The sequence below is a fragment of the Pseudomonas sp. PSE14 genome (assembly GCF_029203285.1).
In the GTDB taxonomy this organism is placed as follows: Bacteria; Pseudomonadota; Gammaproteobacteria; order Pseudomonadales; family Pseudomonadaceae; genus Pseudomonas.
In genome coordinates this window covers 3,798,391-3,853,960 of record NZ_CP115669.1, presented here as the reverse complement: position 1 = coordinate 3,853,960, position 55,570 = coordinate 3,798,391, and the positions used below count along the sequence as shown (strand labels likewise).

General features: G+C 61.9%; 58 protein-coding genes (2 of these 58 running past the window's edge). 37 read left to right on the top strand and 21 right to left on the bottom strand.

From position 1 onward, the window contains the following. The 4 genes from O6P39_RS17600 to O6P39_RS17585 all read left to right on the top strand — a co-directional run. On the top strand, positions 1-75 hold the end of the coding sequence (locus tag O6P39_RS17600; protein WP_275607766.1) for a PLP-dependent aminotransferase family protein. It extends 1,092 nt beyond the left edge of the window; only the last 75 of its 1,167 coding nucleotides appear in the window; the start codon falls outside the window, past its left edge; the stop codon is at positions 73-75. Between the two features lie 9 nt (positions 76-84). Next, positions 85-687, top strand: a complete 603-nt coding sequence (locus O6P39_RS17595; protein WP_275607765.1) for a glutathione S-transferase family protein — start codon at positions 85-87, stop codon at positions 685-687. Positions 688-1,038: 351 nt separating this feature from the next. Continuing rightward, positions 1,039-1,500 (top strand): bacteriohemerythrin, encoded by a 462-nt coding sequence (locus O6P39_RS17590; protein WP_275607764.1) that lies wholly within the window; start codon positions 1,039-1,041, stop codon positions 1,498-1,500. A gap of 96 nt (positions 1,501-1,596) precedes the next feature. After that, complete coding sequence (locus O6P39_RS17585) at positions 1,597-2,445, top strand: cache domain-containing protein (protein ID WP_275607763.1); 849 nt, start codon at positions 1,597-1,599, stop codon at positions 2,443-2,445. Between the two features lie 69 nt (positions 2,446-2,514). On the opposite strand, the gene folE is transcribed toward O6P39_RS17585, so the two are convergent. The 4 genes from folE to O6P39_RS17565 form a co-directional block, all read right to left on the bottom strand. Further along, positions 2,515-3,060, bottom strand: a complete 546-nt coding sequence (gene folE / locus O6P39_RS17580; RefSeq protein ID WP_024765420.1) for a GTP cyclohydrolase I FolE — start codon at positions 3,058-3,060, stop codon at positions 2,515-2,517. 141 nt (positions 3,061-3,201) lie between these two features. Continuing rightward, the gene (locus O6P39_RS17575) at positions 3,202-3,759 is read right to left on the bottom strand and encodes a Smr/MutS family protein (protein WP_275607762.1); all 558 of its coding nucleotides are present in this window, start codon (positions 3,757-3,759) and stop codon (positions 3,202-3,204) included. Positions 3,760-3,826: 67 nt separating this feature from the next. Then, positions 3,827-4,147 carry a hypothetical protein gene (locus O6P39_RS17570; protein WP_275607761.1) on the bottom strand — a complete coding sequence of 107 codons (321 nt, stop codon included), beginning with the start codon at positions 4,145-4,147 and terminating at the stop codon, positions 3,827-3,829. 170 nt (positions 4,148-4,317) lie between these two features. Next, entirely contained in the window at positions 4,318-4,914 is a 597-nt protein-coding gene (locus tag O6P39_RS17565; RefSeq protein ID WP_275607760.1) for a cysteine hydrolase family protein, read from the bottom strand. Positions 4,915-5,093: 179 nt separating this feature from the next. On the opposite strand from O6P39_RS17565, the gene prmB reads away from it, so the two are divergent. Then, positions 5,094-6,011, top strand: a complete 918-nt coding sequence (gene prmB, locus O6P39_RS17560; protein WP_275607759.1) for a 50S ribosomal protein L3 N(5)-glutamine methyltransferase — start codon at positions 5,094-5,096, stop codon at positions 6,009-6,011. Between the two features lie 209 nt (positions 6,012-6,220). Here the strand turns inward: prmB and O6P39_RS17555 are convergent, their stop codons facing one another. Together O6P39_RS17555 and O6P39_RS17550 are read right to left on the bottom strand one after the other, a co-directional pair. Continuing rightward, positions 6,221-7,006 carry a hypothetical protein gene (locus tag O6P39_RS17555; RefSeq protein WP_275607758.1) on the bottom strand — a complete coding sequence of 262 codons (786 nt, stop codon included), beginning with the start codon at positions 7,004-7,006 and terminating at the stop codon, positions 6,221-6,223. 47 nt (positions 7,007-7,053) lie between these two features. Further along, complete coding sequence (locus O6P39_RS17550; protein WP_275611973.1) at positions 7,054-8,097, bottom strand: alpha/beta fold hydrolase; 1,044 nt, start codon at positions 8,095-8,097, stop codon at positions 7,054-7,056. A gap of 107 nt (positions 8,098-8,204) precedes the next feature. Between O6P39_RS17550 and aroC the strand changes: the two genes are divergently transcribed. The 6 genes from aroC (at position 8,205) to O6P39_RS17520 (ending at position 12,820) form a co-directional block, all read left to right on the top strand. Next, positions 8,205-9,296 (top strand): chorismate synthase, encoded by a 1,092-nt coding sequence (gene aroC / locus O6P39_RS17545; protein WP_275607757.1) that lies wholly within the window; start codon positions 8,205-8,207, stop codon positions 9,294-9,296. A 58-nt stretch (positions 9,297-9,354) separates the two neighbouring features. Further along, entirely contained in the window at positions 9,355-10,518 is a 1,164-nt protein-coding gene (locus tag O6P39_RS17540) for an MFS transporter (protein ID WP_275611972.1), read from the top strand. Continuing rightward, positions 10,502-11,125 carry a methylthioribulose 1-phosphate dehydratase gene (locus O6P39_RS17535; RefSeq protein ID WP_275607756.1) on the top strand — a complete coding sequence of 208 codons (624 nt, stop codon included), beginning with the start codon at positions 10,502-10,504 and terminating at the stop codon, positions 11,123-11,125. Before O6P39_RS17540 ends, O6P39_RS17535 begins: the two co-directional genes overlap by 17 nt. Before the next feature lie 28 nt (positions 11,126-11,153). Continuing rightward, positions 11,154-11,699, top strand: a complete 546-nt coding sequence (locus O6P39_RS17530) for an acireductone dioxygenase (RefSeq protein ID WP_275607755.1) — start codon at positions 11,154-11,156, stop codon at positions 11,697-11,699. A gap of 176 nt (positions 11,700-11,875) precedes the next feature. Beyond that, positions 11,876-12,559: an acireductone synthase gene (gene mtnC, locus O6P39_RS17525; RefSeq protein WP_275607754.1), complete on the top strand. Its 684-nt coding sequence runs from the start codon at positions 11,876-11,878 to the stop codon at positions 12,557-12,559. Positions 12,560-12,631: 72 nt separating this feature from the next. Next, on the top strand, positions 12,632-12,820 hold the full coding sequence (locus tag O6P39_RS17520; protein ID WP_275611971.1) for a PLD nuclease N-terminal domain-containing protein: 189 nt from the start codon (positions 12,632-12,634) through the stop codon (positions 12,818-12,820). Between the two features lie 342 nt (positions 12,821-13,162). Here the strand turns inward: O6P39_RS17520 and O6P39_RS17515 are convergent, their stop codons facing one another. Further along, positions 13,163-13,690: a dihydrofolate reductase family protein gene (locus O6P39_RS17515; RefSeq protein WP_275607753.1), complete on the bottom strand. Its 528-nt coding sequence runs from the start codon at positions 13,688-13,690 to the stop codon at positions 13,163-13,165. A gap of 66 nt (positions 13,691-13,756) precedes the next feature. Between O6P39_RS17515 and O6P39_RS17510 the strand changes: the two genes are divergently transcribed. Beyond that, complete coding sequence (locus O6P39_RS17510; protein ID WP_275607752.1) at positions 13,757-14,335, top strand: helix-turn-helix domain-containing protein; 579 nt, start codon at positions 13,757-13,759, stop codon at positions 14,333-14,335. Between the two features lie 90 nt (positions 14,336-14,425). Next, positions 14,426-14,893 (top strand): methylated-DNA--[protein]-cysteine S-methyltransferase, encoded by a 468-nt coding sequence (locus tag O6P39_RS17505; RefSeq protein WP_275607751.1) that lies wholly within the window; start codon positions 14,426-14,428, stop codon positions 14,891-14,893. Here O6P39_RS17505 and O6P39_RS17500 read toward each other — a convergent pair. Both O6P39_RS17500 and O6P39_RS17495 read right to left on the bottom strand, forming a co-directional pair. Further along, positions 14,890-15,366: a methylated-DNA--[protein]-cysteine S-methyltransferase gene (locus O6P39_RS17500; RefSeq protein ID WP_275607750.1), complete on the bottom strand. Its 477-nt coding sequence runs from the start codon at positions 15,364-15,366 to the stop codon at positions 14,890-14,892. The two genes, O6P39_RS17505 and O6P39_RS17500, sit on opposite strands and share 4 nt — an antisense overlap. A 2-nt stretch (positions 15,367-15,368) precedes the next feature. Then, positions 15,369-16,274 carry a DNA-3-methyladenine glycosylase gene (locus O6P39_RS17495; RefSeq protein WP_275607749.1) on the bottom strand — a complete coding sequence of 302 codons (906 nt, stop codon included), beginning with the start codon at positions 16,272-16,274 and terminating at the stop codon, positions 15,369-15,371. A gap of 181 nt (positions 16,275-16,455) precedes the next feature. On the opposite strand from O6P39_RS17495, the gene speE reads away from it, so the two are divergent. The 3 genes from speE (at position 16,456) to O6P39_RS17480 (ending at position 20,786) form a co-directional block, all read left to right on the top strand. Next, positions 16,456-17,316, top strand: a complete 861-nt coding sequence (speE, locus tag O6P39_RS17490; RefSeq protein ID WP_275607748.1) for a polyamine aminopropyltransferase — start codon at positions 16,456-16,458, stop codon at positions 17,314-17,316. 325 nt (positions 17,317-17,641) lie between these two features. Further along, the gene (locus O6P39_RS17485; RefSeq protein ID WP_275607747.1) at positions 17,642-19,717 is read left to right on the top strand and encodes an LTA synthase family protein; all 2,076 of its coding nucleotides are present in this window, start codon (positions 17,642-17,644) and stop codon (positions 19,715-19,717) included. Between the two features lie 283 nt (positions 19,718-20,000). After that, positions 20,001-20,786 carry a sulfite exporter TauE/SafE family protein gene (locus O6P39_RS17480; protein ID WP_275607746.1) on the top strand — a complete coding sequence of 262 codons (786 nt, stop codon included), beginning with the start codon at positions 20,001-20,003 and terminating at the stop codon, positions 20,784-20,786. 55 nt (positions 20,787-20,841) lie between these two features. Here the strand turns inward: O6P39_RS17480 and O6P39_RS17475 are convergent, their stop codons facing one another. Beyond that, positions 20,842-21,858 (bottom strand): AraC family transcriptional regulator, encoded by a 1,017-nt coding sequence (locus tag O6P39_RS17475; protein ID WP_275607745.1) that lies wholly within the window; start codon positions 21,856-21,858, stop codon positions 20,842-20,844. A 131-nt stretch (positions 21,859-21,989) separates the two neighbouring features. On the opposite strand from O6P39_RS17475, the gene O6P39_RS17470 reads away from it, so the two are divergent. The 12 genes from O6P39_RS17470 (at position 21,990) to O6P39_RS17415 (ending at position 33,483) form a co-directional block, all read left to right on the top strand. Continuing rightward, on the top strand, positions 21,990-23,465 hold the full coding sequence (locus tag O6P39_RS17470; RefSeq protein ID WP_275607744.1) for an NAD(P)/FAD-dependent oxidoreductase: 1,476 nt from the start codon (positions 21,990-21,992) through the stop codon (positions 23,463-23,465). Further along, positions 23,449-24,396: an alpha/beta hydrolase gene (locus tag O6P39_RS17465; RefSeq protein ID WP_275607743.1), complete on the top strand. Its 948-nt coding sequence runs from the start codon at positions 23,449-23,451 to the stop codon at positions 24,394-24,396. The genes O6P39_RS17470 and O6P39_RS17465 overlap by 17 nt, the downstream gene beginning before the upstream one ends. After that, on the top strand, positions 24,393-25,154 hold the full coding sequence (locus O6P39_RS17460; RefSeq protein WP_275607742.1) for an SDR family oxidoreductase: 762 nt from the start codon (positions 24,393-24,395) through the stop codon (positions 25,152-25,154). Before O6P39_RS17465 ends, O6P39_RS17460 begins: the two co-directional genes overlap by 4 nt. 33 nt (positions 25,155-25,187) lie before the next feature. Next, on the top strand, positions 25,188-25,862 hold the full coding sequence (locus O6P39_RS17455) for a hypothetical protein (RefSeq protein ID WP_275607741.1): 675 nt from the start codon (positions 25,188-25,190) through the stop codon (positions 25,860-25,862). A 100-nt stretch (positions 25,863-25,962) separates the two neighbouring features. After that, positions 25,963-26,871, top strand: coding sequence for a DMT family transporter (locus O6P39_RS17450; protein ID WP_275607740.1), 909 nt, complete (start codon positions 25,963-25,965; stop codon positions 26,869-26,871). A 227-nt stretch (positions 26,872-27,098) separates the two neighbouring features. Continuing rightward, positions 27,099-27,440, top strand: coding sequence for a ribonuclease E inhibitor RraB (locus O6P39_RS17445; protein ID WP_275607739.1), 342 nt, complete (start codon positions 27,099-27,101; stop codon positions 27,438-27,440). A gap of 1,315 nt (positions 27,441-28,755) precedes the next feature. Then, the gene (locus O6P39_RS17440; RefSeq protein ID WP_275607738.1) at positions 28,756-29,253 is read left to right on the top strand and encodes a hypothetical protein; all 498 of its coding nucleotides are present in this window, start codon (positions 28,756-28,758) and stop codon (positions 29,251-29,253) included. Positions 29,254-29,258: 5 nt separating this feature from the next. Further along, positions 29,259-29,435 carry a hypothetical protein gene (locus tag O6P39_RS17435; protein ID WP_275607737.1) on the top strand — a complete coding sequence of 59 codons (177 nt, stop codon included), beginning with the start codon at positions 29,259-29,261 and terminating at the stop codon, positions 29,433-29,435. Further along, positions 29,435-29,767 carry a hypothetical protein gene (locus tag O6P39_RS17430; RefSeq protein WP_275607736.1) on the top strand — a complete coding sequence of 111 codons (333 nt, stop codon included), beginning with the start codon at positions 29,435-29,437 and terminating at the stop codon, positions 29,765-29,767. The genes O6P39_RS17435 and O6P39_RS17430 overlap by 1 nt, the downstream gene beginning before the upstream one ends. Next, positions 29,767-31,839, top strand: a complete 2,073-nt coding sequence (locus O6P39_RS17425; RefSeq protein WP_275607735.1) for a tape measure protein — start codon at positions 29,767-29,769, stop codon at positions 31,837-31,839. Before O6P39_RS17430 ends, O6P39_RS17425 begins: the two co-directional genes overlap by 1 nt. Then, positions 31,836-32,066 (top strand): hypothetical protein, encoded by a 231-nt coding sequence (locus O6P39_RS17420; RefSeq protein WP_275607734.1) that lies wholly within the window; start codon positions 31,836-31,838, stop codon positions 32,064-32,066. Before O6P39_RS17425 ends, O6P39_RS17420 begins: the two co-directional genes overlap by 4 nt. A gap of 271 nt (positions 32,067-32,337) precedes the next feature. Beyond that, on the top strand, positions 32,338-33,483 hold the full coding sequence (locus O6P39_RS17415; protein ID WP_275607733.1) for a hypothetical protein: 1,146 nt from the start codon (positions 32,338-32,340) through the stop codon (positions 33,481-33,483). Between the two features lie 478 nt (positions 33,484-33,961). Here O6P39_RS17415 and O6P39_RS17410 read toward each other — a convergent pair whose 3' ends face one another. From O6P39_RS17410 to O6P39_RS17400, 3 genes are read right to left on the bottom strand one after another with little or no spacing between them, the layout of a single operon-like run. Continuing rightward, on the bottom strand, positions 33,962-34,684 hold the full coding sequence (locus O6P39_RS17410) for a hypothetical protein (RefSeq protein WP_275607732.1): 723 nt from the start codon (positions 34,682-34,684) through the stop codon (positions 33,962-33,964). A gap of 38 nt (positions 34,685-34,722) precedes the next feature. Further along, positions 34,723-35,295, bottom strand: a complete 573-nt coding sequence (locus O6P39_RS17405; protein ID WP_275607731.1) for a hypothetical protein — start codon at positions 35,293-35,295, stop codon at positions 34,723-34,725. A gap of 18 nt (positions 35,296-35,313) precedes the next feature. Then, positions 35,314-35,958: a hypothetical protein gene (locus O6P39_RS17400; protein WP_275607730.1), complete on the bottom strand. Its 645-nt coding sequence runs from the start codon at positions 35,956-35,958 to the stop codon at positions 35,314-35,316. Positions 35,959-36,400: 442 nt separating this feature from the next. Between O6P39_RS17400 and O6P39_RS17395 the strand changes: the two genes are divergently transcribed. Further along, positions 36,401-36,955: a tyrosine-type recombinase/integrase gene (locus O6P39_RS17395; protein WP_275607729.1), complete on the top strand. Its 555-nt coding sequence runs from the start codon at positions 36,401-36,403 to the stop codon at positions 36,953-36,955. Positions 36,956-36,975: 20 nt separating this feature from the next. Beyond that, entirely contained in the window at positions 36,976-37,389 is a 414-nt protein-coding gene (locus O6P39_RS17390) for a hypothetical protein (protein ID WP_275607728.1), read from the top strand. Positions 37,390-37,697: 308 nt separating this feature from the next. Here the strand turns inward: O6P39_RS17390 and O6P39_RS17385 are convergent, their stop codons facing one another. Both O6P39_RS17385 and O6P39_RS17380 read right to left on the bottom strand, forming a co-directional pair. Beyond that, the gene (locus tag O6P39_RS17385) at positions 37,698-37,940 is read right to left on the bottom strand and encodes a hypothetical protein (RefSeq protein WP_275607727.1); all 243 of its coding nucleotides are present in this window, start codon (positions 37,938-37,940) and stop codon (positions 37,698-37,700) included. 18 nt (positions 37,941-37,958) lie between these two features. Further along, positions 37,959-39,437, bottom strand: coding sequence for a tyrosine-type recombinase/integrase (locus O6P39_RS17380; RefSeq protein ID WP_275607726.1), 1,479 nt, complete (start codon positions 39,435-39,437; stop codon positions 37,959-37,961). 104 nt (positions 39,438-39,541) lie between these two features. On the opposite strand from O6P39_RS17380, the gene O6P39_RS17375 reads away from it, so the two are divergent. After that, on the top strand, positions 39,542-40,246 hold the full coding sequence (locus O6P39_RS17375) for a type 1 glutamine amidotransferase (protein WP_275607725.1): 705 nt from the start codon (positions 39,542-39,544) through the stop codon (positions 40,244-40,246). A gap of 387 nt (positions 40,247-40,633) precedes the next feature. Here the strand turns inward: O6P39_RS17375 and O6P39_RS17370 are convergent, their stop codons facing one another. The 5 genes from O6P39_RS17370 to ydcS form a co-directional block, all read right to left on the bottom strand. Then, a complete protein-coding gene (locus O6P39_RS17370; RefSeq protein ID WP_275607724.1) occupies positions 40,634-42,058 on the bottom strand; it encodes a gamma-aminobutyraldehyde dehydrogenase in 1,425 nt (474 codons plus the stop codon). A 38-nt stretch (positions 42,059-42,096) separates the two neighbouring features. After that, the gene (locus O6P39_RS17365; protein WP_275607723.1) at positions 42,097-42,906 is read right to left on the bottom strand and encodes an ABC transporter permease; all 810 of its coding nucleotides are present in this window, start codon (positions 42,904-42,906) and stop codon (positions 42,097-42,099) included. Further along, complete coding sequence (locus O6P39_RS17360) at positions 42,896-43,807, bottom strand: ABC transporter permease (protein WP_275607722.1); 912 nt, start codon at positions 43,805-43,807, stop codon at positions 42,896-42,898. The genes O6P39_RS17365 and O6P39_RS17360 overlap by 11 nt, the downstream gene beginning before the upstream one ends. Beyond that, entirely contained in the window at positions 43,804-44,823 is a 1,020-nt protein-coding gene (locus O6P39_RS17355; RefSeq protein WP_275607721.1) for an ABC transporter ATP-binding protein, read from the bottom strand. The genes O6P39_RS17360 and O6P39_RS17355 overlap by 4 nt, the downstream gene beginning before the upstream one ends. A gap of 145 nt (positions 44,824-44,968) precedes the next feature. After that, a complete protein-coding gene (ydcS, locus tag O6P39_RS17350; protein ID WP_275607720.1) occupies positions 44,969-46,141 on the bottom strand; it encodes a putative ABC transporter substrate-binding protein YdcS in 1,173 nt (390 codons plus the stop codon). Between the two features lie 348 nt (positions 46,142-46,489). Here ydcS and O6P39_RS17345 point away from each other — a divergent pair, with 348 nt between their 5' ends. The 4 genes from O6P39_RS17345 (at position 46,490) to O6P39_RS17330 (ending at position 50,740) form a co-directional block, all read left to right on the top strand. Next, positions 46,490-47,899 carry a circularly permuted type 2 ATP-grasp protein gene (locus O6P39_RS17345; RefSeq protein ID WP_275607719.1) on the top strand — a complete coding sequence of 470 codons (1,410 nt, stop codon included), beginning with the start codon at positions 46,490-46,492 and terminating at the stop codon, positions 47,897-47,899. A 270-nt stretch (positions 47,900-48,169) separates the two neighbouring features. Continuing rightward, entirely contained in the window at positions 48,170-49,120 is a 951-nt protein-coding gene (locus O6P39_RS17340; protein WP_275607718.1) for an alpha-E domain-containing protein, read from the top strand. Further along, complete coding sequence (locus O6P39_RS17335) at positions 49,117-49,926, top strand: transglutaminase family protein (protein WP_275607717.1); 810 nt, start codon at positions 49,117-49,119, stop codon at positions 49,924-49,926. Before O6P39_RS17340 ends, O6P39_RS17335 begins: the two co-directional genes overlap by 4 nt. Before the next feature lie 79 nt (positions 49,927-50,005). Beyond that, positions 50,006-50,740 (top strand): proteasome-type protease, encoded by a 735-nt coding sequence (locus O6P39_RS17330; protein ID WP_275607716.1) that lies wholly within the window; start codon positions 50,006-50,008, stop codon positions 50,738-50,740. Between the two features lie 226 nt (positions 50,741-50,966). Here the strand turns inward: O6P39_RS17330 and O6P39_RS17325 are convergent, their stop codons facing one another. After that, positions 50,967-51,839 (bottom strand): cytochrome c, encoded by an 873-nt coding sequence (locus O6P39_RS17325; RefSeq protein ID WP_275607715.1) that lies wholly within the window; start codon positions 51,837-51,839, stop codon positions 50,967-50,969. Positions 51,840-52,504: 665 nt separating this feature from the next. Here O6P39_RS17325 and O6P39_RS17320 point away from each other — a divergent pair. Both O6P39_RS17320 and O6P39_RS17315 read left to right on the top strand, forming a co-directional pair. Beyond that, a complete protein-coding gene (locus O6P39_RS17320; protein ID WP_275607714.1) occupies positions 52,505-53,710 on the top strand; it encodes an acetyl-CoA C-acetyltransferase in 1,206 nt (401 codons plus the stop codon). A gap of 15 nt (positions 53,711-53,725) precedes the next feature. Beyond that, on the top strand, positions 53,726-55,570 hold the 5' portion of the coding sequence (locus tag O6P39_RS17315) for a 3-hydroxyacyl-CoA dehydrogenase NAD-binding domain-containing protein (protein WP_275607713.1). The gene runs 300 nt beyond the window's last position; only the first 1,845 of its 2,145 coding nucleotides appear in the window; the start codon lies at positions 53,726-53,728; its stop codon lies beyond the right edge, outside the window.

The following is a 55,570-nucleotide window of genomic DNA, read 5'->3' as shown; positions in this document are numbered from 1 at the left end:
CCGGAGCGCGCGGGCGAAGGTCTGCGCCGCCTGGCTGCCGTGATCCGCGACGCGCAAGCCGCCAAATCCAGCTGAGGAGCGACCATGTACACCGTCTACGGCGATCAACTCTCCGGCAACTGCTACAAGGTCAAGCTGGCTCTGCACCTGCTCGGCCTGCCTTACCAGTGGCGCGATATCGATATCCTCAAGGGCGAGACCCAGACCCCCGAATTCCTCGCGAAGAACCCCAACGGCAAGGTGCCGGTGCTGGAGCTGGAGGACGGCACCTGCCTGTGGGAGTCCAACGCCATCCTCAACTTCCTCGCCGACGGCAGCGAGCTGCTGCCCAGCGAGCCGCGCCTGCGCACCCAGGTGCTGCAATGGCAGTTCTTCGAGCAGTACAGCCATGAGCCCTACGTGGCGGTGGCGCGCTTCATCGAGTTCTACCTCGGCCTGCCCGAGGAGCGTCGCGAGGAGTACGCCAGTTGCCACAAGGGCGGCTACAAGGCGTTGAAGGTGATGGAGAAACAGCTGGAGCAGACGCCCTATCTGGTCGGTGACCGCTACTCGATCGCCGACATCACCTTGTACGCCTACACCCACGTGGCGCACCAGGGCGGCTTCGATCTGTCGAATTTCCCGGCGATCAATGCCTGGCTGGCGCGGGTGGCTGATCATCCCCGGCATGTCACCATGCAGGACTGAACGTCACGCTCCGCACCTGAAAACGCCGCTTCCCTGAAGCGGCGTTTTGTTTTTTGTAGGAGCGAGCTTGCTCGCGAACAAATTACCCGGTCACTACGGCGCCGGGCAGTTCGCGAGCAAGCTCGCTCCTACGAAGAGATCTTTCTTCGTGCCGGGTTTCTACTCAATGCTTCCCATGCGACTTTCGTCTAAAAAGCTCAAAATATCATAGGTTTAGGCTAATTCCACTTGACCCGCATCATGGCGACGACTCGCCGTCATCCCTAACCTTGCCCGGCTGCATGCGGTCGTTCCGATGTGGCCGGGTGCGAGTCGCAGGCAGTGTCGTCGCCCGGCAGGTGAGGGGGGAAGATGGCCTATCTGGTCTGGCAGGAGGATCTCAATACCGGGATTCAGGTAATCGACACGCAGCACAAGCGCATCGTCGAGATGATCAATCAGCTGCACGACGCGCAGGCGCAGCATGACCGGGCGCTGCTGGGCAACGTGATCGAGGAACTGGTCGACTACACCCTGTCGCATTTCGCCTTCGAGGAGACCCTGCTGGAGGACTCCGGCTACCAGTTCACCCGCGCCCACAAGAAGGTGCACGAACTGTTCATCAAGCGGGTTTCCGACTACCGCCTGCGCTTCGAGTCCGGCGAGGACGTGGCCGATGAGCTCAAGGGGCTGCTGGGTCGCTGGCTGTTCAATCACATCCGCAACGACGACGCCAACTACGTGGAGGCGGTGAAGTCCAGCATGCAGGAGCTGACCCGCGACCAGAGCCAGGGCGGCTGGCTGTCGCGCTCGATGAAACGCTTCTTCGGCTGAATCATCAGGGAAATCGGCCTAGTCGCGACGCGAAACCCCCAAGGCTATCTATGCTCAGTGCTACATAACGAGACATGCCATTGGGGGTTCATCGGTATGAAAACGCTGTTGAAATCGCTGTTGCTGGTTTCCCTGCTGACTTCTTCCTTCTCCCTGTTCGCCGCCCAGGCCACCACGCCGACCGAGGCCACGCGCGCCCAGGCGCTGCTGACCAAAGCGGTGACCTACTACAAGAAGGAGGGCGACAAGGCCTTTGCGGCGTTCAGCCGCCAGGGCGAATTCATCGATGGTGATCTCTACGTCTTCGTGGTGGACAGCAAGGGCACCATGCTGGCCAGCGGCGGGCCGTCGGTGGTGCTGATCGGCCGCGACGTGTCGACGACGCTCGATCCCTCCCTGCGCGAACAGTTCGCCAAGACGCTCGCCCAGCCCGCCACCGGCAAGGTGCAACAGGCGGACTACCGCTGGAAGAACTGGGCCGACGGCCGCACCGAACGCAAGCACGTGTACTACGAGCGGGTCGGCGACCGCTTCATCGCCACCGGCTACTACCTGCCGCGCGCCACGCCGGAGCGGGCGATGGCGATGCTGGACAAGGCGGCGAAGGCCATCGAGACCGATCCGGCTGGCACTTTCCGCAAGATCAATGCGCTCGATAGCAGCTTCATCGAAGACGATCTCTACGTGTTCGCCGTCGATCTCGATACCTCGAAGTTCGTCGCCCACGGCTTCAACAGCCGCATGGTCGGCACCGACTTCGCAACGCTGAAGGATCCGGGCGGCAACCCGGTCGGCCATGCCATGCTGGAACTCGCCCGTGGCAAGGGCGAAGGGGAGTTCGCCTACCAGTGGCGCAACCCGGTGACCACCCAGGTGGAGAACAAGCACGCCTTCCTGCGCAAGGTCGGCCACTACATGGTCGCGGTCGGCTACTACACGCGCTGATCGCGGGGATAAAACAGCAGACAGAAAAAACCGGCCCGAGGGCCGGTTTTTTCATGGCGACGGTTCGGCTCAGCGGATCAGGCTGAGGAACTCGCTGCGGGTGGCGGCGTTCTCGCGGAATTCGCCGAGCATCACCGAGGTGACCATCGAGGAGTTCTGCTTCTCCACGCCGCGCATCATCATGCACATGTGCTTGGCCTCGATCACCACGGCCACGCCTAGCGCGCCGGTGACCTGTTGCACGGCCTCGGCGATCTGCCGCGACATGTTTTCCTGGATCTGCAGGCGACGGGCGTACATGTCGACGATGCGCGCGACCTTCGACAACCCCAGCACCTTGCCATTGGGGATGTAGGCGACGTGGGCCTTGCCGATGAAGGGTAGCAGGTGGTGTTCGCACAGCGAGTAGAGCTCGATGTCCTTGACCAGCACCATTTCACTGTTGTCGGAGCTGAACAGGGCGCCGTTGACGATCTCCTCCAGCGTCTGCTGGTAGCCGCGGCAGAGGTACTGCATGGCTTTGGCGGCACGCTTGGGCGTGTCGACCAGACCTTCGCGGGTGACGTCCTCACCGAGCTGGCTGAGGATCGCGGAGTAGTTTTGTTCCAGGGACATGGATCTACCTGTGGCAATGACAAATATGAGAACCGTGGCGCAGGGTAGGGCGCGCGGCCTTGGCTGGCAAGGGCGGCGTGCCGGTTGGCGCATTATGGCGGGCGAGCTGGCGCCTATCGTTCGTCCCGGCCTTGAAGTCTGTTACTCGTCCCGGCCTTCGAGCATGGTCCGCCGCAGCATCACGTAGATGGCGCCGGCGCCGCCGTGGCGCGGCAGGCAGGAGGCGAAGCCCAGTACCTGCGGGTGCTGGCGCAGCCAGGTGTTCACGTGGCTCTTCATCATCGGGCTCTTGCCGTCGATGCGCGCGGCCTTGCCGTGGGTGACGCGCACGCAGCGGACCTCGAAGCGGGTGGCTTCGGCGATGAAGTCCCAGAGGGTCTCGCGGGCCTTCTCGATCTTCATGCCATGCAGGTCGAGGCTGCCCTCGAAGCCGATCTGGCCGGCCTTGAGCTTGCGCATCTGGCCTTCCTGGACGCCGTCACGGGCCCAGTAGAGTTCGTCTTCCGGGCCGACATCGATGACGAACTGGTCGGAGAGGCCGTCCACCCGGACGTTCTCGGTGCGCACGCTCGCATTCTGCCGCAGCTCCTTGAGCTGCTGGCGGTCGGCCTTGGGCTTGCCGGTATCGGCCTGGTCCACGGTGATGCGCTTGACGCCGCGCATCTCGCGGCTGAACAGGGAAAAGTCGTCGTCTTGCATGCGCACCTCCACGAAGAGCCGCGCAGTTTAACGGATCAAGCGGAATTTGCGGAAATCCGCAGGCGGCTTAGTCGCGCTTCTTCATCAGTCTCGGCGACAGGCTCAGACCTTCGCGGCCGCGTGCGCGGCGGCGGGCGGCGCGCCAGAACATCACGCCCAGCCAGAGGCAGAACAGGCCGATGACCAGCAGGACGGCGCCGGCGCCCGGTTCGATGTGCAGCACACCCACGGCGGGCTGGCGCCGCAACAGCGCGGCGACGCCGGCCATTGCGGACAGAATGCCGAAGGTGGCGATCACCGCGGCCAGGGCAGCGGCGAAGCGCCAGCGCCAGCGTCCCGGACGCTTGGGACGCAGGGACCGTGGATCGAAACTATCGGACAACTTCATCCCGACTTCCTCATCTGATGAACGAGGCTATGACCGGTCAGGGCCGGAAGGGGTTCCAACCCCGGGGTCGGGAGCGCGGTTGGCTCGGCTCCAGCAGGGCCATGGGCTCTGCGCCTAAGCTGAGCCTAACCGCTGACGGTTGTGGCTGCCGCCCGTCGGGACGGACGGTGTCAGACCAGGGCCTGGGCCTGGGCGACCACCGCGGCGAAGTTGTCGCCCAGGGCGGCGATTTCCGCCCGGTGCAGGTCGCGTGCGGCGAGCACGCCGCCTTCCGGGGTGGGGATGTCGCGGGTGGCGCAGGCAGCGTCCACCAGGGTGCAGCGGTAGCCGTAGTCCTTGGCGGCACGCACGGTGGTGCTGATGCTCGAATGGGTCATGAAGCCGCAGACGATCACATCCAGACGACCATTGGCCTGCAGGCGGTCGTGCAGGTCGGTGCCGGCGAAGGCGTTGGGCAGGCGCTTGTCCACCACCACCTCACCCGGCAGCGGGGCGAGTTCGGGGAGGAACTGGCCACGCGGGCCCTGCGGGTCGAGCACGCCGCCACGCACGCCCAGATGGTGCACATGGACAATCGGGGTGCCCATGGCGCGGGCCGACTCCAGCAGCAGGCGGATCTGCGCCACCGCCGCATCCAGGTCCGGCAGGGCCAGCACGCCGCTGCGGTACTCCTCCTGGGCATCGATGATCAACAGAGTGCTCTGGCGCAGCGTGGCCGGCGGATACCCGCGTCCACTGATCTGCAGCATGCTGAGCGGATGGGACATGTCTCAACTCCTGATAATCCACGTGCCACCATTGTGGGCTGTAACGCGCCCCCTGTGAATCTTTGCGAACGCGCTCCAAAGTGGTATTGGCAAGATCAACGATAGCTGGTCGGAGGCGCGCCAGTGGGTCGCTGTTCCGGTAGAATGCGCCCCTTTTTGCGAGCTGCGAGGACTGCGCCGTGACTCAATCCCGTTTGCTGACCCTGCGTGACCACATCCGCTGGGCGGTCAGCCGTTTCCACGCCGAGGAGCTGTTCTTCGGTCATGGTACCGACAACGCCTGGGACGAGGCCCGTCAACTCGTGCTGGGCGCGCTGCATCTGCCGTGGGAGATGGCCGATGCCTACCTGGATTGCCGCCTCGAAGACGAGGAACGCGAGTACCTGATGCACCTGCTGCGCCGGCGCATCGAAGAGCGCGTGCCCACTGCCTACTTGCTGGGCGAGGCCTGGTTCTGCGGGCTGCCGTTCGTGATCGACGAGCGCGTGCTGGTGCCGCGCTCGCCCATCGCCGAGCTGATCGAACGCCGTTTCGAGCCATGGCTGGCGGTCGATCCGGCACGCATTCTGGACCTCTGTACCGGCTCGGGCTGCATTGGCATCGCCTGCGCCAGCGCCTTCCCCGATGCCGAGGTAGTGCTGGGCGACCTGTCCTTCGATGCCCTGGAAGTGGCCAACATCAACATCGAGCGTCACGAACTGGGCGAGCGCGTCTACACCGTGCAGGGCGACGGCTTCGCCGGCCTGCCGGGGCAGCGCTTCGACCTGATCGTCTCCAACCCGCCCTATGTCGACGCCGAAGACTTCGCCGACATGCCGGCCGAGTATCACCATGAGCCGGCGCTGGGCCTGGCCTGCGGCGACGATGGCCTGGACCTGGTGCGACGCATGTTGGCCGAGGCGGCGGACCACCTGACCGAGCGCGGCAGCCTCATCGTCGAGGTGGGCAACAGCCAGGTGCATGTGGCGGCGCTCTATCCGGAAGTGGACTTCACCTGGCTTGAGTTCGAGTACGGCGGCCATGGCGTGTTCCTGCTCTCGGCAGCGCAGTGCCGGCAGCACCAGGACCTGTTCAAGGCGCGGGTGAAGGGGAATTGAGGTAGGGCGTATAACGCTCCGCGTTATACGCCGATTGGCCTGCGTCGCAGCGTGTTCGAGGTCCGGCTGGACCATGCAGTGGCCGGCGGCCGGGGTGTAACGGCGTACAACCGCGAACGGTTGTACGCCCTACGTTCCTGGTATTTCGGTACAGGATCACACCCGTTCGCGAGCAAGCTCGCTCCTACAGGGCCGTGTGTCGCAACGCCTCAGCGCGTGGCGATCCAGATCAACAACCCCGCCTGGAACACCGCGAACACGGTCAGGCAGGCGATGGTGAAGCGCAGGCTGGTGTCGTCGCGGCGGAAGGTCTCGATACGCTGCTCCAGGCGGCGGATTTCGTTGGCCTGGGTGGCGAGGTTGAGGTCGGCCTGTTCGAGCATGGCGGCGGCGTCCAGCAGCGGCAGGATCTGCACCTTTTCCTTGTGCCAGTCATCGTAGAGCTCGCTGACCCGGCCGGCGCTGTAGCGCGCCTTGAGCAGCCCCGAGTCCTCGTAGATCACATCGAAGCCCTGGGCGCGCAGGAAGTGGTCCCGGCGCTGGCGGGCCTCTTCGCTGACCGCGTCCTTCATCGCCAGCGCACCACCTTCGACGCGGTAGTGCGCCCACTTCTTCTTTGCCCAGCCCACCCCTTGCGCCAGCAGGAAGCGGCCCAGGCCGCGGTTCAGCGGTTCGGTGGCGAAGCCCGAGTCGGCGCCGAAGCGGATTTCCTTGTTGCGGTGGTCCGCCCAGACCTCCAGCAGGTTCACTTCCTTGCGCAGCACCTGCCCCGGCAACTGGATGGTCAGGCGCAGCAGGCTCTGTTCGCTGCTGTGGCGTTCCACCCGGCCGAGCTGGACGAAGCGCAGCGGCCGCGCGCCGGTCGTGCGGTCGGTGGGCAGCGGCGCCAGGCGCAGCAGGCGATAGTGCTCCGGAGCCAGTTCCGCCCAGGGATGGGGGCGGGCAGGGCTCTGGGCGGCACTCGCGTCGAGGGCAGTGGGTTCGGCTTGGTTCATGGAGCGGTCCTCGGGCCCGGCGGGCGTAACCGGGGCAGTCCCGAAGGTTATCGACGGATCGCGGCGTTTCTTGAGACGTTCGCTCCAGATAGCGCAAGGGTGGAGTCGGGCAGGGTGCGGGCGGTCTTCACGAAGGCCACGATGCGCTGCACCAGTTCCCGCGCCAGGGGCAGGTTGGGGTTGTTGTAGGAGGCCAACTGCTGCGGGCCGCCGGCCGGGACGATGCGCAGGATGTGGTTCATGCCGTCGATCAGGTACAGCTCGCTGTCGGGCTTGGCCTGCTTGAGCGCCAGGGCGTCTTCCTCGCCCACCTGGATGTCGTGGCGCCCCTGGAGGATCAGCGTCGGCATCTTCAGCGCGGCGAAGGCGCGGGCCGGGTCCTGGCGGAACAGCGAGATCAGGTAGGGCTGCACGCTGGGGCGGAACAGCGCCAGCAGCGGCTGCGGCACCCTTGGCTGGAGTTGGCCGGCATTGAGACCGTCGATCAACTGGTTGACCTCCGCCTGCAGGGGCGGCGGCAGGCGGCCTTGCAGTTGCTCGCGCAGCACCTCGCCGATGGGGCGGGAGCTGCCGGAGATCGATACCAGCTCGTCGGCGTGGGATTTGGGCGCCGCCAGGCTCGCGATCAGCGCTCCCTCGCTGTGGCCGATCAGCACCTGGCGGCCGAAGCGCGGGTCGCGCGCCAGCCGGTCGCTCCAGGCGATCACGTCGGCGACATAACCGTCGACGCTGAGTTCCTCTTCCCGTGGCGCCGCCGGCAGGCTGCGGGCCACGCCACGCTTGTCGTAGCGCACGCTGGCGATGCCGTTCTCCGCCAGCGCCTCGGCCAGTTTGCGCAGGTAGCCGTTGTTGCCGCCCTCGGGGTTGTTGCCGTCGCGGTCGGTGGGGCCGGAGCCGGCGATCAGCAGGGCGACCGGCGGCGGGGTGGCGCTTTGCGGCAGCAGCAGGGTGCCGCGCAGCACGCCGTGGCCGGTGTCCAGGTCATACGGGCGTTGCAGGATGCTGCTGGGAGCGGCTTGCGCGGTCGAGCCGAGCAGGCCGGCGAACAGGCAGAGACAGAGGAGGACGAGACGGCGCATCGAAGACTTCAGACGGGGTGATGGCGCTTTGACTCTCCCCGTCGCGGAAGGTTCGCAGGGCGGATTGACGCAGGTATACTGCTCGGCCTTTTCGATCCCTGTCTTCCGCGGAGCCTCGCATGTCCGGCAACACCTACGGCAAGCTGTTCACCGTCACTACCGCTGGCGAAAGCCACGGCCCGGCGCTGGTCGCCATCGTCGACGGCTGCCCGCCCGGCCTGGAGATTTCCCTGGAAGACCTGCAGCGCGACCTGGACCGCCGCAAGCCCGGCACCAGCCGCCACACCACCCAGCGCCAGGAAGCCGACGAGGTGGAAATCCTCTCCGGCGTGTTCGAGGGCAAGACCACCGGCACCCCGATCGGCCTGTTGATCCGCAACACCGACCAGAAGTCCAAGGACTACTCGGCGATCAAGGACCTGTTCCGCCCGGCCCACGCCGACTACACCTACCACCACAAGTACGGCATCCGCGACTACCGTGGCGGCGGCCGTTCCTCGGCGCGCGAGACCGCCATGCGCGTGGCCGCCGGGGCCATCGCCAAGAAGGTGCTGGCGGGCATGGGCATCAGCGTGCGCGGCTACATGAGCCAGCTCGGCCCGATCGAAATCCCCTTCAAGACCTGGGACAGCGTCGAAGACAACGCCTTCTTCAGCCCCGACCCGGACAAGGTGCCGGAGCTGGAGGCCTACATGGACCAACTGCGCCGCGACCAGGATTCGGTCGGCGCGAAGATCACCGTGGTCGCCGAAGGCGTGCCGCCGGGCCTGGGCGAGCCGATCTTCGACCGCCTGGACGCGGAACTGGCCCATGCGCTGATGAGCATCAACGCGGTGAAAGGCGTGGAAATCGGCGCCGGCTTCGCCAGCGTCGCCCAGCGCGGCACCGAGCATCGCGACGAGCTGACCCCGGAAGGCTTCCTGTCGAACAATGCCGGCGGCATCCTCGGCGGCATCTCCAGCGGCCAGCCGATCGTTGCCCACCTGGCACTCAAGCCGACTTCCAGCATCACCACCCCTGGCCGCTCCATCGACGTGAACGGCAACCCGGTGGACGTGATCACCAAGGGCCGCCACGACCCGTGCGTGGGCATCCGCGCCACCCCCATCGCCGAGGCGATGATGGCCATCGTGCTGCTCGACCACCTGCTGCGCCATCGTGCGCAGAATGCCGACGTGAAGGTCGGTACCCCGGTCCTCGGCCAGCTTTGAGTGACCTGAACCTCCCGCGAGCCGCCCGGTTCGCGGGAGCGTCACGTGCCTCCCGCCGCTGATGGCTCAGGTTCCCTACTGGCGGCTGTCCAGTTTCTACTTCTTCTACTTCTGCCTGCTGGGTGGGACGGCGCCGTTCCTCGCGCTGTATTTCCATCACCTGGGCTTCCCGGCGCCGCGCATCGGCGAGTTGGTCGCCATCCCCATGCTGATGCGCTGCGTGGCGCCGAACCTGTGGGGCTGGCTGGGCGACCGCAGCGGCCAGCGGCTGGCCATCGTGCGCTTCGGCGCGGTGTGCACGGCGCTGTGCTTCGCCGGCATCTTCCTGGATCACAGCTACGCCTGGCTGGCGCTGGTGATGGCCGGGCATGCGTTCTTCTGGCATGCCGTGCTGCCGCAGTTCGAGGTGATCACCCTCGCGCACCTGAGCGGGCGCACCGAGAGCTACAGCCGCATCCGCCTGTGGGGCTCCATTGGTTTCATCTGCACCGTGGTCGGCCTGGGCTGGCTGTTCGAGCGCGCCAGCCTGGATGCCTACCCGTTGGCGCTGCTGGCAATCATGCTGGGCATAATCGGCGCCAGTTGGTGGGTGCCCAATGCGCAACCGCCGGCGCGCCATGACGAGGCCGATGCCGGCGGCTTCCTCAAGCAACTGCGCAGCCCCGGCGTATTGGCGTTCTACCTGTGCGTATGCCTGATGCAGCTGTCCCACGGCCCGTACTACACCTTCCTGACCCTGCACCTGGAAGCGCTCGGCTACGCCCGTGGCCTGATCGGCCAGCTCTGGGCGCTGGGCGTGGTGGCCGAGGTGTTGCTGTTCCTGGTCATGCCGCGCCTGCTCAAGCGCTTTTCCCTACGCCAGGTGCTGGCGGCAAGTTTCCTGCTGGCGGCCTTGCGCTGGCTACTGTTGGGCACGCTGGCCGGGCACCTGCCGGTGCTGCTGTTCGCCCAGTTGCTGCATGCTGCCACCTTCGGCAGCTTCCATGCCGCCGCGATTCATTTCGTCCAGCGCAGCTTCCAGGCCCGCCAGCAGGGACAGGGCCAGGCGCTCTACGCCGCGCTGGCGGGGACGGGCGGTGCGCTGGGTGCGCTTTACTCCGGCTACAGCTGGGGTAGCCTTGGCCCGGCCTGGACCTTCGCCATTGCGAGCGTGGCCGCGCTGGCCGCCGCCTTCATCATCTGGACCCGTCTGAACGAGGACCCGCATGAACGACACCCGTGAACAGCTGACCCAGCAGATCATCGAAGCCGGGCGCTTCCTCTACGGCCGCGGTTGGTCGCCGGCCACCAGCAGCAACTACTCGGCGCGCCTGGCGGCTGACCGCGCGCTGCTCACCGTCTCGGGCAAGCACAAGGGCCAGCTCGGTATCGACGACGTGCTGGAAACCGATCTGGCCGGCAACAGCCTGGAGCCGGGCAAGAAGCCCTCTGCGGAAACCCTCCTGCACACCCAGCTCTACGCCTGGCGCCCGGAGATCGGCGCGGTGCTGCACACCCATTCGGTGAATGCCACCGTGCTTTCGCGTCTCACGCCTGGCGACCGCCTGGAGCTGGAAGACTACGAGCTGCAGAAGGCCTTCGCCGGCGTCACCACCCACGAAGGCCGCGTCACCGTGCCGATCTTCGACAACGACCAGGACATCGCCCGCCTGGCTGTCAAGGTGCAGCCCTGGCTCGACGCCCATCCCGACTGCCCCGGTTATCTGATCCGTGGCCACGGCCTGTACACTTGGGGACCGCGCATGAGCGACGCGCTGCGCCAGATCGAAGCCTTCGAGTTCCTCTTCGAGTGCGAGCTGAAGGTGCTGAGCCTGCGTGGCGCCCGCTGAACAACCTTGAGAATCGAGTAGCCCGACCATGAGCAGCCTGACCGTCTACCACGAATCGAGCCCCGAGCAGCCGCTGAAGCTGCTGACTCATGCCGAGGACATCGCCTCGACCCTGAACGCCGTCGGCGTGCGCTTCCAGCGCTGGCAGGCCAACGCACCCATCGCCCCCGGCGCCAGCCAGGAGGAGGTGCTCGCCGCCTACCAGCACGAGATCCGCCGCCTGCAGGAGGAGGAGGGCTACGTCACCGTGGACGTGGTCAGCCTGACCGCCGATCACCCGCAGAAGGACGAACTTCGCGCCAAGTTCCTCGACGAACACCGCCACGGCGAGGACGAGGTGCGCTTCTTCGTCGCCGGTCGCGGGTTGTTCACTCTGCACATCGAGGATCACGTCTACGCCGTGCTGTGCGAGAAGAACGACCTGATCTCGGTGCCGGCAGGCACCCGCCATTGGTTCGACATGGGCGAGCGTCCGCACTTCGTGTCCATCCGCCTGTTCAACAATGCCGAGGGATGGGTCGCCAAGTTCACCGGCGACGACATCGCCAAGCGCTTCCCGTTGCTGGAAGACTGATCCAATGGGGAATTTGCCCTAGTCGCCACTGGCAGGCGGGGCGTTATTTGCTCTTCGTAGGAGCGAGCTTGCTCGCGAACAATCTCGCCGGTCAGTTCAGCGGCATGCGGTTCGCGAGCAAGCTCGCTCCTACATATCTTCCCGCCTACGCCAGAGGCGGACCTTTGGAGTTTTCCATGCCGATCAAAGCCATCCTCACCGACATCGAAGGCACCACCAGCGCGGTCAGCTTCGTCTTCGACGTGCTCTTCCCCTATGCCGCCGCGCACCTGCCGGACTTCGTCCGCGAGCACGCCAGCGAACCGGCCGTGGCCGAGCAACTGGCCGCCGTACGCGCCGACAGCGGTGAAGTCAGCGCCGACACCGAGCGCTGCATCGAGATTCTCCTGGGCTGGATCGCCGAAGACCGCAAGGCCACGCCGCTCAAGGCGCTGCAGGGCATGGTCTGGGAGCAGGGCTACCGCGCCGGCCAGCTCAAGGGGCACGTCTACCCGGACGCCGTGGACGCGCTGCGCCACTGGCATGCCGAGGGCTTCAAGCTCTACGTCTATTCCTCCGGTTCGATCCAGGCGCAGAAACTGATCTTCGGCTGTTCCGAGGCGGGCGACCTGACGCCGCTGTTCTCCGGCTATTTCGACACCACTAGCGGGCCCAAACGAGAGGCCGAGTCCTACCAGCGTATCGCCGCCGCCATCGGCCTGCCCGGCGAGGAGATCCTGTTCCTCTCCGACGTAGTGCAGGAACTGGACGCCGCACAGCAGGCCGGCCTGCAGACCATCGGCCTGGCCCGCGAAGGTGGCGTGCTGGAAGGGCACGACACCGTGGCCAGTTTCGCGGTGATCGACCCCGCGCGGGTCTGAGCCGTCGCTCGCGCTGTCGGGGCGCGGGACGCTATCATCAGCGCACCAACTTTCTATAGAGGGATCTTGAATATGGGTTTCCTGCGCGAACTGATCGCCCTGGTTATCTTCGTCGTGGACATCTGGGCCATCCTCAACGTGGCGAGAAGCGACGCCGACATACCGAAGAAGATCATCTGGGTTCTGGTGATCGCCGTTCTGCCGGTGCTGGGGTTGATCGTCTGGGCATTCGCCGGGCCGCGCAGCAAAGTTCGCACCTGAGAGCGAACGCGTAGGGCGTATAACGTTCGACGTTATACGCCGTTTGATCTTGGTTCCCGGCCCTACGGGAGCACGATGGTTGCCCCTGCAAGCTTGGCAGTTTCCGTAGGAGCAACTGTCTTCTACCGGGTTAATCCCTGCCTGCGCTTCCCCCTCACCCCAGCCCTCTCCCTCAGGGAGAGGGAGCCGTCCGTGCCGGCTGACACTACGGTTTCATCCTGCACCGAACAGTCCCCTCTCCCGCTTGCGGGAGAGGGTTAGGGTGAGGGGCCCTTGATCTTGTAGGAGCGGACTCTGTCCGCGAAATCCCTCCACCTACTCCATGACAACCGGCTATCCCCCTCAACCAAACCGGTAATGCATCCGCACGCACCCTGGCTCGATCATCTTCGCCGACACCAATGTCGGTGAAGCCTGGAAGCCGGTGGCCGGAAAGAGCGGAATGCCGCCCCCGATGATTTCCGGTATCACGTAGACCTCCAGCTCATCCAGCGCCCCGCGCTCCAGAAAGGCCATCTGCAACTGGCCGCCGCCAAGCATCCACACGTCCCCGTCGTCCAGCGCACGCAGTTCCGCCACCAGTGCGTCGATATCGCTGCGGGTTTCCAGCGGGCCCTTCGGGTTTTCGATAGGCCGTGACGTCATCACCAGCACCCGCTGCTCACCGTACGGCCAGGGACTGGGGTCGGCTTCGAGGAAGTCATAGGTGCCACGCCCCATGACCAAGGTGCGAATGCGCTGGATGAACAGGTCGTAGTGGTGCTCGCCCAGTTCCAGCTTGTCGTGCCGGAACAACCAGTCCAGGCCGTGCTCCGGGGTGGCGATGTAGCCGTCGAGGCTGCTGGCGATGTAGCCGAGAATCCTGGCCATGCTGAATCTCCTTCGGTAAGATTCGCTCAATATATAAATGAATGTTCATTTATAAAAGAGGATTGAATGGCCAGAACCAAGACGGTCAGCGACGAAGCGATACTCGACGCCGCCATGGCGCTGATGGTGCGTGAAGGGCCGGAGGCGGTGACCTTCGCCGCCGTCGGGCGGGAAGTGGGGCTGTCCGCCGCGACGCTGGTGCAGCGCCACGCTACCAAGGCCGACTTCCTCCGCGCCGTGCTGCTGCGCGCCTGGGACCAGCTGGATGCGCAGACGGCGCGGCTCGATGAGACAACCGAGCTCAACCCGGAAGGCGCGGTGCGGATGCTGGTGGCGATGTTCCCGGTGGGCGAGGGCGAGACCGATTACGCGGAAGGGCTGCTGATCCTGCGTGAGGACATGCGCGATCCGCTGTTGCGCAAGCGCGGTGCGCAGTGGGGCGAGGCGCTGGCGAAGGCACTGGGCCGGCGCTTGAGTGGCGATCCGGCGCGACAGCCGCTGCTCGGGCGCCTGATGGCCAGCCAGTGGCAGGGCGCGCAGCTATGGTGGGCCTTCGAGCGCAAGGGCGACCCCGCCAACGCCATCGGCGCCGAGCTGCGCCGCTGGTGCGAGGTCATGCTGGCCGGCGAAAGACTTGCGGGATAGCACCCGGGGGCGGACACTCGAGCGATGCATTACTGCCTGATCGAAACAGAACTCGGCTGGTTCGGGCTCGCCTGGAGCCCGCGGGGAATCGTGCGCACCTATCTGCCGGGTGATTCCGTGCATTCCATGCGCGAACGCTTCGACAGACTCGGCACCGAGACCGCCCACTGGCCGGCGTTCATCGACGAGGCGCGCCAGTTGATCCTTGGCTATGCGCGGGGCGAGGCGGTGTCCTTCGACGGCCTGCCGCTGGACCTGTCGGCCGTCAGCGATTTCCATCGCCGCGTCTATGACGACATCCTCCAGCTGGGACGTGGCGAGACCACCACCTATGGCGAGATCGCCCGCCGCCTGGGCGATGTCGGATTGTCCCGCGCGGTGGGGCAGGCGATGGGCAGCAATCCGATTCCGTTGATCATCCCGTGCCACCGCGTGCTGGCCAGTGGCGGCAAGACCGGTGGTTTCTCCGCGCCGGGCGGGAGCACGTCGAAGCTGCGCATGCTGGCGCTGGAGGGCTTCGAGGACCCGCAGGCCGCACAGACCGCCTTCGACTTCTAGCCCCTTTCGATTGCGCCCTCCAGACGCAGCAGCAGCTCCTTGCGCGGCAGGCCGCCGGCATAGCCGGTGAGACTGCCGTTGCTGCCGATCACCCGGTGGCAGGGCACGATGATGCTGATGGGGTTGGCGCCATTCGCCGCGCCCACCGCACGGATCGCCTTGGGTCGGCCGATGCGCCGCGCCAGTTCGGCATAGACGGTGGTGTAGCCGTAGGGAATCTCCAGCAGTGCCTGCCAGACCTGGCGCTGGAACTCGGTGCCGCCGGTGTTCAGGCGCACGTCGAAGCGCTGGCGCTTGCCGGCGAAGTACTGGTCGAGCTGGCGCGCCACCTCGTCCAGCAGCGGGCTGCCCTGTTGCCAGTCCGGCTCGGGGTAATGCCGCTGCTCCAGGTCCATGTAGAGCATCCTTAGCCCGCTTTCGTCGCCAGCCAGCAGCAGGCGGCCGGTGGGGCTGTCGTGGTAGCGGTAGTGCATGGTCATCCTCCGGTGCGGCCGCCCTGGGAGTAAGCGTGCCACAGATAGACGGCGGCGTAGGCGCGCCACGGCCGCCAGGCTTCGGCGCGGCGTTGCAGGTCGCGGGCGTTGATGCCCTCCACGCCCCAGACCGGCGACTTGAGCAGGCCCAGGTCAGCCGTGGGGAAGGCGTCCGGATCGCCGAAGGCGCGCAGGGCGACGTACTCGGCGGTCCAGGGGCCGATACCGGGCAGGGCGCAGAGACGCTTCACCAGGTCGTCGGCGCCGTCGTCGATATGCAGGGCCAGGGTGCCGTTGGCGCAGGCGGCGGCGAAGCGTTGCAGGGTTTCCACGCGCTTGCCGGGCATGCCGATGCCGGCGAGATCGGCGTCGGCCAGGGCTTGGGGCGTGGGGAACAGGCGGCTCGGCTGGCCCTCGGTTTCACCGGGCAGCACCTCGCCCAGGCGCTGGACAAGCCGGCCGACGATGGTCACCGCCGCCTTCACGGTCACCTGTTGGCCGACGATAGCGCGCACTGCCTGTTCGAACGGGTCGAACGCGGTGGGCAGGCGTAACCCCGGCGCTTGCCGGATGAGCGGGCTGAGCAGCGGGTCGTTGCCCAGGTGCTGGGCGATATGGCCGGGGTCGCTGTCCAGGTCGAACATCTTGCGCACCCGTGCCGCCAGTGTTTCGGCATGCTGTGGGGCGAGGTGGATTTCCAGTTCCAGCTCGGCGCGGTCCTCCAGCGGGCGCACGCTGAACCAGCCGGCCTCATCGCCGATGCGCACGCTACGGGCGTAGCGCTCGGGCGACAGGCACTCCACGCCGCCCAGGCTGCGCAGGGCGAAGTGCTCGTGGAACTGCTGCCAGCTCCAGGGGGCGCGGTAGGGCAGGTGGATGATCCGGGGTGTCGGGGATGTGTTTTTCATGCAGCGACCTTACCTGTTGCGGGCATGGCTGTCCTCCCGGCGCTGACTTTCAAACTGCCGGTCATGAGTTCGGCTGACGACGGGGTTCGACCTGTCATCGTCGGGCACGTAGAATGCGCGCCTCTTTCGGGGCGGCGCGGCCGTCCCCTCCTATTGTCTTGTCCCGACGGGAGCCCAGCCCATGCACGATTACCAGGAAACCCTCTACGACGGCTATGGCCAGCGTTTCAGCGTCGACAGGATGCTCCACGAGGTGCGCACCGAGCACCAGCACCTGGTGATCTTCGAGAATGCCCGCATGGGCCGGGTGATGGCGCTGGACGGGGTGATCCAGACCACCGAGGCCGACGAGTTCATCTACCACGAGATGCTCACCCACGTGCCGATCCTCGCCCATGGCGCGGCCAAGCGCGTGCTGATCATCGGCGGCGGCGACGGCGGCATGCTGCGCGAGGTGTCCAAGCACGCCAGCGTCGAGCACATCACCATGGTCGAGATCGACGGCACCGTGGTCGACATGTGCAAGGAGTTCCTGCCGAACCACTCTCAGGGCGCCTTCGACGATGCGCGCCTGAACCTGGTGATCGACGACGGCATGCGCTTCGTGGCCACCACCACGGAGAAGTTCGACGTGATCATCTCCGACTCCACCGACCCGATCGGCCCGGGCGAGGTACTGTTCTCGGAGAACTTCTACCAGGCCTGCCATCGCTGCCTGAACGAAGGCGGCGTGCTGGTGACCCAGAACGGCACGCCCTTCATGCAACTGGACACCGTGCGCAACACCGCCGGCCGCATGCACGGCCTGTTCGCCGACTGGCACTTCTACCAGGCGGCCGTGCCGACCTATATCGGTGGTTCGATGACCTTCGCCTGGGGCGCGACCAACCCGGCCCTGCGCCACGTCGATGTTACTACCCTGGCCCAGCGCTTCGCCGCCAGCGGCATCCAGACCCGCTACTACAACCCGGCCATCCACCAGGGCGCCTTTGCCCTGCCGCAGTATGTGCTGCAGGCCATCGGCAAGCCGGCCAACGACTGATTTCCGCGCAGCCGGCGGCAAGGCTATGCGCCGTTTCCCCCAGCGGGTTGCGGCGCCATACCGGCAGGCCGGCGGTCGGTCATGACAGTTTCTTCACCCGCCGTCCGGCACTGTGCCCGCCATCCGGCGGTCGTAGCGCTGTTGCCGGGCGCTCGTATCATTCCGAAACGATTGTTCGCGTCGCCTTAATGTCGGCTTCAGCGGCGCCGAATAGAATGCGCCGCCGCTGCTTTTGCGGTGTAATGCCGCAGTTTTTTCGCGCTTACGCAGGGCCCCGCACGGGCGGCGCGCCTTCGAACCCACACGTTCAAAACGGAACCTAGAAATGGGCCAACCAGAAGTCCTGACCAATCGCCAGAACGGTGCGAGCCTCACGCGGCCCACCGTCTCCAGCCATCTGGCGTTCACTGCGCTCAGCGTCCTTGCGCTGATGGCGATGTTCTCCCTGACGCGTCTTGCGCTGTTCATCTACAACCGCGAGCTGATCGGCACCACGCCGGCCTCCACCTTCGTCGAAGCGTTCATCACCGGCATGCGTTTCGACATCCGCGTGGTGGTCTACATCGTTGCCCCGCTGGTCTTCGCCCTCCTCAGTGCCCGCGCCATGGGTTGGCGCTGGCTGTGGAAGGCCTGGCTGACCCTGACCGCGAGCGTCACGCTGTTCCTCGGCGTGGTGGAGATGGACTTCTACCGTGAATTCCACCAGCGCCTGAACAGCCTGGTGTTCCAGTACATGGCCGAAGACCCCAAGACCGTCATGAGCATGATCTGGTACGGCTACCCGGTGGTCCGCTACCTGCTGGCCTGGGCCTTCGCCACCTGGCTGCTGTACCTGCTGTTCCGCGGCATCGACCGTGCGACCCGCCCGAGCGCCGCAGGCTCCGCCGTTGCCGCCTGGTACATCCGTATCGCCGTGATGCTGGTGGTGGTCGTGCTGTGCGTCGTCGCCGCCCGTGGCACCCTGCGCCAGGGCCCGCCGCTGCGCTGGGGCGATGCCTTCACCACCGACTCGATGTTCGCCAACCACCTGGGCCTCAACGGCACCATGACGCTGATCAAGGCCGCCGAGGACCGCTTCGGCGAGGACCGCGCGAATATCTGGAAATCCACGCTGCCCAATGACCAAGCCCGCGACACCGTGCGCCAGATGCTGCTCACGGCGAACGACAAGCTGGTCGATGCCGATACCGCCGCCATTCGCCGCGACTTCACCCCGCCGGCCGGTGGCACCCTGCCGGTCAAGAACGTGGTGGTGATCCTGCTGGAAAGCTTCGCCGGCCACTTCGTCGGTGCGCTGGGCGGGGAGGGCAACATCACTCCGTACTTCGACAAGCTGTCGAAGGAAGGCCTGCTGTTCACCCAGTTCTTCTCCAACGGCACCCACACCCACCAGGGCATGTTCGCCACCATGGCGTGCTTCCCCAACCTGCCGGGCTTCGAATACCTGATGCAGACGCCCGAGGGTGGCCACAAGTTCTCCGGCCTGCCGCAGCTGCTGTCGGCGCGCAAGTATGAAGATGTCTACGTCTACAACGGCGACTTCGCCTGGGACAACCAGTCCGGCTTCTTCGCCAACCAGGGCATGACCACCTTCATCGGCCGTAACGACTTCGTGAACCCGGTGTTCTCCGACCCGACCTGGGGTGTGTCCGACCAGGACATGTTCGCCCGCGGCAACGAGGAGTTGGACAAGCTCGAGTCCACCGGCAAGCCGTTCTACGCCCTGCTGCAGAGCCTCTCCAACCACGTGCCCTACGCACTGCCGAAGGACCTGCCGGTGGAGCGCGTGACCGGCCACGGCAGCCTCGACGAGCACCTGACCGCCATGCGCTATTCCGACTGGTCGCTGGGGCAGTTCTTCGAGAAGGCCAAGAAGTCGCCGTACTACAAGGACACCCTGTTCATCGTGGTGGGTGACCACGGCTTCGGCGCGCCGGACCAGCTGACCGAAATGGACCTGTTCCGCTTCAACGTGCCCTTCCTGATGATCGCTCCGGGCATCCAGGAGAAGTTCGGCGCCACCCGCGACACCGTCGGCACCCAGATCGACATCGTGCCGACCATCATGGGCCGCCTGGGCGGCGAGACTCGCAACCAGTGCTGGGGCCGCGACCTGCTGAACCTGCCCGAAGGCGACAAGGGAATCGGCGTGATCAAGCCCTCCGGCAGCGAGCAGGTGGTGGCGATCATCAACGGCAACCGCATCCTGATCAAACCCAAGGAAGGCGATATCCGCGTCTACGACTACAAGGTCGGCAAGGACTTCGGCGTGACCCGCGTGGAAAACGCGCCGGACCAGGAGTCCCTGCGCCTGCGCCTGGAGTCCTTCATCCAGACCGCGACCAAGAGCCTGCTGGACAACACCGCTGGCGTGGTGGATCCCAAGTCGGGCACCAAGTGATCGCCGGGTGAGAGGAAAAGGGGGCCTTTGGGCCCCTTTTTCATGCCTGCTGATTTCCTGCAGGAGCGAGCTTGCTCGCGAACCTTTGGGACCCGGCGCCGGTGCTGTTCGCTCCTACGTGGAAAACCTCGTGCCAGACTCTCGGGGCGGGGATTTTCCTGCAGAAGCTTCCGTATAAACCGGTTATAAATTAAGACCACAACGGTCTAATGGATTATAAGAAAAGTCGTTATCCTGCCGCCCACACCACGAGGTGATCAGTTACGCCAGTCAGGACTCGCAGATGGATGTTGGCAATATCGGTTTCGTAATCGCGGGTCTTGTTGTGGGTTTCATCGTCGGTATGACCGGCGTTGGCGGTGGCTCGCTGATGACCCCCATCCTGCTCTGGTTCGGCATCAATCCCGCCGCGGCGGTCGGCACCGACCTGCTGTATGCCGCCATCACCAAGTCCGGCGGCGTCCTGGTTCACCGCAAGAACGACAACATCGACTGGCGCATCACCGGCTGGCTCGCCCTCGGCAGCGTGCCGGCAGCGGCGCTGACCCTGCTGTTCCTGCACAGCCTGAATGCCGATACCGCGGCGATGAACAGCATCATCAAGCATGCCCTGGGCATCGTCCTGCTGCTCACTGCGCTGGCGGTGCTGTTCAAGAAGCAGGTGCTGGCCTTCGCCCAGCGCCATGCCGGCGACAGCTTCCACTTCAGCGGCCCGAAGCTGAACACCCTGACCGTCGTCACCGGTGCCATCCTCGGCGCCATGGTCGCGCTGACTTCCATCGGCGCCGGCGCGCTGGGTACCGTGGCGCTGTTCATGCTCTATCCCTTCCTCGCCACCCGCCGTCTGGTGGGCACCGAGATCGCCCACGCCGTACCGCTCACCCTGGTCGCCGGCCTCGGCCATGCCAGCATGGGCAACATGGACTGGGGCCTGCTCGGCTACCTGCTGATCGGCTCGCTGCCGGGCATCTACGTCGGCAGCCACCTGGCCGGCCGCATTCCGGATGGCGTGCTGCGTCCGTGCCTGGCGGTGATGCTGGCATCGATCGGCTACAAGCTGGTCTTCTGAAACCTCTCGACGATCTGCTGCGGCCTTGGCTCGCAGGATCGTCGACTGCTCTTCGCTAGCCGCGGCGGAAACGCCCCGGCGTCACACCTTTCCAGCGGCGGAAGGCGTGAATGAAGTTCGACACCTCCCCATAGCCGAGCCGCTCGGCGATCTCCTCCAGACGAATCACGCCCGTGGCCAGCAGTTCCTCGGCCAGCGCCTGGCGCACCTCGTCCACCAGCGCGCGGAAGCTGCTGCCTTCGGCCTCCAGGCGACGGCGCAGGGTACGCGAGGTCATGTGCATGGCCTCGGCCATCTGTTCCATGTCCGGCAGCCGGCCTGGCGTGGCCAGCAAGCGGTCGCGGATCTGCCCGGACAGCCCGGTGCGCACCTGGCGGCGGGCGAGCAGGGCGCGGCATTGCTCCTCGCAGCGCAGCGCCACCTCCGGGTTGGCGCCCGGTAGTGGCAGTTCGAGGATGCGGCTGTCGAAGACGATGCGGTTCTCCGCCTGGCCGAACAGCGGCCGTACGCCCAACTCATCGATGTAGGGCTGCACGTCGCTGGGGGCTTCGCGGCGGAAGCTGACCTGGCGCACGGGCGCCGGCTGGTTGGTCAGGTCGCGCTGGATGCGCAGCACGCCGCCGCCGTCGCGCTCGATCAGGAAGTCACGCAGGTCCTCCGGGATGGCGGTGTCGTCCAGCAGCAGGTGCGCCTCGCCGTCGTGCTCCTCCAGGCGCATGCGGTGGAAGGCGTAGGTCAGGTCGAGGTAGCGCAGCCCCAGGCGCGCGGCGCTGAGGAAGGTGGCGCTGCTGAGCAGGGCGAAGCCCCAGATACCATAGGTGTTGAGGTGGTAGCGCAGCCCGGCTTTGAGGCCGATGCCGGGGATGTGCCCCAGGTGCCGGGCCAGGTTGCGCACCAGGCTCAGCTCCTGCTCCGCGTCCACGTCCGCGCCGGGATCGGCGAGCACGCCGATGTCCAGGCCGGTGCCGCCCAGGCACTGTTCCAGGTTCAGGCCGTGGTCCAGGGCGAACTGCGTCAGCAGTTGCACGCTGACGGCGCTGCGGCGGGGCGACCAGGGAGGAGAGGCAGGCATGAGAATCCTCGTCGGACAAAGTGACCGAAAGTCACAATTTTATGTCCGACTATGCCATAACCCAGTGACGAATGAAGCCCTAGGATGTTCCCATCCGCCATCGGGCGGGAAACACCACCGGGAGCACAACAATGACAAACACTTCCCCCGGGTCGGCTGCCGTGCGCGTGCTGATCATCGGTGCCGGCTTCGCCGGCCTGGGCCTGGCGATCCGTCTGAAACAGGCGGGTATCGACGACTTCCTGATCCTCGAGAAGGCCGGCGACGTTGGCGGTTGTTGGCGCGAGAACCGCTATCCGGGCGCCGCCTGCGACGTGCCTTCGCACCTGTATTCCTTCTCCTTCGAACCCAAGGCCGACTGGTCGCGCAAGTTCGCGCCGCAGGCGGAAATCCTCGACTACGCCCGGCACTGCGCGGACAAGTACGGCCTGCGCGAACGTATCCGCTTCCACTGCGAGGTCAGCGCGGCGGGCTTCGACGAAGCGGCCGGGGAGTGGCGGGTGACCTGCGCCAATGGCGAGGAGTTGCGCGCCCAGTCGCTGGTCTGCGCGCTCGGCCAACTGAGCCGTCCGCTGATTCCGCACTTGCCGGGTATCGAACGCTTCAAAGGCAGGGCCTTCCATTCCGCGCAATGGGACGCCGAGGCGCCGCTGGAAGGCAGTCGTGTAGCGGTGGTTGGCACCGGTGCCAGCGCCATCCAGTTCGTGCCACAGATCGCGCCGAAGGTCGCCGAGCTGCTGCTGTTCCAGCGCAGCGCGGCCTACGTGATTCCCAAGCCGGACCGCCCCTACGCCGACTGGGAGCGCCACCTGAAGGCGCGCCTGCCGTGGCTGCAACGCCTGGACCGGGGGCTCAAGTATGTCCAGCACGAAGCGCGGGCGTTGGCCTTCACCGTGTTCCCGCCGCTGATGAAGGTGATGCGCCTGAGCTTCCATCGCCACCTGCGGCGCGGCATTCCCGACGCGGGCCTGCGCGCGCGGTTGGAGCCGGATTACCCGCTGGGCTGCAAGCGCATCCTGATCAGCAACGACTACTACCCGGCGCTGGCGCGCAGCAATGTGAAGCTGGTCGATACGGGCATTCGCGAAGTCACCGAGGACGCCATCGTCACCCGCGACGGCCAGCGCCATCCGGTGGATACCCTCATCTACGGCACCGGTTTCGCCGCCACCGAGTTCCTGGCGCCGATGCGTGTCCAGGGCCTGGGCGGGCGCGAGCTGAATCAGGCCTGGAAGGATGGCGCGGAAGCCTACAAGGGCATCAGCGTCAGCGGCTTCCCCAACCTGTTCATCCTCTACGGGCCGAACACCAACCTGGGGCACAGCTCGATCATCTACATGCTGGAAAGCCAGTTCCCCTACGTGCTGGCCTGCCTGCAGCGCATCCGCCGCGAGGGCCTGAAGTACCTGGACGTGAAACCCCAGGTGCAGCAGCGTTTCAACCAGCACCTGCAACATGAGCTGGGCCACACCATCTGGGAGCGCGGTTGCAACAGCTGGTACAAGACCGCCAGCGGCCGCAATACCGTCAACTGGCCGGGTTTCACCTTCCGCTACCGTCAACTGACCCGTCAGCCGGAGTTCGCCGACTATGACTGCATCCGTTGAGCCCGTGATGCCGCTGTCCCTTGGCCAGAAAGTCCTGACCGCCGTCTTGCGCGGCCTGCTCAACCTGCTGTTCCGTGGCCTGATGGGCCCGCAGCTGCCGGTGAAGGCGCAGCGCGCATTGCTGCGCGGGCTGACCGCCGCGACCCTGACGCCCCGTGGCCTGCTGCGCGAGCAGACGACCCTGGGCGGGCTGCCCTGCGAGGTCTGGCGGCCCCGCGAGGGTGGGGAGGGAAGGGTGATCCTCTACCTGCATGGCGGCGCCTACCTGGTGGGGTCGCCGGCCACCCACCGCGCCATCACCGCCAACCTGGCGCGGCGCTGCCGGGCGGAGGTCTGGGTGCTGGATTACCGCCTGGCGCCGGAGCATCCGTTTCCGGCCCAGCGCGACGACGCCGTGGCGGCCTACCGCGCGCTGCTGGACAAGGGTATCCCGGCGGCGGCCATCGCCATTGCCGGGGATTCCGCCGGCGGCCACCTGACCCTGCAGCTCGCGCTGCAAGCCAAAGCGCTCGGCCTGTCAATGCCCGGCGCGCTGGTGACCTTCTCGCCGGTGACCGACCTCACCGCCGAGCATCTGCATGTGCCGGCGGCGGGCGACCCCTTGATCACCCGCGCCTGGATGGACAGCGCCATGGCGATGTTCTGCCCGCCTGGAGTGCCCCGGACCGACGCGCAGCTGTCGCCGCTGTACGCCGATCTCAGCGGCCTGCCGCCGTTGCTGATCCAGGTTGGCGAGGATGAAGTGCTGCGCAATGACAGCCTGCGTTTCGTCGATGCCGCGCGGCGCTATGGTGCCGTGGTGAAACTGCAGCGCTTTGCCAACTGCTGGCATGTGTTCCAGGCCCATGCCGGGGTGCTGAAGGTGGCCGACCGCGCGCTGCAGGACGCCGCCGATTTCGTTGCCCAACATCTGCAGGGAGTGCGTCGATGAACAACATCCTGATCAGCGGCGCCGCCTCGGGCATTGGCGCCGCCACCGCGAAACTGTTCCACCAGCGTGGCTGGCGCGTGGGCCTGATCGACCTGAGCCCCGAGCCGCTGGCGGCGCTTGCCATGGAGCTGGGTGGCGCCTGGCGGCGAGCGCTGGATGTCACCGATGCCGAGGCGGTGGCTGCCGCGGTGCGTGAGTACGCCGAAGACTGCGACGGCGGTCTGCGCCTGCTGTTCAACTGCGCGGGCATCCTGCGTTTCGGCCGCTTCGAGGACATCAGCCTGGCCGATCACCAGCGCATCATCGCGATCAACGTGCAGGGCGTGCTCAACTGCTGCTACGCCGCGCTGCCGTACCTCAAGCGCACGCCGGGCGCGCAGGTGCTGAACATGGGCTCTGCCTCCGGGCTGTATGGCGTGCCGCAGATGGCCAGCTACTCGGCGTCGAAGTTCGCCGTGCGCGGGCTGACCGAGGCGCTGGAGCTGGAATGGCGCGAACATGGCATCCGCGTCGCCGACCTGATGCCGCCCTTCGTGCGCACGCCGATGGTCGCCAGCCAGATCGTCGAGCCGCCGGTGCTACGCCGCCTGGGCGTGACCCTGAGTGCCGAGGACATCGCCGAAGCGGCCTGGCGCCAGGCCGGGAGCAGGGCGGTGCACCGTCCCATCGGCGCGCTGTTCCGGGCGATGTACTGGTCCGGCCAGTTGTCGCCGCCATCGCTTAACCGCTGGGTGATGGCCTGGCTCAGCCGCGCCTGAGTAGACTGCACGGGCGGCGAAGGAGGCCGACCCATGCAGGAACACCACGACAGCGCCTGGCAGCGTGTGCTGCAGGACATCACCACACCCTTCGACCGGGTCAGCGAGATGACCTACGGGGTGATCATGACCCTGACCATCATCTCGGTGATTTCCGCCGCCAGTGGCGGGGCGAGCCGGCAGGACCTGATCGTCGCCGCGCTGGGCTGCAACCTGGCCTGGGGCCTGGTGGACGCGCTGATGCTGCTGGTGCGCCTGCGGGTGGAGAGGACTCACCGACATGGCCGCCTGCGGGCCTTGCGTGGCATCTCGAACGACACGGATTTCCGCGACGGACTCGACGACTTCCTGCCGCCCCGGCTGGTGGCCGTCCTGCAACCGGACGAGGTCTGGCGCCTGCGCCAGCGCCTGATGGGGTCGTCTCTGGGGACTGGCGAGCCGCCGCGCGGCGGCGCCGAGGTGTGGTTGGCGGCCCTGCTGATCGTGCTGCTGGTCACAGGAATCACCCTGCCGATGATCCTGCCGCTCTGGTTGGTGCCGGACGACCTGCTGGCGCTGCGGCTGGCCCAGGCTATCGGCGTGGTCATGCTGTTCATGCTCGGCTGGCTGCTGGCGCGTTGGGCCGGCGATTCGCCCTGGCCGGGGGCGCTGGGTTTCACCGCGCTGGGCGTGGCGATGACCGGGCTGTGCATTGCCCTGGGGGGATAGTGTTTCAGGTTGTTTCCGTTCTTGCGCGCAGAGGTGCCGGCCCGGATGCTGGAACGTCGTCCCGCCGGGACGGTCCACCACCCGATGCAAGGATGCCGTCATGCCATTCGCCTATGCCTGCCTGGCCCTGTCGATGCTGCTCGTCGGGGGCAATATCGCCATCGGCAAGCTGATCCTCGCCGAAGTCCCGCTCTACCTGTTCGCGGCCTTGCGCTTCCTCATCGCCAGCCTGGTGCTGCTGCCGGGCATGTTCCTCCGCGACGCCCGCCGGGGGCTGGATCGCCGGGCCTGCGGCGGGCTGTTCCTGCAGGCGTTCTTCGGTTGCTTCCTGTTCAGCCTGTGCATGTTGCACGGCGTGCTGCTGACCTCGGCGACCAGCGCCGGAATCATCACCAGCGCCACGCCGAGCGTGATCGCGCTGCTGGCCTGGCTCTGGCTGCGCGAGCGGATCAGTGCACCGCAGTTGTTGGCGATCGTGCTGGCGGTGTCGGGCATCGCCGCGCTGAACCTGCTGGAACACCCGGAAACCGGCAGCGGCAGTGTCGCCGGCAACCTGCTGGTGCTCGGCGCGGTGCTGGCCGAAGCGCTGTTCGCGGTGTTCTCGCGCCGGCTGTCGCTCAGTGTGCGGCCCTGGGCCATGGCTTTCGGCGTCAACCTGGCCGGGCTGCTGCTATTCCTGCCGCTGGCCGTGCCGCAGGCGCTGGAATTCGATTGGAGCCTGCCTGGTGCGGCGACCTGGGGTTGGCTGCTGTTCTACGCGCTGAGCGCCAGCGTGCTGTCCTTCCTGCTCTGGTACCGCGGTATCGCACAGGTGCCGGCCAATGTCGCCGGGCTGTTCACCGGCCTGATGCCGGTCAGCTCCGCGCTGGTCGGGGTGTCGCTGCTGGGCGAGCATTTCAGTGTCGGCCACGCTCTGGGCATGCTGCTGGTGCTCGCCGCGCTGGTGCTGGGCACCCGTCGTGCCGAATTGCCGCCTGTCGCCGTTGCCGGGGCCGACGCGGTGAAGTAGCGGCAACTCGCCGGTAGAGGCGCTACGCTGGTGAAGTGGCCTTGGGAATCCGCCAAGGGAAAGTGCCTTTCAGCGTGTTCGGCGGATTTGGCTGCAATTGGGGGACGTTGATTCGCTTGGCGTTTCCCGTGGCACATAGAGGTGCCCGGAACGCATCCTTGCCCCAGGTCGGGGTGCGTTCGTTGGCGGGGAATAAACTCTGAACGTCTCGAAAGGAGGTGCGTACCATGGAAAAGCCCCTCTCGGAGGATATCAGCGTCAACGTGCTGCGCCGGATGAAGGAAGGTGGTTTCGATTTCGCTCGTATACATCCCATCGACTTTTTCGCCATCTTTCCCGATGAACAGAACGCCCGTAAGGCCGCCCGGCAATTCCGGGGCGAGTCGCTGAGGGCGCAGGTCGAAGCCCGCGACGATGGCGGCTGGAGCCTGCAGATCAGCAAGGTGATGTTCGCGACCCATGCGGGCATCGGCGCTTTCGAGCACGACCTGGAGGAAGTCGTGGCGCCGCTGGGAGGTGTTCTGGACGGCTGGGGCGTGACCCAGGAAGTGAACTCCCTGCGTCCCTAGCAGCAACGCGTTCCGAGCCGTCGACTGACGGCTGTGATTGTCTACCCGCAACCGCATACGCGCCGTCACCCACCATGACGGCGCGGTTTCCGCGCGGGTACGCTGGGGTTTATGACACCTCCCCGATGCGGCAGACTGCCGTGCGGAGGTGACCATGACCGATATTCTGATTCTGACGTTAAATTGAAAAGTCTTTAAATTACAACGACTTATGAATTGTCTTCTGTCTTGATTGTACTACTCAATTGTACCACTCAAGACCGTCATTAAGCTGGGGCGCTGGAGCCGGCAGTGGGGTAGGGGAGCGACGGAGACTGTAGGTGCATCCCTTCTCTGAGGCAGACTACAGGCACGATGCCGGTTCAGTCATTCTTACAGCACGATCAAGAACCATTCCAAGTGTATTGTTAGTTGCACTTCCGGTGATTATGAATAATGCGCTTACTTGATATCGCTACAGCCCAGTAGTTACGCTGAAAGTTTAAATAAAGAGCTTGACATACTTGACTTTTGGTAATAATGGTGTATAATATTATTAGATTGGTAGTTCTTCCTGAGTTGCGCTTCATTCCTCTCCTGCAATACCTCTTCTGAACACTCCTTCATATCAAACGTAATCCCTTCATTACGTCATTAAGCCAAGGGTTATCCATCCTCCTACACATTCCATCAGTAATGTGGCTGGAACTGATAGCAGAAAAGTTCATCCTTTAGATACGAAGCCGGCGTCTGCGATAAAACCGGCTAGCTTAATTCTCATACTACGAAGTCAAAGGCCCCCGAACAGGGGGTTTTTGTTGTTCGTCATTAATAACGTTTCAATTAATTCACATAGGAGATTCTTTCTTATGCGTGAAGGTGTATGCCTTTGCTGTGGGAAAACCACACGCAGCAATAACAAACCTAAAAAGTTCTGTAGCTCTGCTTGCAGATTAATTCATCACCGCCGTCTAAAGCGACAACTACGACAAGAGACAGATAATGATTAGAAATGAACCCGTAAGTTTCGCCAGTCTGGATGCTTGGCTTACGACTCAAGGGAACGCCGTATACCTCGCTTATACGTCAACACTTAATGGCTTTGTTTATTCAGTTGCCATTCCCCCTAATTGTGCATCTGGTTTGCCAACATCAACCACTATTGATGGAACTGTCTTCCCTCTTGCATGGGAACGTGTTAACGCACGAACAGTGTTCATCTTCCGTGACATTCAAATCAGACATCCTGAATATGCTGTGCCAAGAAATCTATTGCCACTTCCACCAAAGAAACAACCAACTCGACTATCTCTTGTTAAATAAAGGAAAACTAAATATGACATTAACCGCAAAGCCATTTCAATATAATAAAGATGAATACGACTTCCGCTGTGAGGTCGCTAAAGAAGAATATGAAAACAGCATTGCTGCACTTAGCCTTAATGGCGGGGCTCTAGTTCGCGTGAGTGTTGAAAACGACGCCATCGCAAACCTTCTTAGCGAACTTCAAGCATGGACTGAAGCAGGCTACACATTTGTAGATGGTAGCGGTGTATTCATCGCTGGAAACATCCTTGCCGGAATCTGGCCGGAATTCAATTGCACATTCCGCAAACCTCTGAAGACCCAAGAGCGTGAGCTGAAGAAGATTTATGCGAAAGTTCTTGATGAATACACAAAGGAACTAGCTGAAGCCGAACAGGCTAATTATCAGCGTCTTCGTGAAGAAGCCTTGATGCAATACCGTGCTGAGAAGCTAGCAGCGGAACTAGCAGCCGAAGAAGCGTATTTGGCTGCATTTGACGATAAATACAAAGCAGAACGTTCGGAGTAAATACAGTGGACGCAACACGTAAAATCATCCTGAAAGCACACAATCCTGTGCAGCTTCAGAAAGAGCAAGAAATGGAGAAAGCTTTGAAAGCTTGGCTACCGGGGATCGATGTAGACAATCTCCCATTAGCAAGCTTGGAAGAGTTGTATGTGATTTATAAAGCAGCAGCAGGGAAACAATGATGGACGCATACAGAGCATGTTTGCAAATGCCTGCTGGTGTTGATGTATGCAAAGCACTTCATCACTTGCGTGACTATCTACGTTATAACAATCTTGGCAATCCTGAATACAAATGGATCAAGTCGCAAGATGGAAGCACTTTTGTATCACTCAAAGCCAGTCGTGACATTATTCTACGATTGAGCATTTCCAAACTTGAAGAAAGAGGCGCCACCGTAGTTGCCCGACTTCAAAGGGATATTATTAAAGTGATGAAGAATGTTATCCCCCTTGGAGCTGTACAAGGTAAACATAGTGCTAATAGAAGCAGAAAGACTATTGAGGTGAGTTAATGTATACCGAGCAAATCGCCAAGCTCTACGGCACTCTAGAGTGGCATGTAAATAACAGTGGATTGAAGCAGTTTCAGAGAGCATTGGATAGAGTCCAGAATTCTCTAAAGCCGCTTCAAGATGCAGTAGCTAAAGCAGAATCAAAGCTTAATGGAGTTGGGAAGGCAGCAGCCGCCCAAAGAGAGAAACTTGATGGTCGTAAACGTCATTCGCTCAATCGTGAACTACAGCTTGAAACCGCACTCACTAATGTTAAGCGTGCTCAGTTTGCAGCAACGTTGAAACAATCGAAGCTGACGTACACAGGTAATAAAGAAGCCTCTAACGTTGCCACTGCTGGGATTCGTGATCAACAATTGTTGTTTGCCCAGTTGGCAAAGCAGCAACGCAAAGCTGATATGTCTGCTGAAACAGCACGTATTAAACAGCTTCGACTAACAGAGATGTTGAAGCAACAACAAGCCCGTACAGTGTTGTTGGAACAACGTAGAGTTAATCTAATGACTGGGGCTCAAAAGATTGAGCATCAGATTCAACAATTGCGTGAACGTGGTCAACGTCAGGCAATTGAATTCCAAGCCCGTCAGGCTTCGCGTGCTGCTGCTGAACGTCGTAAGGATGTTGTAGACCAACAACGTACAGAACGTCATCGCTGGGCCTTGCAACGTCAGCAAGCGTGGGAACGTAGACAAGAGGAACGCCAGAACAACAATAACGGGATGGGCATCTTCGCCCTTTCTGGATTGGGGCCTATTGCTGGCATTGGTGCTGCTGTATACAGCCTGCAAGCTGTCATCAATCGTCTTGGTGATCGTCTGGAACAATCCCAAACACGTGCCAGTGATGCTGAACAGTTTCAGAACGTATTAGATCAAGCAGGGGGCCAAAATCCCGATAACCGCAAGTTTATTAAGGATCAGTTCCTACGTATTGGACAAGAATACGGTAGTGCCATTGATCTACCTGCGGCACAAGAATTCCGTAAGTTTATTCTTGCTCAAACATCCATCGGTGCAACGCTAACCAAAGCTGTGCAGGTGTTCGAAACACAAGTAGGAGCCTTTACCGCTGCTGGCATGACTGCTCAGCAATCCGAACGTGCTAACTACCAGCTAAACCAGATTAGAGCTAAGGGAATGCCGGAAGGGGCTGACGTTAACGACTTGTTCGATAGTGCTCCGGTGATTGCTCCTTACATTCGTCAGGCATACGCCGACCGTGTAAAGCTAAAGCTGCCAGCCGGTAAGCTGGCTGCACGATTCAAAGAGGATGTTAGTAAGAAGAAAGTAGTTGCTGCTGACTTCGAAAAAGGTTTGGAAAACTTCCTAAAAGCCAACATGCCTGCTTTGGAGAAACAGAAGCAATCTATTGCAGCCGAATCCCAACGTTTGGAGAACGAGAAAACACTTCAAACACTGCGTTTGTACGGTGAGACAGAGATTAACTCTGCTGTTAGACAACGTATTCAATCTGAGAAAGAACTTGTCGTCGCTACGGAAGATTTGAAGCGCTCTATGATGGGCTTTGATACATGGTTGAACAAACAGACAGTGAAGCTATATGAAGCCTTGAGCGGTAGTAGGGACACACCTAATACAGACAGATTCAATAACAAACAATCTGGTATCAGACTCAATCCACGATTGAATCCCGGTGCAACATTGGAACGCAACAAACGCGACGAGATGCTAGCCAATCGTCCAATTAGTTTGGAAGCTCCACAACAAGAAGCTAACCCGGCTTTTGGTGAGCTTGGTAAGGCTCTTCTAAGCTTCGCTGACAGGTTTTCCCCACAAGGGAAGGCATTGCTTATGGCTAATCAAGATCAAGCACCAGCAGCGGCTATACAGGCTTTAAAGCAGACATTCAACAATAACAATGAAAACCACATTGACGCATCTGTAACGTTTGGTGATGTCGTGGTCAATGTCCCTAACTTCATTAGCGGACCTGAAGAACTTGCTAATGTGATTGGCGATAAGATCAGAGATGACTTTGGACAGCACCATGAAGATGCTATGCAGACTATTTACCGTAGAGCAATGATTAACGCCGCAGAGGGAAAGAAATGAAACAAGCAGCCTTCGGGCTGCTTTGCTTCATCATTCTGATTCACAGCGTCCACATTGAACACAAACTCAACCAATTAGAAAAGTACAACGAACAAGGCATCTATCTCTATTCACAAATGTTGCAAGACAATCTCTCACGTCAGGAACAGATTGAGAAGATTGTCACGGCAACAGCAATTAGAGAGAGTCGCCTTGCTGTCCAAGATTATCTTTCAAAGCCAAAATAAATAATGCTTGCTTTTTTAAAGTTGTAGCATTAACTTCCGCTACTTCGCAAGTTCCAACTCGCTCACTTGACCAAACTTCAAAGGAAGTCACTGGTCACGGTGGGCTTCGTGCATTCTGAATTTGTGGAATGCAACTTTTAAACAACTACCAAAGGAAAAACAGAAATGAAGTTTTGCAACTGTAAATATTGCAACTCGCCATTCATGGCAACAAAGAATCGCCCGTTCTGTTCGGGCAAATGCAGAAGTGCTTATCAGGAGGATGGCAACCGTGTCGGGCCTGAAACCAAGCAAGCAACCTAAAACAATCAAAGCCGGCTATTGCCAATTCTGTCGTAAAGATATGAGGGCAATGAAGCGTGGCCTATCACGCAAGTATTGCAGTGAAGACTGTTCCACTCGTGCCCGTAGTGCTCCAACTAAAACCGTTTCCACGCTAAAACGTAAGCCTGATGCTTATAGTGGAGCTTTCTTTAGTTGGCTCATTTTAGAGCTAATCAGAGCAGGAACAGATCAGATTCTTAATGGTGTTGGAGAGAAAGAACTCTCTGAACTTTATGACATCTTCCGATTCTGTAACGCTGCTAACGGTTACAATCCCGATAGTCGTCAATTTGAAAAGTGCCACATTGCTAGTGTGAATGGTGGTGATGTTCTTGGGCTTCTGCATCCAAAGAATATTGTGGTTGCATCTGCTGACCTTAATCGTAAACACGGTGTAAACCACTTCAACAGCGCTGGTGTATTTATTCCTCGCTCCGACGTAGTGAAGAACATTCCACCGAACATCACTCGTGCTCAAGCAATTAAACGCATCTTGAACAAGATTGGTGAAGAGGTTGTTCTTCGTGTGATTAAACAGAAGAAGATTCAACCAAGTCAGCGAGAGAAGTATATTGCTTTCATCCTGAACCGTTCTGATGACCACACAGAAACTCAGTTGATTGAAATGGGCAATAAAGAATTGGCTGAGATTGACGCTGATGTTCGTGAACGACAAGTTAGCAATTACAGATACAGAACTTCTGGCTATAGTGAAGAGTACGTTGCTGTCCACGAAGCAATTAGGTTTGGCTTTGTGGGGTTTTTGGAGTTCTCTAACAAACTTGATTGGCTTGATGGTCATGTGATGCAAACCATGTGGTCATATAACAATCATGACCTTTCTGAAGAACTGGAATACTTCCGTGATAGTTTCTCTAAGCTTGCCTTCGATGCATTCCACGGCAGTGATAATTGGCAAACTCCCCTTGCTGCATTGTCTGTTGAGTTGGACGCCTTGCAACGTAAGGTTATGGAAGAAGAGGCACAATCGAGAGTGGTTGAAAGTTTCATTCCGCTCCCTGTTGTTGGTGCTAATACTATTCCACTACCAGTAAAGACATTCGCATTCGATCCTGAAGAATGTCCTTTCTGATGTATATCGCTGCTACAGCTATGCTGGAGTAAATAGTCTACAAGCCAGTAATATAGAGGCTTCCAGCGTTTTACACTGCTTGTACAATCATCAACCCGCTAGCGGGCGTATCAATAAGTTAGTGATTCGGGGTCGTTACTCACGATTCCCCGTTTCCACTAACAACACATATTGCCAACAGTGTTGGTATTCATCTGCCGTCTGATGACGGTGTTACTATTTGCAACAATCGGGCGTTAGTAAGGCAATCGCCTACGCCCGACCAATAGAGGATTTAATTTATGGAGCATATATTAGAGGCCCAAGATATGAATGAGGCCGCAAGGCAATACATTCATGAACGTTATGGGGAATCAGTCCTATGGTCGATGCCTTGGATTGTCGCAGAGCTACTATCAAGGTTAGTTCATGGCTTTACACAGGAGATGTGTGAAGAGTGGTTGTTAGTGCGATACAGCCTTATTCCTCTGGCAGCAGGCTAATCCCTGGAAAACCCTTGCAAATAGAGTCTCGGGCCTATATACGCCGGAGAGATGTCATCAATATTTATTTCAACCTCATCAATCTCATCATCTCGATTCCAAGTCATGAATGCAAAGACCACATACACCGAGTGAGGCTCTAAACCTAAAATAGAATGTCTTCCTAGACCTACCTGCCCATATATGCTCGGCTGATTTAGCACAGGATTGGCCGAAGGGTTTATTAGCTCTCTGAAACTATTCTTCCAAAGCTCCTTATGACTCTCGTATAGTTCTTTATACACATCAGTAACAAGAAGCTCAGCCGTAGCCGCTCCAGCCTCTAGCCACCGTGCCGACGTAAGCCACTCCAGCCTTACGAAGTGATTTTGATCTGGCCCTACTACAGTTTTTATGGAGTTGAACCCCCTTTCCAGACATTCAACAGCATGTCGAAACCTTACTTCGTCTTCTGCTATTTCTCTATCTTGCTGACTGGACTGAATCTGAGCCTTAAGTGATTTAACTGCCCAAAGAACACTTCCAAATGTCAATATTGGAGTCAAGATTCCGCTAAAGTATGTTGCAAACACGCCCCAAGCATTCGGATCACGACTAATTTCAGTAGAGTGGAAATAATAGAGCCAGACAACGACGCACCCAGTGCTTATGAGAAAGGCAACACTAGCTGCCACCATCGTTGACTTATCTCTAATTTTGCCGGAGTGGTGAGCTTTCATTTATCGCCTCGTATCCTAGAGAGCTTTAAGGCTGGCTTTTAAAGAAACAGCTTTTGGAGCGCCCACAGGATTAAGTAGACAATTGTAAAGCCACCAAATGTCATTAGCGCTAAAATCGCCCAATTGGTCCATTGCCCATATCTTTGAATGTGTTGAATAAGTATCTCCTTCGCAGCGACCTGCTCGCATCGAATGGAAAGAACACCGGGGAGCGGGACATTTACAGCTAGCAATTCAAACCCTACTAGGTCTTTTGGCGCCAGACTTTCATAAATAATAGAGTGCCTGCCATCAGGAGAATCGTGAATGCTGTATTTTCTTGATGGCCAAGTATTCAAGAACATTGGCTTCCAATTGAATACCACTTCTAAGTTTTTCGCAGCTTGGCTTCCTATGTTTTTAACTACAATGGTCTTAGCATGAGCCATTTGAGTTTGCTGCACCACTTCTCCATGCTCATCTAGTAATGGCTGGGGAATCAGATACGTATATTCATGCATCGTGTAGTATTGAAGCTTAGTGCTTGGCGTAAGCCAGCGCGATATGAACGGCGCCGCAAGAGTCAATATTGCCGCGATTATTTCTTTCCCATACGCTTGCAAGAACTCCATAAGGGACATTCTCCTTAATCAGCTCTTTTCCATCTCTTTCATGTACTTCTCCGTTAAGGCCTCAGTCTTAATCCAAGCACATGTCAGATTTATAAGCATCTTCAAATCATTGATATCTTTGTCTTCCCACTTCCTGACGTAGTGGGTTTCATCATTGCCAAGCCATACGGCCCTAACAGCACAGGCTTTGATGTTGCCATTATCAACATAATTATTGATAACCTGTGAGAGTGTGGCGTTTTTGATTTCCTCTTCTCTATCTGGTTGTTTGTGGCAGCAATAATCTTTGATGAGAAACTCAAGTGCCTTTCTGTAGCCTACACCGCAAATTTGATCGAGACCTGTCGAGTCCGCTATGCCTGCTTGCTGGTATATCTGAACAAACCCGTTTGAGATTTCAGCAACCTCTTCATCTACGTGTGGGCGAACTGGAAGCTGCGGGAATACCTGAGTCAAGCAGTAATAATTAGTGTTTTGGTAATATTCGCCAATGAATCCCTTCAGGCAATCAGCCGCAACGCATTGGAAAAATACATTGGCAGTTTTACCAAGCCCGTTCTTCAATAGAACATATGACTTAAATTCAGGATGTATTGCGTGCTGACACCAAGGGCATGTCGTTGGCACTCGATCTACTTGAAAAGATGTCGCTAAGAGAATCATTTAGTCACTCCCTAACAGGTGATTAACAGACCGAGAAGCGCTGACTTAGCTCATGTTTGGTGCTGGCCGTTTGCTGCATTGTTTAGGGCAAGGCCAGTGTTTGCAAGGGGAGCGCTTGGTTATTATTTGATCAATTCGATCCTTAGTCTGTTATTGATCAAAAAGTGATCAATTCTTCAAATAAGCATGTGCCATCCTGCCTTTTTGCAAGCCATTCTCATTTTCCCCAGCCCTACCTCAACCCCGGCTTCTGAAGTTGGAAGTTGGGTTTCCCCATCCCCGCCAACAGGAGGGTTCGTGCCCTTAGCTTCTAATTAACAGAATTAAATTGTGTAAATTAGGAATCTATAGAGCTGATTGACTCTACGTCCATTTACGATATCATCCGACCTACACAGATTTTGTGTTAATTAGGAATGTCAGGAAATTCAGGGGGTGTAGGGTGAACATCGTTGAAGCTGTAAAAACCAAGGGTGAAGTGGAGACGATTGCCCATAAGCTCACCTTGAATGCTAAGGGCAACACCTTGTATGCCGATCTGTGGATGTTCGGTTTGCAGGTGGCTTTGAGGATCAGCGACCTTCTTGACGTGACATATGAACAAGCGCTGTCTGGTCGCCTCATCGTGAAGGAGAGCAAGACGGGCAAGACACGGAATATTGACCTGAACGAGAAGGCTGTAGCCATCGTGCAGAAGCGTCGGGAGGCTCACCCCGACCATACCTATCTGTTCGAAGTGGATAGCAACAGGGCGAAGGGCAAGCCTGTTTCCCGTGTGGCCGTAGCGTGTGCATTCAAGGCTGTAGGGGATGAATTGGGTATCCAGCTTGGTACGCACTCGATGCGTAAGACTCGTGGATGGTTGATGCACGCTGCTGGTGTATCAATCGAGAAGATTGCCAAGGTGTTGAATCACAGCAGCCCGGCTGTAACGATGGCCTACATCGGCCTGACGCAAGCCGAGATTGACGCCACCTATCATGAGTTCATCATCTGACAGAGCAGGGAGAGGATGGAATGGAGCTTGATTGGTTTTCAACCACAGTGGGCTTTGTCGTTGGTGGCTTCACTGGTGCTGTCGGCACCTATCTAGGTGACAAGTACACTGACATCCGCAGGGACAAGCAGGCCAAGAAAGCTCAGGCTCAGCAGTGGGCCGACATAGAACGCCGCTACCCCGCTTTGATCGCTGAGATGCGAGCTGATTTAGCCACCAATGAGCATGTACGAGTGTTCTTCGTTGTGAAAGACGGTTTGATAATTGCGGCTACAACCGAACCTAGCTTTGAGTACTGCCCCGTAAAGCACCCCAATCTGATTGCAGCCACTCACCATTTACAGGAGCTAGGCTTCATCACTGACGTAACCACGGCCAACACTCCCCGCTATCGGATGACTGAAGCATTTGTTGATTTGCTATTGAGAGGATAAGGCGTCTACAGTGCGATTGCAGCGATGATTGCTTGAGGGTATGGAAAGGTATTGCCTAATAGTGTTTCGTTTCACTATCGAGCTTGCAGAAGCCTTCTAGGCCCCATCTAGTATTGAATCCCTCGCTAGATATTTCCATAAATATTCACTTTTGGGGATGCCCCCGTCGTTCCCTGTTAAATGCATTCGATAGGGAGCCAATATTTTCAGGTTTGAGAATCCATTCTCACTGAATGTTGCACTTTGTTTCCGGAAAAAGTTGGGAGTTGTAGAATTTATCCCTATGGCTGTTACTCACGGCGATTCTATCACCACAGTTCATATATCCTTCTAAGCTCTCCATTAATCGTCCATCGCACCCTTTCGTCACTTTCCTCAATCAGCGTACACCAACCGAGCTTTTCAAACTCTTTGAGCTTCTCCAGTTCAATAACGCTAGGTTTGCAAACTCCTTTCCCTTCTTCTAATCGCTTCTTGATCACTTCGACATCCAATCCATTCGCAAGGATGTCGAATAGATACTTTAGCTGCACCTTGTCATATTTGCTCATTTGTATCGCTCCTTGTTTCTATTGGAAGCTCAGCTTCACCACTGCGGCCATCTTCTGCTTCATACTTGCGCCTTGGGTGTACACATCAAACGTTACGGTGCCTGTCTCATGCCCAACTATAGATGCAATCACTGGCCCTGCCACATCCTTGTGTAAAAGTTCGGTAATGAAAGTTTTGCGGAAGCTATGGAATGTGTGTTGTGGCCCGAATCCCTCTTTCTTCTTCAATGTGGAGAACTGGTTCACGAAGCCTTGTGATTTGCGTCCATATGTTCCTCCTTTGGGGGATTTAATCAGATACCCATCCTCTGATGCTTGCTTGAGCTGGTCCACCAGTACAGCGATGTGGGGGTGTATCGGAACGCTGCGGATTCCTGCTGCTGTCTTGCTGTCGGTGATGTTGAATGCGGCGAGTCCATCCACCTTTGCCACATCTTCAATCTTCAGTTTGCACAGTTCTTCAATGCGTGCTCCGGTGTAAGCCGCAATGGTGATGACGTTGGCGAGGGTAGGTGAGGCGGCGTTTCGAAGTTGTTTCACATCGTCGATGGTGAAGGCGATACGTTCGGCTCTTTTGTTCAGCTTACTTTCTTTGGGGATGTCGTGATCCTTGAACGGGCTGGGCTGTCCTTGGTACTGATTACGCCAACTATCGTCGTGCTTTATCGCCCATTTCCAGAATTCACTCCCGGCCCACAGGTATTGCCCTTTGGTGCGACTGCTCACCTTGAGCGAGTCTAGCCATGCCTCCACGCTGGTGAAGGTCAGCGGTAGCGCTTGATCCTTGAGAAAAGCGGACAGGTTTTTCAGCTTGGCCTGAAGGTTGTCGAGGGTGCGGAGCGGACTTCCCTGATTCTCCTTGAAGGTGCGGAACGCCTTCAGCTTGGCCGCTGTGATTGGGCTCGCCGGTCGATACGATTTGTGGTCAGCGATGATTTCCGATGCTTCTTGCGTGTGTATTGGGTTGAGTTTGGCAATGGCGGCAATGCTTTCCAGTCCCAGCGCCTTCAGTGTCTCGTCTGCTGCATTGGCGTAGGCCATCTTGGCCTCAAGCGTGGACGTGTCAGTTGGCTCAAGGGCTTTGAGTGCCGATAGCTTTCTTGCAATGTCTGCTGAAAAGCCTGTGGCCTTTCCATCGCTAAGATGCCGCCCCACCAGTTCCCGAACAGTGTTGAAGTCGGCTAGAACGTCTGCTGCTTCGTTTGTACGCCCCATGCTTTGCAGCAGGCGTTCATCAGTGGCACCGGCAATGAACCTGCTAGCAGTGTGGCTTGCATCCTTCCAGTGGCCTTCAGCGATGTTGCCTCTAGCTTTGGCAATCAGTGCTTTCCATTCGGCTAGCACAGGCAATCGACGCTCCATAGCCACACTGCGAAGGCCAGTCTTCAAGGATTGGGTCAGAATCTTCTTTCCAATGGCTCGCTGTACGTCAGCGGGTACAGCGAGACGCACATACCACGTCGATTCGTTACGCTTCTGGACTAGGTTGTCTGCCAAGGCTCTGTTCCTGCTGGTGGTACACCGAATTGTACTACTCGATTGTACTACTATGAGGCTTGCTGGCCCAGTGGCTACGCTGCTTATAGGTTTGTAGGTGTTTTATGACCGATATTCTGATTCTGACCCACGTCGATTTCTGCCCGCCGGGCCACCTGGCCACGGTGCTGGACCGTTGCGGCCTGTCGTTCGAGGTGCGCCGCGCCGACCTCGACGAGCTGCAGGGCTATGACCTGGAGCGGCCGAAGGCGGTCGCCATCATGGGCGGGCCGATGAGCGTCAATGACGATACGCCGTGGCTGCGCGCGGAGATCGCGGCGATCCGCCGGTTCATCGAGCGCGACGTGCCGATGATCGGCCACTGCCTGGGCGGCCAGTTGCTGGCCAAGGCGCTGGGCGCGGACATCCGCCGCCTGCCCTATACCGAAATGGGTTGGCAGCCGATGCGTCGGCTGGAGTCGCAGAGCCCGTGGCTGGCGCACCTGCCGGACGAATTCCCGATCTACCAGTGGCATGGCGACACCTTCGACCTGCCCGAGGGCGCGACGCACCTGCTCTCCAGTCCCTGGTGCGAGAACCAGGCGTTCAGCTTCGGCGAGCGCATCCTTGGCCTGCAGGGGCACCCGGAGATGACCGAGGAGCTGGTGAGCGGTTGGATCAAGGGTTGGCCGGAATATCTTGACCCCAGCCAGCCGAGCCAGGAAAGCGCGGAGGTAATGCTGGCCGAACTGCCGCAGAAGGTCGCGGCGATGAACCGCGTGGCGGAAGGGTTCTACAGCCATTGGTTGAAGCTGGCCGGGTTGGTTTGATCGTCGCTGCGTCGTTGCGTTGCGGACGGAGTCCGCTCCTACGAGATCAAGAGCCCCTCACCCTAACCCTCTCCCGCAAGCGGGAGAGGGGACCGTTCGGTGCAGGATGAAACCTTGGCATCAGCCGACACGGTCTGCCCCCTCTCCCTGAGGGAGAGGGCTGGGGTGAGGGGAGGCACCGGCACAGACTGTCCAGAAACGTAGGGCGTATAACGTTCGACGTTATACGCCGTTTGACCTTGGCTTCCGGTCGCACGGACTTCAATCGGAACACCTGTCACCCAGCGCTTCGAGCTCGACCATGAGCCAGCCGACGTTCATGGTGTATCGGCGTACAACCGCGAACGGTTGTACGCCCTACGAATGCGCAGGCAGTTCCCCAGTGCTTCAATGCTTGATCATGATGTGCCGCGCCACCGTGTAGTCCTCCAGGCCGTACATCGACAGGTCCTTGCCGTAGCCCGACTGCTTGAAGCCGCCGTGGGGCATCTCGCTGCACAACATGAAGTGGGTATTCACCCAGGTGCAGCCATACTGCAGGCGCGCGGCCACCCGTGAGGCGCGGCCGACGTCGCGGGTCCAGACCGAGGAGGCGAGGCCGTAGTCGGAGTCGTTGGCCCAGCGGATCGCCTCGTCCGCATCGCTGAAGGGCGTCACCGAGACCACCGGACCGAATACCTCGCGGCGGACGATCTCGTCGTCCTGCTCGGCATTGGCCACCACCGTTGGCTCATAGAAGAAACCCTTGCCGCTGACGATATTGCCGCCGGTAGCGATGCGGATGTGCGGGCTCGCCTTGGCCCGTTCGACGAAGCCGGAGACGCGCTCGCGCTGCGCCGCGGTGATGAGCGGGCCGAGCTCGGTGTTCGGATCGTTCTGCAGGCCGGTCTTAAGGCTACCGACTGCGCTGGCCAGGTCGGCGACGAAGTTGTCGTAGATCTTCTTGCCGGCGTAGATGCGGCAGGCGGCGGTGCAGTCCTGGCCTGCGTTGTAGAAGCCGAAGGTGCGGATGCCGGCCACCACGTCCGCCAGGTCCGCGTCGTCGAAGACGATCACCGGGGCCTTGCCGCCCAGTTCCATGTGCAGGCGCTTTACGCTGTCGGCGGCGCTCCGGATGATTGCCTTGCCGGTGCCCACGGAGCCGGTGAGGGAAACCATGCGCACCAGGTCGTGGCTCACCAGCGGAGAGCCCACGGTCGGGCCGCGGCCGAAGACCAGGTTCACCACCCCGGCGGGGAACAGTTCGGCAATGAATTCGGCCACCCGCAGGGCGGTCAGCGGGGTCTGCTCCGAGGGCTTGAGTACCACGCAGTTGCCAGCGGCCAGGGCCGGGCCGAGTTTCCACGCGGCCATCATCAGCGGGTAGTTCCAGGGGGCAATGGAGGCGATCACGCCCACCGGGTCGCGGCGGATCATCGAGGTGAAGCCGGGCAGGTATTCGCCGGCGGCGGAGCCGGGCATCACGCGGCAGGCGCCGGCGAAGAAGCGGAACACGTCGGCGATGGCCGGGATCTCGTCGTTCAGCGCGGCGGCGTAGGGCTTGCCGCAGTTGTCGGATTCCAGGCGGGCCAGTTCCTCGGCGTGTTCCTCGATGCGGTCGGCCAGGCGCAGCAGGAGCATGGCGCGGTCTTTCGGCGCGCTCTGCGACCAGCTGTCGAAGGCCTTGTCGGCGGCGCGCACGGCGGTGTCCACCTGGGCTTCGCTGGCTTCGGCGATCTGGCCGAGCACCTCGCCGGTGGCGGGGTTGAGGATGTCCAGCTTCTCGCCTTCGCCGGCGACGAACTGGCCGTTGATCAGGAGTTTGGTTTGCATCGCGTCCTCCGTGCAGGTGCGGTTGATGGATTCGCGGGTTACTTGCCGCTCCCCGCCACGTCGCTGGTGCCCCGGGTCAGGTAGTAGGCACCGAGGATCGGCAGCATGGTGGCGAGCATCACCAGCATGGCGACGACGTTGGTGATCGGCACGTCGCGCGGGCGGGTCAGCTGGTTGAGCAGCCACAGTGGCAGGGTGCGCTCGTGGCCGGCGGTGAAGGTGGTGACGATGATCTCGTCGAAGGACAGGGCGAAGGCCAGCATGCCGCCGGCCAGTAGCGCCGTGGCGATGTTCGGCAGGATGATGTAGCGGAAGGTCTGCCAGCCGTCGGCGCCCAGGTCCATGCTCGCCTCGATCAGGCTGAAGGAGGTGCGGCGGAAGCGGGCGATCACGTTGTTGTAGACGATCACCACGCAGAAGGTGGCATGGCCGATGACGATGGTGAGGAAGCCGGGGTCGATGCCGAGGGTCTTGAACGCCGAGAGCAGGGCGATACCGGTGATGATGCCGGGCAGGGCGATCGGCAGGATCAGCATCAGCGAGATGCTCTCCTTGCCGAAGAAGTCGCGGCGGTACAGCGCGCCGGCGGCCAGGGTGCCGAGGACCATGGCGATCAGCGTGGCCACGCAGGCGATCTTCACCGACAGCCAGATGGCGTCGAGCACGTCGCCGCGGGCGAAGGCGATGCTGAACCACTTCAGGGTGAAGCCCTGCAGCGGGAAACTGTAGGCCGACTCCTCGGTGTTGAAGGCGTAGAGCAGGATCACCAGGATCGGGAAATGCAGGAACACCAGCCCGCCCCAGGCGGCCAGGCGCAGGAACCAGGAGGGCCGATCGTCAGAGCGCATCGAAGGCCCCCAGCCGCTTGGCGATGGACAGGTAGACGGCGATCAGCACGATGGGCACCAGGGTGAAGGCGGCCGCCAGGGGCATGTTGCCGATCGCGCCCTGTTGCACGTAGACCATGGTGCCGATGAACAACCCGCTGGGGCCCACCAGCTGCGGGATGATGAAGTCGCCCAGGGTCAGGCTGAAGGTGAAGATCGAGCCGGCCACCACGCCGGGGAAGGCCAGCGGCAGGACCACCTGGAAGAAAGTCTGCCGCGGGTGCGCACCGAGGTCCGCCGAGGCCTGCAGCAGCGACGGCGGCAGGCGCTCCAGCGACGCCTGGATCGGCAGGATCATGAACGGCAGCCAGATGTAGGTGAACACCCAGAAACGCCCGATGTGCGAGGTGGACAGGGTGTTGCCGCCCACGCCGGGCACATCCAGCAGCAGGCCCAGCGCGCCAAGCAGGTGCAGGCGCTCGATCACCCAGTAGAGGATGCCACCCTTGGCCAGGATCACCGTCCAGGCGTAGGCCTTGACGATGTAGCTGGCCCACATCGGCAGCATCACCGCGATGTAGAAGAAGGCTTTTTCCTTGGGCCCGGCGAACCGCGCCATGTAGTAGGCGATGGGGAAGGCGAGGATGGCGCTGGCGATGGAGACGCTGATGGCCATGCCCAGGGTGCGCAGCACGATGTCGTAGTTGGCGGGGTTGATCAGCGCCTTGTAGTTGGCGAAGGTCAGCTCCGGCGTCACCGCCATGGTGAAGTCGTCGAAGGTGTAGAAGCTCTGCCAGAGCAGGGCGAACAGCGAGCCGATGTAGATCACCCCGAACCACAGCAGCGGCGGTATCAGCAGCATCAGCAGATACAGCGTGCTGCGCCGGTAGAGGAAGCTGGAGACGCCGCGCATCGGGCTCATGGCGCCGGTTCCTCCAGTAGCGGCACCAGTGCGCTGCGCGCCCAGCAGGCGGTGACCGGCTCGCCCGGTTGCGGCCGGCGTTCCTCGCGCTCGCCGTTGGGCAGCGCGGCGACCAGGCGGCCGCCGTTGTCCAGCTCGATCTCGTAGCGGCTGCTGGCGCCCATGTACTGCACGTCGAACAGGGTGCCGCTGACTTCCAGTTCGCCGTCGCCGGCGCGGCCGAAGCGTACGTGTTCGGGGCGCAGCGAGTGCGGCCGGGTTTCGCCGAGCAGGCGCTGGGCCAGGTCCCCGCGCAGCACGTTGGCGGTGCCGACGAATTCGGCGACGAAGCGCGTGGCCGGTTTCATGTAGAGGTTGCGCGGGGTGTCGACCTGCTCGATGCGGCCCTTGTTGAACACCGCCACGCGGTCGGACATGGACAGCGCCTCGCCCTGGTCGTGGGTGACGAAGATGAAGGTGATGCCCAGCTGGCGCTGCAGTTTCTTCAGCTCCACCTGCATTTGCTCGCGCAGCTTGAGGTCCAGCGCGCCGAGGGGTTCGTCCAGCAGCAGCACACGGGGGCGATTGACCAGGGCGCGGGCTAACGCGACGCGCTGGCGCTGGCCGCCGGAGAGCTGCGCCGGCTTGCGACTGCCGTAGCCACCCAGGGCGACCATGCCCAGGGCCTCTTCGGCACGCTTCAGGCGTTCGGCCTTGCCGACGCCTTTGACCTTGAGCCCGTAGGCCACGTTGTCCAGCACGTTCATGTGCGGGAACAGCGCATAGTCCTGGAACACCGTGTTGACATCGCGCTCATAGGGCGGCAGCCCGGCGGCTTCCTGGCCGTGGATGCGGATGGAGCCTGAGGTTGGCTGCTCGAAGCCGGCGATCAGGCGCAGGCAGGTGGTCTTGCCGGAGCCCGACGGGCCGAGCATGGAGAAGAACTCGCCGTCACGGATCTCGATGGACACCCGGTCGACGGCGCGCACGTCGCCGTAGTGACGGCTCACCTCGGTGAACTGGACGGCTGTGGTCATGCTGCTGGCTACCTGAGTGGCGGGGCTGCATCAGAAAAGGTAGCGCATGGGGGCGAGGGTGCTTGGCGGCGTGCGGGAAAGGTGAGGGCTCTTCGTAGGAGCGAGCAAGCTCGCTCCTACAGGTCGGTAACTGCGCGAGCGGGCGTCACCTCCCGCCCATGATCGCAATGTAGTCCTGCGTCCAGCGACTGTACGGCACGCACTGCCCCTGGGCGCACTTGGCCTGCGGGGTCTTCCAGAAGGCGATGCGGTCGAACTGGTCGTAGCCATTGGTGGCGCAGCCCTGCGGGCCGAGCAACTGGCTGCCGGTGCAGCCGGCGGGGGAGGCGGGTACCGAGCCGAACCAGGCGGCCACGTCGCCCTGCACCTTGGGCTCCAGCGACCAGTTCAGCCACTTGTAGGCGCAGGTCGGGTGCTTGGCGTCGACGTGCATCATGGTGGTGTCGGCCCAGCCGGTCACCCCTTCGACCGGGATGGTCGATTCGATCGGCTGCTTCTCGCCCACCAGTGCGTTGACCTGGTACGGCCAGGAGCCGGAGGCGGCCACGCCCTCGTTCTTGAAGTCGCTCATCTGCACCGTCGCGTCATGCCAGTAGCGGTGGATCAGCTTCTGCTGGTCGCGCAGCAGCTTGAGGGTGGCGGCGTACTGTTCCTCGTTGAGTTCGTAGGGGTCCTGGATGCCGAGGGCAGGGTTGGTGGTCTTCAGGTACAGGGCGGCGTCGGCGATGTAGATCGGTCCGTCGTAGGCCTGCACGCGGCCCTTGTTGCTCTTGCCGTCGGGCAGCTTCTGCTCGCTGAACACCACGCTCCAGCTCAGCGGCGCCTTGGGGAATACCTTGGTGTTGTACATCAGCACGTTCGGGCCCCACTGGTAGGGCGTGCCGTAGTGCGTGCCGTCCACCGTGTGCCACGGCGCGTTCTGCAGGCGCGGATCGACGTTTTTCCAGTTGGGGACCAGGGCGATGTTGATCGGCTGCACGCGCTTGCCATAAACCAGGCGCAGCGAGGCATCGCCCGAGGCGGTGACCAGATCGTAGCCGCCCTTGGCCATCAGGCTGACCATCTCGTCGGAAGTGGCGGCGGTCTTCACGTTGACCTTGCAGCCGGTGTCCTTCTCGAACTGGGTCACCCAGTCGTAGTTCTTGTCACTCTCGCCGCGTTCGATATAGCCGGGCCAGGCGATGATGTCGAGGGCGCCTTCGGGCTGGCCCAGTTGCTTGAGCGCCTCGGCGGCCTGGAGGGAGGCGCTGCTGAGCAGGCTGATGCCGGCGAAGGCCAGCGCCGCGAGTTTCCCTGAAGACAATTGCACTGATGACATGAATCGACTCCTGTTGTTCTTCGTTGTCGGAGCCTCTGCGGCCGAACCGCGCCGTAAGGTCGGCATCTGGTTGATAGCGATGTGCCCTATCGGGAGGGGGCTCTTGCAGCGTAGTTCCGGCCCCAGAGACTGACAAGAAAGCCCCCTGCGCCCTGCAAAGCCCCGCCCGTTGGCCTTTGCGGCCCCAAACGGGGCGTGCCGGGACGCACCGGCCGACAAAGCGCACCAAGGGGGTGCGAGGCGTTCGGTTGGTCTTTGCAAACCGTTGAATCAAAAGGAAATCGACCTCTGGCACGGGCCTTGCGATGGTCTTCCCAACCGAGGACAAGCGGCAGCAAGGAGTAGAAGATGGCTCGGGTGTTCTATGACGAAATGCATGACGCCGCTGGCGCCTGCCGACCGCACTACACGGAGTTCGCCCGCTGGCTGGCGGACATGCCCGGAGAACAGCTGCAACAGCGTCGTCGCGAGGCCGACCTGCTGTTCTATCGCGCCGGGATCACCTTCACCCTCTACGGCGACGACCAGGGCACCGAACGCCTGATTCCCTTCGACACCATCCCGCGCAGCATCCCCGCCAGCGAGTGGAAGACCATCGAGTCCGGCTGCATCCAGCGCGTGCAGGCGCTCAACCTGTTCCTCGCCGACCTTTACCACGACCAGCGCATCCTCAAGGAAGGCCTGATCCCGCCCGAGCAGGTCCTGGCCAACGACCAGTACCAACTGGCCATGCAGGGCCTGGACGTGCCCGGCAACGTCTACGCGCACATCGCCGGCATCGACCTGGTGCGCGATGGCAACGGCGCCTACTACGTCCTCGAAGACAACCTGCGTACCCCCAGCGGCGTCTCCTACATGCTGGAGAACCGCAAGATGATGATGCGCCTGTTCCCCGAACTGTTCGGCGCCCAGCGCATCGCGCCCATCGACCACTACCCGAACCTGTTGCTCGACACCCTGCGCCAGGCCAGCCAAGTGGAGCAGCCCTGTGTGGTGGTGCTGACGCCCGGCCGCTTCAACAGCGCCTATTTCGAACATGCCTTCCTCGCTCGCGAAATGGGCGTGGAGCTGGTGGAGGGCGCCGACCTGTTCGTCCGCGACGAGCGCGTCTACATGCGTACCACCGCCGGCCCGATGCCGGTGGATGTGATCTACCGCCGGGTGGACGACGACTTCCTCGACCCGCTGGCCTTCAACCCCGACTCCATGCTCGGCGTGCCCGGCCTGCTGGCCGCCTACCGCGCCGGCAACGTGGTGCTGGCCAACGCCATCGGCACCGGCGTGGCCGACGACAAGTCCATCTACCCCTACGTGCCGGAGATGATCCGTTTCTACCTGGACCAGGAACCCATCCTGCACAACGTGCCGACCTGGCAATGCCGCCGCCCGCAGGACCTGTCCCACGTGCTGGCGCACCTGCCCGAACTGGTGGTCAAGGAAGCCCAGGGTTCCGGCGGCTACGGCATGCTGGTCGGCCCGGCGTCGAGCACGGCCGAGATCGAAGCCTTCCGTGCGCGGCTGATGGCGCGTCCGGAGGCCTACATCGCACAGCCAACGCTGAGCCTGTCGACCTGTCCGACCTTCGTCGAGAACGGCATTGCGCCGCGCCACATCGATCTGCGGCCCTTCGTGCTGTCCGCGCCGGACAACGTGCGCCTGGTGCCCGGCGGCCTGACCCGCGTGGCGCTGCGCGAAGGCTCACTGGTGGTCAACTCGTCGCAGGGCGGCGGTACCAAGGACACCTGGGTGGTGGAGTAGGCGGTGCGTCCTCACAGTTAATGACGACCCCGCTGCGCCCCAAAAGACGCAAGGCGCAGATGAGAAGGAGGTTTCAGTGAATACCGATGAAACAGGAGTTTTGCCAGCTTGCGCCTTTTGGGGCACAGCCCTGCGGGTTGGCGCTGTGAGCCTGCCATGCGTCGTTGCGGAACTAGGTGAGGGGACGACCATCACCGGCGTCCCGCGTCTAGCCTGGCAGGCCCCCATCACCAACGTGGTTCGCCATTAACTGTAAGGACACACCGCATCATGCTGAGCCGTACCGCTTCCGACCTGTACTGGATGTCGCGCTACCTGGAGCGTGCCGAGAACCTCGCGCGCATGCTCGACGTGTCCTACTCGCTGTCGCTGATGCCCCAGGACGACCGTGGCAATGGCCTGGAGGAACTGGCCATGCCGCTGCAGATCACCGGCAACCTCGACGCCTACCTCGCCCGACACGGCGAGCTGCACGCCGAGCGCATGCTGAATTTCTTTGCCCTGGATGCGCAGAATCCGGCGAGCATCTACTCCTGCTTCGGCGCCGCACGCGCCGGCGCCCATGCGGTGCGCGGGCGCATCACCACCGACATGTGGGAGAACATCAACGCTACCTGGCTGGAGATGCGCGACATCGCCCAACAGGGTCTGCTGCGCTACGGCATCAGTCACTTCTGCGAATGGGTGAAGGACCGCTCCCACCTGTTCCGCGGTGCCACCCTCGGCACCAGCATGCGCAACGACGCCTTTCACTTCATCCGCCTGGGCACCTACATTGAGCGCGCCGACAACACCCTGCGCCTGCTCGATGCGCGCCAGCAGGTGCTGGGCGAGCGCGGCGCCGGCCCGGCCGAGGGTTCGGCGCGCGGCTACTACCAATGGACGGCGCTGCTGCGCGCGCTGTCGGCCTTCGAGGGTTACACCGAGCTTTACCGCGATGCGCTCAACGTACGGAACATCGCCGAACTCCTGCTGCTGCGCGAGGACGTGCCGCGTTCGCTGCTGGCCTGCGCCGAGGAGCTGCGCCAGATCCTCGCCAGCCTGCCCGGCGCCAACGGCCGCCCGGCCCAGCGCCTGGCCGCCGAGCTGGAGGCGCGGGTGCGCTATACCGGCATCGACGAGGTGCTGGGCAGCGGCCTGCATCCCTGGATCACTGATCACATTGGGCTGGTACGCCAGCTCGCCAACGCCATTCACAGCTCGTACCTGGAGGCCGCATGAAACTCTCCATCCGCCATGACACCACCTACCGCTACGAAGACCAGGTGCGCGCGAGCATCCAGTACCTGCGCCTGACCCCGCAGGAAAGTGAACGCCAGCACGTGCTCGACTGGCAGTTGCACCTGCCGCGCCCGGCACATCCGCAGCGCGATGCCTACGGCAACATCCTCCACGTACTGACCCTGGACGAGCCCCACGAAGCCATCGTCATCGCCGCCCATGGCCACGTGGAGATCGACGTGGAGAACGAACGTGAGCACGATCACCTGTCGCCGCTGCCCTTTCTGCGCAGCACCCGCCTGACCCTGGCCGACGGTGCGCTGCAGGAATTCGCCCGCGCCCAGTGCGCGGAACAGCGCGACCGCAAGGCAATGATCAAGCTGATGCAGGCGTTGCACGAGCGCATCGTCTACGTGCCCGGCTCGACCCAGGTCGACAGCACCGCCGCCGAAGCCTTCGCCGCGGGGCAGGGCGTCTGCCAGGACCATGCCCACGCCTTCCTCGCCTGCCTGCGTCACCTGGGCGTGCCGGCGCGCTATGTCTCCGGTTACCTCTACACCGACGCCGAGGAGCACCTGGCCAGCCACGCCTGGGCCGAAGCCTGGTTGGATGACGCCTGGTACAGCTTCGACGTGACCAACGTGCTGGATCGCCCGGAGCGCCACCTGAAACTGGCCGTCGGCCTGGACTACCTCGACGCCTGCCCGGTGCGCGGCATGCGTCGGGGCGGCGGCGGCGAGCAGATGCACGCCCGCGTCACCGTGGCGCCGGGGCACCTGCAACAGATGCAGCAGGCGCAGCAGTGAGGATGCGTGGCGCGCGGACCGGCACCGGCATAAGATCGGTGCCAGTTCCCTCCGCCAAAAAGACAGTCATGAGACCGCTATGACCTATTGCGTCGCCATGAACCTTGCCCAGGGCCTGGTCTTCGTTTCCGATTCGCGCACCAACGCTGGCGTCGACAACATCGCCGTATTCCGCAAGCTGCATATCTTCGGCACGCCCGGCGAGCGCCTGATCGTGGTGCAGAGCGCCGGCAACCTGGCTACCTCGCAGTCGGTGATCAGCGTGCTGCGCCAGCGCATGGGCAGCGACGAGGCGAACCTGGGCAATGTCGAGAATCTGTTCGAGGCAGCCCGGCTGGTGGGCTCGACGCTGCGCGAGGTGGTCGACCACGACGAGAACATCGGGCAGAACCAGGGGGTCGACCTGGGCAGCTCCTTCCTGGTCGGCGGGCAGATCGGCGAAGAAGTGCCGCGCCTGTTCAACGTCTACCCGCAGGGCAACTTCATCGAATCCACCCGCGACACGCCGTACTTCCAGATCGGCGAGAGCAAGTACGGCAAGCCGATCATCGACCGCGCCATGAGCTACGCCACCCCGCTGGAGCAGGCCCTGCGCTGTGCGCTGATCAGCTTCGACTCGACCATCCGCAGCAACCTTTCGGTGGGCATGCCGCTGGACCTGCTGGTGTACCGCGAGGGCAGCCTGCAGGTGCCGGCGGGGTACCGCATCCAGGAGGGCGACCCGTACTTCGAGGGCATCCGCGGGCAATGGGGCGCAGGGTTGCGGCAGTTGCTGGGCGAACTGCCGGCGCCGCCGGGGGATTACTGGCACTGACGCTCGGTGTTCGGGCGGGGGCGCGAGCGGACCTCCGCCACTCCGCGTGCTTTCGTAGGAGCAACTGTCTTTCTCTGAGAGTCCGTGCCTGGATTGCCCTCTCCCTAACCCTCTCCCTGAAGGGAGAGGGGACTGGTTTGGCGCCGGCTGAAACTTTAGCGTCAGCCGGCACGGATAGCTCCCTCTCCCTTCGGAGCGGGGCGCGCAGCCAGGGCGGGGGAGAGGGTTAGCCCTGGCACGATATTTCAGGTAGGAGTGAGCTTGCTCGCGAACCGTCGCCGCACCGACCTTGCCGATCAGCTCCGGCCTTCACCTTCCGCCCTGCCATGTGCTTGAGGTAAGCCACGATCTGATCCAGCTCCTGGTCGCTGATCACTTCCGGCGCGAAGCCTTTCATCCGCGCTTCCGGCCAGTGCCGAAGGCTCTGCGGGTCGCGGATGTACTGCTTCAGATAGCCGCTGGCGAAGTACTCGGTCGGGTTGTGCGGCACGTTCAGGTCCGGGCCGAACTGCGAGTCGCCGGCGCCATTGAGGCGGTGGCAGGCCAGGCAGTTCTTCTGGAACTGGGCGAAGCCCGAGCGCACCTGCTTCGACGCGTCCTTGGCCGGCAGCAGGGCGGGGAAGCGTTCGGCCAGCGGCTTCAGGTAGCGGATGCTGGCGACCTGGAAGGGCCACTGCTCGGGCCCGATGCCAGCGACCTTGGGGTCGGTCCAGACCAGGTAGAACGGGCCGGCCGAGGGCTTGCCGGCGGCCAGCTCCGGCCAGGGCTTGTTCGGCTCCTCGATGGCCAGCCAGGCGCGCGAGCCCTGGCTCGCCAGCAGCGGCGCGGCCGGCAGTTCGGCGGCGAAACCATCCAGCGCCACGGCTTGAAGGTGGTCGCTGGACTTCACGCCCTCCAGCAGCGCGGCCAGGGGCACCGCGCGGTAATGCATGGTGCGGTTGTAGGAGACGTCAGCGGGAATCTCGATGTCCTGCGCCTTGGGGTTGGCCAGCAACTGTTCGGTGCTCAGGCGGTGCTGGCCAGTGGGCAGTTCCAGGGTCAGGGTGGCGGCGAAAGTCGTGGGGCAGAGCAGAAGCAAGGACAGCAGCAGTGGGCGCATGGAGGTTCGGTTCCGTGAACGGAGAGGGCCGCCGAACCATAGCAGAAGAGAGGAGGTGACTCCCGCGCTGCGTTGACCGTGGCTCGCGAGTGGCGGCACGCGGTGCGCAGCAACGGGATCGCCGGTTTGTTGTCCCTAGCCGACCAGACGACTCAGATTGGGGATGATCAGCACCACTGTGGTGGCAAAGACGATCAGGCTAGCCTGACGCCATTTTCTTGATTGTTGATGATCCATCATGGCCTTCCGCCTTTCTTGTTGTTGGCGCGGTTCCGATCCGCACTCACGGCCTGTCGGCAGTGGAGACTGCGCCCTGGCTTCTGACCGCCCCGGCAAAACCCGGCAGCGGCACTTTTCGCAGTGTCTGCAAAATGGAGTCTAAGCCTAGTGCGGCGTGGGCTTAGACCATCTGGCAACAAATCCTGCAGTTCCAGGCATATTCCATCTATATGACCCCGGTGTGACAGCTCTGGCCCGCAGATCGACCGTTTGTCCGGCTTCTTGCGCAGGCCTTTTCCAGAGCCTCCGACCCCAGGGCCGCCGGTCGGAGGTTGAGCGTGACGGTCAATGCGCCTGAGCGCTGCGGTCATTGTCGGTGTCCGCCACGCCGCTAAGGTAGGCCGACACGCCACGCCTGCGTGACGACAACTCTAAGAGAGAACGCCATGACCGAAGCATTCATTTACGACGCGGTGCGTACTCCCCGCGGCAAAGGCAAGAAGGACGGCGCGCTGCACAGCGTCAAGCCGGTCAACCTGATGGCCGGCGTCCTGCGCGCGTTGCAACAGCGCAACCAGCTCGATACCGCCCAGGTCGACGACATCGTCCTGGGCTGCGTGACCCCGGTGGGCGACCAGGGTGCGGACATCGCCAAGACCGCCGCGCTGGTGGCCGACTGGGACGAGCAGGTTGCCGGCGTGCAGATCAACCGCTTCTGCGCCTCGGGCCTGGAAGCGGTCAACCTGGGCGCCATGAAGGTGCGCTCGGGCTTCGAGGACCTGGTGGTGGTCGGCGGCGTGGAATCCATGTCCCGCGTGCCCATGGGCTCCGACGGCGGTCCCTGGGCGCTGGACCCGGAAACCAACCTGCACACCAGCTTCGTGCCCCAGGGCATCGGCGCCGACCTGATCGCCACCCTGGAGGGCTTCAGCCGCGCCGATGTGGATGCCTTCGCCCTGCGCTCCCAGCAGAAGGCCGCCAAGGCCCGCGCCGAAGGACTGTTCGGCAGGTCCCTGGTGCCGGTGACCGACCAGAACGGCATCGTTCTGCTCGACCACGATGAATTCATCCGCGGCGACTCCACCCTCGAAGGCCTTGGTGCGCTCAAGCCCAGCTTCGAGATGATGGGGCAGATGGGTTTCGACGCTACCGCGCTGCGCAAATACAGCTTCGTCGAGCGCATCGAGCACGTGCACACGCCGGGCAACAGCTCCGGCATCGTCGACGGCGCCGCCGCCATGCTCATCGGCTCCGAAGCCAAGGGCCGCGAGCTGGGCCTGAAGGCGCGCGGGCGCATCGTCGCCACCGCGGTGACCAGCACCGACCCGACCATCATGCTCACCGGCCCTGCGCCGGCCACCCGCAAGGCGCTGGCCAAGGCGGGCCTCAAGGCCGAGGACATCGACCTTTATGAGGTGAACGAAGCCTTCGCCTCGGTAGTGATGAAGTTCATGAAGGACATGGGCGTGCCCGAGAGCAAGGTCAACGTCAACGGCGGCTCCATCGCCATGGGCCACCCGCTGGGCGCCACCGGCTGCATGATCCTCGGCACACTGCTGGACGAGCTGGAGCGGCGCAACCTGCGCTACGGCCTGGCCACCCTCTGCGTGGGCGGCGGCATGGGCATCGCGACGATTATCGAAAGGGTTTGAGGCCGGAGAATAAAAATGACCGACGCCATCCGCTTTGAAAAAGGCCAGGACAACATCGTCGTCCTGACCATGGACATGCCCGGCCAGAGCGCCAACACCATGAACGGTGCGTACCGCGAGGCCATGGCCGCCACCGTGGCGCGCCTGGAAGCCGAGAAGGATTCGATCGCCGGCGTGGTGATCACCTCCGCGAAGAAGACCTTCTTCGCCGGCGGCGACCTCAACGAACTGATCAAAGTCACCCAGCTCGATGCCCAGGCTTTCTATGACGGCATCCTGGTCCTCAAGGGCCAGCTGCGTCGCCTGGAAACCCTCGGCAAACCCGTGGTCGCCGCCATCAACGGCGCGGCCCTGGGCGGCGGCTGGGAAATCTGCCTGGCCTGCCACCACCGCATCGCTCTGGACGAAAGCCACGTCCAGCTCGGTCTGCCGGAAGTCACCCTGGGCCTGCTGCCCGGCGGCGGCGGGGTCGTGCGCATGGTGCGCCTGCTCGGTCTGGAGAAGGCCCTGCCGTACCTGGCCGAAGGCAAGAAAGTGCGCCCGGAACAGGCGCTCAAGGCCGGCCTGATCCACCAATTGGCCTCCAGCCGGGAAGACATGCTGGCCAAGGCCCGCGAGTGGATCGCCGCCAACCCGGCCGCCAAGCAGCCGTGGGACACCGCCGGCTACAAGATCCCCGGCGGCACGCCGGCAAGTCCGAACGTGGCGCAGATGCTGGCGATTGCGCCGTCCGTGCTGCGCGACAAGACCAAGGGCTGCTTCCCGGCGCCTGAGAAGATCATGTGCGCCGCCGTCGAAGGCGCGCAGGTGGACTTCGACACCGCGCAACTGATCGAGGCGCGCTACTTCACCGAGCTCACCACCGGCCAGGTGGCGAAGAACATGATTGGTACCTTCTGGTTCCAGCTCAACGAGATCAACGCCGGCAAGTCCCGTCCGCAGGGCTATCCCGTGACCCTGACGAAGAAGGTCGGCGTCATCGGCGCCGGCATGATGGGCGCGGGCATCGCCTACGTCTCGGCCGCCGCCGGTATCGAGGTGGTGCTCAAGGACGTTTCCCTCGAAGCGGCCCAGAAGGGCAAGGCCTACTCGGCCGGGCTGCTGGACAAGAAATTGGGCAAGGGCCAGATGACCGCCGAGAAGCGCGATGCCTTCCTCGCACGGATCAAACCCACCGCCAATGATTCCGACTTCGAAGGTTGCGACCTGATCATCGAAGCCGTGTTCGAGGACCGTGGCTTGAAAGCGAAGGTCAGCGCCGCTGCGGAGTCCGCCGCGCTGCCGGACGCGGTGATCGCCTCCAACACCTCGACCCTGCCGATCACCGGCCTGGCCGAAGCCGTGGCGCAGCCGCAGAAATTCATCGGCCTGCACTTCTTCAGCCCGGTGGACAAGATGCCGCTGGTGGAGATCATCCGTGGCGAGAAGACTGACGATGCCACCCTGGCCCGCGCCTTCGACTACGTCCTGCAGATCAAGAAGACCCCGATCGTCGTCCACGACAGCCGTGGCTTCTTCACCTCCCGTGTGTTCGGCACCTTCACCAACGAAGGCCTGGCCATGCTGGGCGAGGGCGTGTCGGCGGCGATGATCGAGAACCAGGCGCGCCAGGCTGGCATGCCGGTAGGCCCGCTGGCGATCAGCGACGAAGTGTCCTTGAGCCTGATGAGCCACATCCGCGAGCAGACCCGCAAGGACCTGGAGGCCGAAGGCAAGCAACTGCCCAAGCACCCGGCCTTCGCCGTGGTGGATCTGATGGTCAACGAGTACAAACGCCCGGGCAAAGCCGCTGGCGCCGGTTTCTACGACTATCCCGCCAATGGCAAGAAGCACTTGTGGCCGGAGCTGAAGCAGCGCTTC

Coding starts and splice junctions, on each gene's coding strand:
- O6P39_RS17595 (WP_275607765.1), top strand. CDS start 85: ATGTACACCGTCTACGGCGATCAACTCTCCGGCAACTGCTACAAGGTC.
- O6P39_RS17590 (WP_275607764.1), top strand. CDS start 1,039: ATGGCCTATCTGGTCTGGCAGGAGGATCTCAATACCGGGATTCAGGTA.
- O6P39_RS17585 (WP_275607763.1), top strand. CDS start 1,597: ATGAAAACGCTGTTGAAATCGCTGTTGCTGGTTTCCCTGCTGACTTCT.
- folE (WP_024765420.1), bottom strand. CDS start 3,060: ATGTCCCTGGAACAAAACTACTCCGCGATCCTCAGCCAGCTCGGTGAG.
- O6P39_RS17575 (WP_275607762.1), bottom strand. CDS start 3,759: ATGCAAGACGACGACTTTTCCCTGTTCAGCCGCGAGATGCGCGGCGTC.
- O6P39_RS17570 (WP_275607761.1), bottom strand. CDS start 4,147: ATGAAGTTGTCCGATAGTTTCGATCCACGGTCCCTGCGTCCCAAGCGT.
- O6P39_RS17565 (WP_275607760.1), bottom strand. CDS start 4,914: ATGTCCCATCCGCTCAGCATGCTGCAGATCAGTGGACGCGGGTATCCG.
- O6P39_RS17555 (WP_275607758.1), bottom strand. CDS start 7,006: ATGAACCAAGCCGAACCCACTGCCCTCGACGCGAGTGCCGCCCAGAGC.
- aroC (WP_275607757.1), top strand. CDS start 8,205: ATGTCCGGCAACACCTACGGCAAGCTGTTCACCGTCACTACCGCTGGC.
- O6P39_RS17535 (WP_275607756.1), top strand. CDS start 10,502: ATGAACGACACCCGTGAACAGCTGACCCAGCAGATCATCGAAGCCGGG.
- O6P39_RS17530 (WP_275607755.1), top strand. CDS start 11,154: ATGAGCAGCCTGACCGTCTACCACGAATCGAGCCCCGAGCAGCCGCTG.
- mtnC (WP_275607754.1), top strand. CDS start 11,876: ATGCCGATCAAAGCCATCCTCACCGACATCGAAGGCACCACCAGCGCG.
- O6P39_RS17520 (WP_275611971.1), top strand. CDS start 12,632: ATGGGTTTCCTGCGCGAACTGATCGCCCTGGTTATCTTCGTCGTGGAC.
- O6P39_RS17515 (WP_275607753.1), bottom strand. CDS start 13,690: ATGGCCAGGATTCTCGGCTACATCGCCAGCAGCCTCGACGGCTACATC.
- O6P39_RS17510 (WP_275607752.1), top strand. CDS start 13,757: ATGGCCAGAACCAAGACGGTCAGCGACGAAGCGATACTCGACGCCGCC.
- O6P39_RS17500 (WP_275607750.1), bottom strand. CDS start 15,366: ATGCACTACCGCTACCACGACAGCCCCACCGGCCGCCTGCTGCTGGCT.
- O6P39_RS17495 (WP_275607749.1), bottom strand. CDS start 16,274: ATGAAAAACACATCCCCGACACCCCGGATCATCCACCTGCCCTACCGC.
- speE (WP_275607748.1), top strand. CDS start 16,456: ATGCACGATTACCAGGAAACCCTCTACGACGGCTATGGCCAGCGTTTC.
- O6P39_RS17485 (WP_275607747.1), top strand. CDS start 17,642: ATGGGCCAACCAGAAGTCCTGACCAATCGCCAGAACGGTGCGAGCCTC.
- O6P39_RS17480 (WP_275607746.1), top strand. CDS start 20,001: ATGGATGTTGGCAATATCGGTTTCGTAATCGCGGGTCTTGTTGTGGGT.
- O6P39_RS17475 (WP_275607745.1), bottom strand. CDS start 21,858: ATGCCTGCCTCTCCTCCCTGGTCGCCCCGCCGCAGCGCCGTCAGCGTG.
- O6P39_RS17470 (WP_275607744.1), top strand. CDS start 21,990: ATGACAAACACTTCCCCCGGGTCGGCTGCCGTGCGCGTGCTGATCATC.
- O6P39_RS17465 (WP_275607743.1), top strand. CDS start 23,449: ATGACTGCATCCGTTGAGCCCGTGATGCCGCTGTCCCTTGGCCAGAAA.
- O6P39_RS17460 (WP_275607742.1), top strand. CDS start 24,393: ATGAACAACATCCTGATCAGCGGCGCCGCCTCGGGCATTGGCGCCGCC.
- O6P39_RS17455 (WP_275607741.1), top strand. CDS start 25,188: ATGCAGGAACACCACGACAGCGCCTGGCAGCGTGTGCTGCAGGACATC.
- O6P39_RS17450 (WP_275607740.1), top strand. CDS start 25,963: ATGCCATTCGCCTATGCCTGCCTGGCCCTGTCGATGCTGCTCGTCGGG.
- O6P39_RS17445 (WP_275607739.1), top strand. CDS start 27,099: ATGGAAAAGCCCCTCTCGGAGGATATCAGCGTCAACGTGCTGCGCCGG.
- O6P39_RS17440 (WP_275607738.1), top strand. CDS start 28,756: ATGACATTAACCGCAAAGCCATTTCAATATAATAAAGATGAATACGAC.
- O6P39_RS17430 (WP_275607736.1), top strand. CDS start 29,435: ATGGACGCATACAGAGCATGTTTGCAAATGCCTGCTGGTGTTGATGTA.
- O6P39_RS17425 (WP_275607735.1), top strand. CDS start 29,767: ATGTATACCGAGCAAATCGCCAAGCTCTACGGCACTCTAGAGTGGCAT.
- O6P39_RS17420 (WP_275607734.1), top strand. CDS start 31,836: ATGAAACAAGCAGCCTTCGGGCTGCTTTGCTTCATCATTCTGATTCAC.
- O6P39_RS17410 (WP_275607732.1), bottom strand. CDS start 34,684: ATGAAAGCTCACCACTCCGGCAAAATTAGAGATAAGTCAACGATGGTG.
- O6P39_RS17405 (WP_275607731.1), bottom strand. CDS start 35,295: ATGGAGTTCTTGCAAGCGTATGGGAAAGAAATAATCGCGGCAATATTG.
- O6P39_RS17400 (WP_275607730.1), bottom strand. CDS start 35,958: ATGATTCTCTTAGCGACATCTTTTCAAGTAGATCGAGTGCCAACGACA.
- O6P39_RS17390 (WP_275607728.1), top strand. CDS start 36,976: ATGGAGCTTGATTGGTTTTCAACCACAGTGGGCTTTGTCGTTGGTGGC.
- O6P39_RS17385 (WP_275607727.1), bottom strand. CDS start 37,940: ATGAGCAAATATGACAAGGTGCAGCTAAAGTATCTATTCGACATCCTT.
- O6P39_RS17375 (WP_275607725.1), top strand. CDS start 39,542: ATGACCGATATTCTGATTCTGACCCACGTCGATTTCTGCCCGCCGGGC.
- O6P39_RS17370 (WP_275607724.1), bottom strand. CDS start 42,058: ATGCAAACCAAACTCCTGATCAACGGCCAGTTCGTCGCCGGCGAAGGC.
- O6P39_RS17365 (WP_275607723.1), bottom strand. CDS start 42,906: ATGCGCTCTGACGATCGGCCCTCCTGGTTCCTGCGCCTGGCCGCCTGG.
- O6P39_RS17360 (WP_275607722.1), bottom strand. CDS start 43,807: ATGAGCCCGATGCGCGGCGTCTCCAGCTTCCTCTACCGGCGCAGCACG.
- O6P39_RS17355 (WP_275607721.1), bottom strand. CDS start 44,823: ATGACCACAGCCGTCCAGTTCACCGAGGTGAGCCGTCACTACGGCGAC.
- ydcS (WP_275607720.1), bottom strand. CDS start 46,141: ATGTCATCAGTGCAATTGTCTTCAGGGAAACTCGCGGCGCTGGCCTTC.
- O6P39_RS17345 (WP_275607719.1), top strand. CDS start 46,490: ATGGCTCGGGTGTTCTATGACGAAATGCATGACGCCGCTGGCGCCTGC.
- O6P39_RS17340 (WP_275607718.1), top strand. CDS start 48,170: ATGCTGAGCCGTACCGCTTCCGACCTGTACTGGATGTCGCGCTACCTG.
- O6P39_RS17335 (WP_275607717.1), top strand. CDS start 49,117: ATGAAACTCTCCATCCGCCATGACACCACCTACCGCTACGAAGACCAG.
- O6P39_RS17330 (WP_275607716.1), top strand. CDS start 50,006: ATGACCTATTGCGTCGCCATGAACCTTGCCCAGGGCCTGGTCTTCGTT.
- O6P39_RS17325 (WP_275607715.1), bottom strand. CDS start 51,839: ATGCGCCCACTGCTGCTGTCCTTGCTTCTGCTCTGCCCCACGACTTTC.
- O6P39_RS17320 (WP_275607714.1), top strand. CDS start 52,505: ATGACCGAAGCATTCATTTACGACGCGGTGCGTACTCCCCGCGGCAAA.